This window comes from Paraburkholderia eburnea (assembly GCF_002917095.1).
GTDB classification, from domain to species: Bacteria; Pseudomonadota; Gammaproteobacteria; order Burkholderiales; family Burkholderiaceae; genus Paraburkholderia; species Paraburkholderia eburnea.
The window spans coordinates 57,672-109,047 of the sequence record NZ_PQGA01000020.1; the positions used below are offsets into that span (position 1 = coordinate 57,672).

The window sequence follows — 51,376 nt, forward strand, 5'->3', positions numbered from 1 at the left end:
CAGCGTGACGCGGGTCCGGGCATCGGCCGTGCGCTTTGCCGCGCCTTCGACGATCGTGATCTGCTGATCGTAGAGTGTGCGGATCTGAGCGTTGTACTGCTCGATCGCGGCCTTCGACTGGTCGTAGTACGCCTGCTCGCTGATGTGGTCATCGCGATATGCGAGTTCCAGCTGTTTCTGCCGATCCTGCAGCAACCGGGACTGCGAGGTGATCTGTTCCTGGATCGGCTGGGTCTGCGCGTCGAGATTCGCGCGGTCGAGTCCCGCGCCGCTCCCATGGCTGTATTCCTTGCGGATACGCTCCTGCATCGCGGCGATGTCGGTGCGTGAGGCGCCCGCCTGCTGGCCGACACGAGCGGCTTCGTCGAGTTCTTCCTTCAGGCGCTCCGCGCCGACCTTGTGCGCCTTCGAGAGCTCGTCCCAGCGCGTCTTCGCCGCGACGACCATCTCATCGGTGTGCGCCTTATAGGCCGCCAGTGACGCCGCATCCTGCTGGCGACGCGCGAGTGATGTGGCTGCCGACTGCTGGCGAGTCAGGTCGTCGTAACTCCCGCCCGCTTCAAGTCCGCCGAGTCCCTCGCCAACGCCAAGTGCATAGGATGTGTCGGTCTGCCCCGAGCGCTTCGCAGCGAGCGTCCGGTTGATGCGAGCGGCCGTTTCCGCTGCCGTCTCAGCTCGACCCACCGACATCAGCGCGTCGGCAGCATCGCTGATGGCGGATTTGACGCCGCGCCACGCGCGCTCGATGTAACCGAGGTTCTCCGTCGCTGCGTTGCCAAGGTGCTGGTAGAGCGCCGTTGAGGCAACCTCCATCGCCTTTTCCTGCTGTCCGGCCTGCTCGAGCGCCTTGATGTGGTCGTACAGCGCGCCGTCGACGAAGTGATACTGCCTGTTCGCATCGAGTGCCCATTTCAGCACGCCGTCCGACATGCCGGCGAACTGGCGCACGATCTCCTGCGCATTCTGGCCGGTGGCGACCTGCAGTCGGGTGGCGGCAAGCGCGACGGATTCGAGCGCCCCTGAACTGATGCGCCCGGACGAGATCAGTGCCTGCGTGATCTCGCGCGCATTGCCGATCGTGGCACCCGTGGCATCGGCGACACTGCGTGACAGTCGGTTATAGCTCGCTTCGGTCTGGCCGGCGTAGTTGCTGGTCAGCATGATCGAGCGTGCGAACTGGGCCGACTCCATCGCGCCCTTGATTACCATTGCGGCAAAGCCGGCAACGGCTGCAGTAAGCCCTGCGATCGCAATGCCTGCCGGGGATGCGAGCTTCGACATGATGTCGATACGCTCGCCCAGCACCATGAGCGATCCTGCCGCGCGCTTGAAGTTGCCGGTGGCCAGTTCATGGGCGAGCACCAGCATCTCGCGCCGCGCACCGACCGATGCGTGGCCGACCCGTTCGATGCTGGCTGCGGCTTCCTCGGCGCCCTGTACGCGCTGGATCGCACGCCCGGCCGTGGCGACGCCCTGGATGTTGTCGGATGTACGGGAGGCGGCCGCATCCATGCGGCGCATCGCAGACTCGACGATCTGCTGCAGGCGCCCCATGTCTTCCTGCGTGCGGGCGACGTTGCCCTGCAGTTCGAGTACGAGGGAGCCGAGCGACATAGGTCGATTACGTGCGGTTGAAAACCAGTTTCAGGATCGTGGCGGACTGCTGCTCGGGGTCGTCGAAGAAGATCGGTTTCTCCTCGACGCGCGGCAGGTAGGGCATGAAGTCACTCGCACGGTAGGGCTTGGGCAAGGTACGGTTGCCGTGATTGCCGACGGCGGCGGCGATGATGCCGGCACGCAGATCGGCTCGTGCCTCACCAATCGCCTCGATGCGCTCGAAGGCCATCCATTCGGTCAGCTCACTGCTGTCGAGATTGGCCAGCAGTTGCCGGACCGTCATGCCGAGGGCTGCGGCGAGCCGGAAGCAGAAGCGTCGGGCTGGCCGCTCACGGAGTTTTTTTCCGCGTCCGCCACGGCGTCCTTCGACAGGCCGTTGATGCGCTGCGCGGTGACGAACAGGCGCTCGATCACGGCCGCGTTCTTGCCCACAAGCGCTGACAGGTCATCCGGTGTGAAGAGCGGCGTGCCGGTCTCATCGACCGCCGTGAAGATCACGAGCTTCGCGCGCATGTTCTCGGTATCGATCGTGTACCGGCCCGACACGTCCTTCGTCATCAGGCTGGTTTCATAGGCGTCGCGTTGCGCGCCCGTCATCGAACGGATGATGACGGCGCCGCCCCATTCGGGCACGTCGACGGTAACGGTTGCGAGGTCATTGGCCGCAAGGATGGCGGCACGATTCAGGATCGTGGACATGGAAGTTCCGTGGTGAGGTGACAGGAAGCGGAGATCACACAATCGTGATCGGGCCGGTGATGATCAGGTTGACGGTGGCGGTTAGCAGCTTGTCCACACCGCCATCCCAGGGGAACGATTCGACGAACGCGGTGAAGGTGGCGGTGTGGCCGTTGGGCAGCGTGAGCCGGTAATTCGCGAGCGCGCTGCTCGCCTTCAACGTTTGCAAGGCGAGCTGGCCGGCATCAGTGAGATCGATATCGACGTCGAAGCTGAAATTGCCTGGATCCTGCAGACCCGCGCGGTATTCCTTTGCGAGCGACGCCAGGTTCGTCGCGTCGAGCTTCGAGGTCTTGCCGTCGAATCCCTTGATGGTCTTGAAGTTGCCGATCGGCGTCCAGGTAACGGGTGCGGCCGTGCCCCCTGAGGTCCACGATGCACCGCCCGTCGAGTTGTAGTTGACGGCGAACGTATTCGGCGTCACGTTGGTCACGACGAATGACTGGCCGTTGAGGCCCGTCTCGCCGCCGACGCCGGCGAACGACACCACGTCGCCGTTCGTGAATCCGTGCGCGGTCGCCTCGATGATGGTGGGGTAGCCGAGAATGATTCCGGTGATACTGACGGCGGCGCCCGCGCCGCCCGACACGGCGAACGACGAGCCCTGCGACGAAATGGCAGTCGAGGTCATGGATGTGACTCCAGAGGGAAAGAAAACACGGAAAGCAGAAGCAGGTCAGTCGTGCCAGACGGAAAACGTCTGCACGACACGGAAAGCTTTGACGTCGGATTCGTACAGGTCCTGCTCATGCTGCAAGACGTTCTGGATGCTCCACGACTGGAACGCAGCAGCCACGGCCGAAGCTGTCGCCACGGCGTCGGCATACGTGTAGCCCCAGGACGAGATCTCGAAGAGCGTGTTGTTGATCGGGGGCGAGCCGTTGCCGGAAAGCGTGTTGCAGACCGGACTCGCGAGGCGCCGGTAGACGATGTACGGGTATGTGTTGTCCTGCAGTTGCACCTGGGGTGAGGCTCCACCGGCGGCGAGCGGCTGCAGGAGTGTGGCGACCTGCTCCTGGATCGTGGTCATTTCATCGTCAGACCGAGGTTGGCCGCTTCTTTTGGAATGCGGGCTGCGAGGTAACCGATCATGGCCTGGATCGCCTGATCCTTCGCAATCGCAAATGCCGGCCGCATAAAGGAGCGTGGTTCAACCCAGATCGCGTTGGGCATCGCCTTGACCGCCGCACGATGTGCCTTCAGCGACATACCCTTTGGACGCGGCGGGACATAGGCGTGGCCGAACTCCAGCCACGTCCAGTAGTAGGCGTCGAGATTTTTGACCCGGCCGCGCAGGACCTTGACCTGATTCTTCCGGCCGCGCCGTACGCCGACGTAGAACACCTGCAGCAGTTCGTTCGAGCGCTCGGGGATCTGCTTCTGGTAGATCGCGCGCCGGATGCGTCCGGGATCCTGGCGTGGATCGTCGCCCTCGTAGACCGGCGCAAACACAACCGCCTGCTGGCGCAGCACGGTGGCGCCTGCATTGACCGCGCCGCGTAGCACGTTGCGACCGATATTGCGGGGCAGCTGCTCGAGCGCCTTGGCAAACTCGTCCAGCCCCTTGATGCACCGGAGTTCAGCCATTCGTCAGTCCCTCGCTCGCGAGCAGTTCGATGCTCCGGTTAGATTCATCGATGTTCAGCGCAGCATTGATGTCGAAGATCCGGCTGGCGTAGACGATGCGGTATGTGGCCGCGACGCGAGGATCAGCAAAGATCGCGTCGTACCGGACCGTGAAACGGTGGGAGACATCCGTTGAGATCGATTGCGCGGCTGCACGCTCGCTGCCGCTCAGCGCCTCGATGTACGCATAGACCGACTTGATGGTCGTCCACGCCTCGACCTGTTGGCCGAAGCTGTCTCGGGTTGTGCTGCGCTGCTGGATGGCCATCAGCCGGTTCAGCTGGCCCGCTCGCATCTGCGTGGTCATGGCAGCCTCATCATGGCAACGCCAGCCGGTAGGGATCGAGCAGGCCCGCGACGAACGGCAGTTCCTCGACCTTGCCCCGGTTGAGGATGGCCACTTCCTCGCGGTTCTCGTACAGTGAGCCGGTGCGCAGCAGGATCCAGTTGCGGATGCCCTCGGGCACCGGCTCCGCACCACCGTAGACATAGCTCGTGCCGCTGCCTGCGTCCGACAGGGTGACCGGGTTGCCGCCGGGATCCTGCAGGGCATAGAGGCCCGCGTTCGCAGCCGTCACCGTGTACGGGACGTCAACCTGCAATGGCGTCGGCAGCGCCCCGCCCGAATTGAAGAACCGGACGGTATTGCCGACGGCCCACGTGACTGGGCCGCGCACCTGAATCTGAGTCGACGGTGGACTGCCCGGGACTATGCACACCGACATGTAGCCGGCGTCATACGTCACGGTGACAGCGCCGATCTGTGGCAGCGGGATCGGCCAGATCTTTCCGAATCCGGGCGTAATGATCGCGGGCATCAGCGCCGCGTTGACGACGTAGTCGGCCGGATCCATCGTCTGCGGCGTGCCGTTCATGTCGAGATAGTCGATCGACACAACATCGACGAGCGGCGCGTGAGGGAGCACGATCGCAAAGGCCGGATAGTTGATCACGTGCTCGAACGGCAGCGGCGTACCGATACCCGCCATCGGGAACCGGTCCAGCACGAGCTGATAGCGCGCGTGGAGCAGCTGCTGGCGCGTGATCGTCTCGGCTGCAATCCGGGCCGTGGTCACGAGCGAGGCGATCAGCGTGTCCTGTGCGTCGTCGGTCACGCGCAGGTGCAGTTTTGCCTCGGCCAGATCAACGGACTCGCCTACAGGCCGCTGGAGCAGGATTTCCGGCATGGGTCAGTCTGGCAACGATGGACTCAGACGATCTGGACGACGCTCGCGTCGCCGAGATTGATAGGAATCGGCGCGGATGCATCCACCGGCGGATCGAAGCGGCCGCCTACGCCGAACAGGTACGCGGCGACAAACGACGCCGTTGTGCCGACCGTCAGCGACAGCTGGACGAACGCGTAGCCGTTGTTCGTATCCACGTCGCCGCTGCGGAAATTGACGAGTGCCTGCACGTTGGCACCGCTGGCCGCCTGGATCGTCGTGATTGCCTTGCCGGGCAGATCCTTCGCGCCCGTGCCGCTCGCATCCTGTGCCTGGCGGATTTTCGCGTCGAGCGTGGCATTCGTGCCCATTGCCCCGGTGCCGATGAGGGCGAGGAACGTGTGGAAGTTCTGCACCGGGATCCAGGCCGTGGCGACCGTGCCGGCAGGCTGGTTGGCGGGATCGATCGAGCTCAGCAACGCCTCGAAATCGGTGGGTTTCAGACTCGGAAACATAGTGGGATCCTCCCGGAATCAGCGGGCCGCGAGCTGGATGAACGGCGAAAGGTTGTTCGCCCCGTTAGCCGGCTTGATCGGATTGACGATGGTCGGCTGGCCGTCAAGGCGAAACACGGTACGGAATGCCATCGCATCCGCGTCGAAGTACAGGTGCATCGAGGTCGCGGTTTCGATGCCCGACGCCTTCTTGATGGTGCGGTAGTACGACATGTCGAGCAGGATCACGTCGCCCTGCGATGAGAAGCTCTTCGCGTGCTGCGAGACGAATACCGGGCGGCCCAGCAGCATTCCGTAAGGCGACTCCTGGGCACCGGCCGAGATCGGCAGATAGATCGGGTAGTTGCCCAGCGTGAGCGTGAAGAGCGCCGGCAGCACGTCGTTGTTGATCAGCCAGATCGCACGGCCAAACGAACCCGGCGGCAGGCGGGCGATCATCCTCGAGAGGTTCGAGATGGTCAGCGTCTGCGTGGCCTGACCCGTGTCCTTCGCCACCACGATTGCGGCATTGCCCTGCAGCGCACCAATCGGCATCCCGTTGCCGACGCCGAACAGCAGCGAATCGTTGGTTTTCCAGCGGATCGAGTCACCGATCTTGCGGTTCAGATACTGGGTGAGCGCCGGGCCATCGGCGATCAGTTCGTCGGTGAGCGGCACCAGTGCCATCATCTTGTGCAGGTACTGGGTTGTGGCCGACAGCTTCGGCTTCGTCGCCGTACCAATGTTGGCTTCGGCCTGCCAGTACGCGCGAATGCCATCCGTGCCCCAGGCCGTGGTCTCGTCCTTGGGGAACACCATCGAATTGCCCTCGATGTCATAGTCGTCGGTATAGGGCAGCAGTGCATCCTCGCTGAGCGACAGTGTAAAGATGTCGCGCGAGAACTCAGGTGGGATCAGGAAACCGCCGTCCGGCCCGGAGCCTTCGCCGCCATATGTGGTGGGAGCGACGGCCCCGTAGCGGAGCCGCTCATCGGCGCGCATCGGATTGATAATCGCGGTCTGGACCGACCTGGCGAAATCGCCGAGCGACCGGAAGCCGCGCTTCGGATCCTGCTCGATATTCTCCGATACAGTAATGCGCGCGTTCTCGGGGATCGTGACGCTGGCAGTGCGTTCCGCCTCGAGCAGCGCTTCCTCGCGCTCGATCTGCCGCTGCGTGCCCTGGATCGACGCCATCAACTCGTCGTATTGCGCGGCCTCTGCCGCGTTCAGGTCACGGTCTTCCGCATGGGCGGCTTCGACCAGCTTCCGCGCGTCAGCGACCAGCGCCGCCTTGCGTTGCTGCAGCGTGCGGAGGGTTTTGCTCATATTGGGCTCCAGAAATGAAAAGACCCGCTCACGGCGGGTTTCGTGTGTACTGCGGTAATGGTGAGGAAAACGGCTTTTCGATCTACACTGTGCTCGGCTGAAGAAAAAGTACCAAACCACTCTTGCACATAGATCAAATGAATACGTCAGGCTTGTACGCCAACCGCAATGATCAAAGGGACTTCTTCAAGAATGCGCTTCTCGCATCCGCTGACTCAGGATGCAACGTCTATATTGCAGTCGCATTCTTCACTGAGACGTCCGTAATCGACGAGCTGCTCGACTCGGGGTGCACCATTCGGCTCATTGTCCGTCTCGGCTTCCCGACGAATCCGACGGCACTGGAGCGCTTCATGGGCAACCCTCGGGTGCAGATACGGTACTTCACTGGGCACAGCTTCCATCCCAAGCTTTACATATTCGGCGACGACGTTGCGTTCGTCGGATCCGCAAATCTGACTGGGGCAGCCATCCTCACCAATCAGGAAGTCGTCGTCAGCATCGATCATCGGGATGACCGCTTTTCTGACCTCGCGTATATCTTCTCTGGGTACTGGAGCGAAGCCAGGGTACTGCATGACGAGGATTTGAAGAAATATAAAAATCTTTACAGCCAGTTTCAGCAACACCTCACTGCCGCTGAGAAGCTCGGCCAGCAAATCCTGAATCAACTCGGTGACTCAGCCCCGTCGAACATAACGCGTGAAAAGACGAAGCAGTCGAACCAGGCGATTTATATCGAGGAATTCAGGAAAACGTACCAGGAGAGTCTTGCGGCATTCGCTATCGTTCGCAAGGCTTACGAGGACTCAGGGTACAGAAAGGTCGATGAAGCACTGATTCCGCTGCGCCTCGAAATAGACTCCTTCATAAGCTTCGTCCGCGAGCGCAAGGCTCAAGGAGACTCATGGGAAAAAGCACCAATTCGCTCGGCTGCGGATCAAGTGGCATTTATCAGTGACCTTATCCCAGAGTGGCGCGCGACGCCATGGAAACACTTCGAGCAAACAATCGTGCCAGAAAATTATCCTCGCCTCATGAAGGCGTTCCACTCTCCGGAGTCGTTGAGAGCTATATCGCCCGATCATATGTTTGATGCGCTTTGCACGCTACACTCATTCCACGACCGATTCAGATTCTTTGAAGGCGGAATGCCAACATGGAAATCGACTTTCCTCGCTGCCAATGACCATGCGAAGGTGATTGAATCATTGACATATCTTGTCTTCGGTAAAGACGGGATCGAGCACAGAATGGCCAATCTCATCTTCAATCCCGAATACAAGCTCTCTGAATTTGGCCGCGCAAACGTCCAGGAGCTTGTCGGCTGGTGCAATCGGGAACAGCTTCCGGTCATTAATGGACGTACAACCAAGGTCCTTCGATTTTTTGGATCTCAGGTGGCCCAGCTATGAGCAGTCCCCCGCCTGCGCTAGCCACGTCCTCATACGCTGGCGATCTGGATCAACCGACGACGCAGCGCCAATCTGCTCAGCTCCCTGTTCTCTCGGTCACCCTCGTTTTCCTTGGGGCACGCTTTAGCGACATCCGTACGCTGATCCAATGATCGGGGTTTTCCGGTAGATCGGTACGTTGCTGTCAATTTGCGCAACACGCCGTCGAAGGTATCAATGCCGTCGACCATGCCGGCATCCTTCGCGGCCTGCGCGCCCAGCACGCGACCCTGGCCCATGCCGTCCCGGACACTGGCGATTGGCACGCCGCGATTGCGTGCGACGGCCTTCGTGAACGCGCTGTAGTAGTCATCGACGCGGCTCTGCATGAACGATTGCGCATCGGCCGACAGCGGTTCGTACGGGCTGCCCTCGGTCTTGTATTTGCCGGCCGAGATGAGCGTGGTCGTGACGCCGGCCTCGGCCAGTGCCTTCGACCAGTCCTCGTGCGCCGACCACACGCCGATCGAGCCGACTTCGCCACCGGGCGTCACATAAAACTCGCTAGCGGCGCTGCCGAGCCAGTACGCGGCGCTGGCCGCCAGGCTATTCGCGATCGTGACGACCGGTTTCTGGCCACGCGCCTGATAGATCTCGTCGGCCAGTTCCTGCACGCCGTAGACGCTGCCCCCGGGCGAATCCACATCGATCAGGATCGCGTCGACCGAATCGTCGGCGAGGGCGGAGCGCAGCGCCTTCGCGAACATCTGCGTGCTCATGGATCCGGGGCCGGAAATATCATCGGCCATGTTGCCGCGCTGCGTGACGACACCGTACATCGGCAGTACGGCGATTGAGCCGTTGCCTGCTCGTGCGCTTGCCCCTCGTCGGGCTGCCACGGCCGCTGAGTCGGTTTGGACCGTAGTCATCGTATCGGCATCGGCGATGGCACCAAGCGACCAGCGCGCGATCACTCCGGCGAAGGCCGACAGTCGCTCGGGCATGATGGCCCATGGGGTCGACAGGAATTCAGAGATCAGGAGCGCATGTTTCATTCTGTATTCCTGGCATCGTCGGACGTTTCATCTGACTCGTCGGGTGCGGGTTGCGCGGTTGCCGGGGCACTTGATGCATCGCTTTCCTCGACCATGTTGAGTGGCCGTAGCGGTTCGTCGAGTCCGTCGAGCGGATCAAGCGATTCCATACGGCGCGCCTCGTTACGCGTGAGCCAGCCATCGAGAATCCCGTTGTGGTAGTACATCGCCCGGGCCTGTGCATCGCCGCGCAACAGTGCCGTTACCGGAAACTCGACGTTCAGGCCATCGTCCTCGCCGAGGAAGTGGTAGCGGATCGCTTCCTCCCAGCGCACGAGCCACGGACGCAGGGTATGGATCACGAACTCGAGCGACTGCTGCTCGATGTTCGAGAACGTCGCCTTGTCCAGGTCGCCGATCATGTGCGGCGGGATCCGGAACAACCGTGCGATCTCGGACACGGAGAACTTACGCGTCTCGATGAACTGGATGTCCTCGTTCTTCAAGCCCAGCTCGTGATACTTCATCCCGAACTCGAGGATGGCCGTCTTGTGCCGGTTGCGGCCCGTCTGCTGCCGCTGCCAGGCCTCGCGGAATTCGCGGCGCTTTTCATCGGACGGGAACGCATTCGGCATCTCGATCCAGCCACCCGGCGTCGCGTCGTTCATGAAAAAACGCATCCCGTAGTCCTGCGCGGCGAGTCCACCGGCCACCGCCTCGCGTGCGGCCGTAATCGGGTTGTAGCCCACGATCCCGTCCGGCGACAGGCCGCGCAGATGGAACACTTCGCTTCGTGCGAGCACGATCTCGCTGCCGTCACGGCGCGTATACCGGTAGCGCCACTGCGTATCGGAGAGCAGTTCGACCGTCACCCGATCCGGATGCAGTGGCAGCAGGTCCGTGACCTCGCCGCGGGCATTCGAGACGATCTGCGCGAACGCATTGCCGCGCAGTGTGCAGTGTCCCTGCAACATCTCCCGGAATTCCAACGGATTCTGGAAATCGTTTGGCCGGACGGCGAGCAGCCGGTAAAGCCAGTGGTTGCGCAACGGTGTCTTCCGTCCATCAGGCCGCTCGCGGTACAGCATGAACGGTAGTGTTGAGACGGATTCGGCGAGCACGCGCACGCAGGCGAATACGGCCGTGAGCCGCATTGCCGCGTCGGCGTTGACCGAGTGCGGCGTGCCCCGGAACGGCACTGGCGAGAACCAGAAATCGCCCCACGGAGACCGGTCACCGGTGTCCGCGTTCAGGCGCATCGATAGCAGCACGGATCACTTCCTCGCGATGAGCGCGCCGAACACCGTGAACGCGAGCACAAGCGTGCCAACCGCGACTAGTGCCGCCGGAATGCTGATAAGCGCGAGGCCCGAGCCGATCAGGGCAATACCGGTCAGCAAGGAGGAGTTGTAGGTCAGCGGGCTCATACGATCATCAAGGTGTAGTCGTCGGGCATCTTCGGGGTGCCGTCACCGACGAGCGCGCGCGACAGCGCCATGATCAGCGCGACAATGCCGTCGATCTTGTTCTCTGGGCGCTCCTTGCGCGGATAGATGTTGTCCTTCGCATCAAGATGGGCGACCACGTTGCTCGCCATCCAGCCCAATACCGGATCGCCGTCGTGGATCAGCCGGCGCTGCAGCACGAGCGCTTCGAGTGCCTTCATCGGTTCCGAGAAATTCAGCACGGTCGGGCGCACCTCGATCATCGGCAGGCCTTCGGCGAGCATCCGGGTCGACAATTGCGTCGCCTGGAAGGGATCGAAGGCCACGCCCTGTACCTGAAAGCGGCTCGACATTTCGATCAGGTCGGCCTCGATCCACCCGAAATCGATCACGTTGCCAGGCGTGACGGTGAGCCGGCCATTGCGCATCCAGCCCGCGTACTGGCTGTTGCTGGTCGCCATCACGGTGTCCTCGGGCAGGTAGTAACGACCGAAGATGGCATATCCGCCTTCGATCTCGGGATGCGCGAACAGCAGCATCAGCGCGGCGATATCCGTTTTGCTCGCGAGGTCGAGTCCGATCCAGCAGGGCTGTCCCGCAAACGTATCGAGATCGAGCGCAGTATCGGCGCACCGGTCCCACGCCCGCATATCCATCCACGCGGTGTCGGCGTTGACCCACTCGTTGAGGTGCTTGGTCTTGAAGTTGTTGACCGCGCTCGGCAACTGCATGGCCTTGGCCTGCAGCGGTACCAGCACCTCGGGCTGGACCGAGATGCCCCAGTTCGGATTCGCCTTGATCAGCGCTTCCTCGGTCGTCCAGTCGTCACCGTCGTCGAGGCCGTACACGATGCCGAACTGGCTGTCGTCCTCGAACACGCCCTCGAGCAGCTTCGTGACGAATGAGCGGATCTCGTAGCAGATCCCGGCCCGGTTGCTGCCTGCCGTCGTGATCACCCACAGCAGCGAATTGTTACGCTTGCCGGTACCGGTTTCGACCACGTCATAGACGGTGCGCGTCTTGTGCGCGTGCAGTTCGTCGACGCAGCCGAAGTGGATGTTCAGGCCGTCGAGCGTGGAGCCCTCGGCGGAAAGCGCTTCGAACTTGGAGCCGGACGCCAGCACATTCATGTTGTGCGCACCGACGGCGACACCAAAGCGTGAACGGAACCCGGCGCTGCGCCGGGCCATCGTCTGTGCGTCGCCAAACACGATGCGCGCCTGGTCGCGTGTCGTCGCCAGCGAATACACCTCTGCGCCGCCTTCGCCGTCGGCAGCCAACATATAGAGGCCGACCGCCGACGACAGCGTCGACTTGGCGTTGCCGCGCGGTACCTCAATATAGGAACGGCGGAAGCGCCGCCGCCCATCGGCCTGTACCCACCCGAACACAGTGGTCAGGATGAACACCTGCCACGGCTCGAGCGTGATTGGCTCACCGGCCAGCGGCCCCTTGACGTGGGGCAGGCGCTCGATGAGCGCGCACAGGTTGTCCGCCGGCGCGAAGTCCTTGCCGGAGCGGTCCGACAGCTTCGGATTGAACCGATAGGGGCTGCTCTTACCCTTGAATCGGGCTAGATCATTCAGTTGCCGCTGGCAGGCGAGCTTGACCCAGCGGCAGGCGGGGACGTTGCCCGCAACGACGGCCTCGGCATAGCGTCGGGCAGTCATCGCGTAGCTCGACGTTGCCATCAGCCGGCGATCTCCGACCATGGATCGTGCGCGCTCGCCGGTTCCTGCGCAATCTGTACCCGCGAGCGCGACGCAGGGGTGAAGCCCATTTCCGATTCGTAGCTTTTCATCTCGAGCGCCAGATCGCGAATCACGTCCATCAGCGGCGAGCGACGCAGGATGCCGCTCGGCGTCTTGATGATCATGCCGGCCACGCCAGCGCGATTGATCTTGGCCAGCGCCTCCCGATAGAGTCCGGCGCAGTTGGCCCAGCGTTCCAGCACGGCGGCATCGAGCGACGAGAGCAGTCCCGGCGGCGCATTCTCGATCGCGTAGCGCCAGGCTTCCTTGGCGGTATCCGACATGTACTCGGGCGGCTCGCCGAGCTTCCCGGTTGGGCGCGGCTCGTGCGGATTGATCCGGCATTTCTGCAGCGTGCCTTTGACCTTCTTGACGGCAGCGGGTAGCGGCTTACGGCCGGCCATGGTGGTCATCGAGCATCAAAAAAAGTTTTTCATTTTGCACGCGCAAAAATCCAGGCACGCGCACGATCCTGGGGCCGGTGGCCGCAGAGATTCGATCCCCCCCCGGGGGGGCAATGGATGCCGCTGTGGGCGCCCACGTGGCCACGGCTGGCGCCGGTTTGCTGCTGGTAGGCAATTTGCGAGTCAAACTCGGTCGTCCGCACACGGCGCCTCTAACGTCGATTTCGCCGCGCGGTCTCGGTGGCCGTCTTGCGGTTGTGGCACGGCACGCAAAGCGACTGCAGGTTGGCCCAGTCGAAGCGCGCACCGCCATCCTTGATCGGCACCACGTGGTCGACCACAACGGCCGCGATGGTCATCCCTCGTGCCCGGCACGTGACACATACCGGATGCGCGCGCAGATACGCCGCGCGACATTGCTGCCATGCCATCGACTTGTAGAAGGCGAGCTCCGCATCAAACGTGCGCCGGGCGCGACCGTAATCGCGATGCGTCCATCCACGATGTGTGGCGCAGAAGCCGGGCGTCGCGAGCACGGCCGCGCATCCTGGGAACCGGCATGGCGTCGGAGCTCCACGTGGCATCACATCTTCCGCTTGGCTTCATGATTGAACAGCGTGTTCATGGAGTCGTTATCCACCACGAGAGGAGCACGACCATGAGCACCATCGAACTGACGCCCGCCCAACACGCGATCCTTGCCTACGCCATCAACCACACCAGCGGCAAGATCGACTGGTTTCCCGACAACATCAAGGGTGGCGCCCGCAAAAAGGTGATCGATGGCCTGTCGAACCGCGCCCTGATCACCGCCGACGGCACCGACTGGTTTGTGGCCGCCGAGGGTTACGATGCGCTGGGCGCACCGCGCCCTGGACTGGTGGAGCCCGTCGATCCTGCCGATCCCGAGATGGAGACAGCAGTCGAAACCGCCGAAGCAAACCTCGGGATCAAGGCACCACGCCGCACGCGTGAGAACAGCAAGCAGGCGCTGGTGATCACGATGCTGCGCCGACCGGAAGGCGCCACGATCGCGCAGATCTGCGAGGCGACCAGCTGGCAAAGCCACACGGTGCGAGGCACGCTGGCCGGCGCTCTGAAGAAGAAACTCGGACTCAACGTCACATCCGACAAACAGGGCGAGGAACGCATCTACCGGATCGCCGACTGACGCCCCCGGAAAAGTCTCACTGAGGCTCCTGCAAAGTCTCACCGAAGCGCGCTCCATCGTGGGCGCGTGTCGCTTCGGCGCCCGTATAGTCCTGCCAGCGGCGCACGATCACGTCGACGTACTTCGGATCGAGTTCGATCAGTCGCGCGCGTCGTCCAGATTTCTCGCATGCGATCAGCGTCGTGCCCGAGCCACCGAACGGATCCAGCACGATGTCGCGCGTCTTGCTGCTGTTACGCACCGCGCGTTCAACCAGCTCGACCGGCTTCATCGTCGGATGCAGGTCGTTCTTCGCGGGCTTCCTGATCTGCCAGACATCGCCCTGATCGCGTGCGCCGCACCAGAAGTGATCGGCCCCGTCGCGCCAGCCGTAGAGGATTGGCTCGTACTGACGTTGGTAATCGGCGCGGCCGAGCGTGAAGGTGTTCTTGGCCCAGATAATGAACGTCGACCAGCGACCACCAGCGGTACGGAACGCCGACTGCAGCGTATCGAGCTCGCTCGACGACATCGCGATGTACACGGCGCCCTTGGTGAATGCCAGGATGTTCAGACAGGCTGCGGTCAGGAACGCCTCGAAGCCGGCACCGAGATTGTCGTTCAGGATCGGACGATTCTTGCCGCGCAGCTTGTCCTTCGCAGTGTTCGCGTAGTTGACGTTGTACGGCGGATCCGCGAACACCATGTCGGCCAGCTCATCGCCGAGCAGCGTCTTGTACGATTCGGCCTTCGTTGCATCGCCACACAACAGCCGATGCTCGCCGAGCAGCCAGACATCACCAGCACGTGACACCGGGATCTCATCGACCTCCGGGACGGCATCTTCGTCGGTTTGCCCGCCGTGATCCGGTTCGTCGCCGGCGATCAGCGCATCCCATTCGTCGGTGCTGAAGCCGGTGAGCGCGAGATCGATGCCGGCGTCCTTCAGCTCGGCCAGCTCGAGGCCTAGCAGCTCATCGTCCCACGATGCGTTCTCGCCGATCTTGTTGTCGGCCAGGATCAGCGCGCGACGCTGGATGTCGGTCAGGTGCGTCATCGGCACCACTGGCACTTCGGTGAGTCCGAGCTTGCGCGCCGCGAGCAGACGACCGTGGCCGGCGATGACGTTGTTCTGGCCATCGACCAGGATCGGCGCACCCCAGCCAAACTCGATGATGCTTGCGGCAATCTGCGCCACCTGTGCATCGGAATGCTGCTTGGCGTTCCGCGCATACGGGATCAGCACGTCGACCGGTCGCAACTCGATTTTGACGTCAGTGACCGGATTACGCATAGGCGACCTCGTCGATGGCGACACGTTCGGCTCCGACCTGCTCGAAGGACCGTCCGGAGCTCGCCAGTGTCACCTCGGCGTCCGGGTAGTGCTGCAGGAAGCGGCGGATCGCGACATCCACGTACTCGGGTGCGATCTCGACTGCACGGCAGCGACGGCGCGTGCGTTCCGCCGCGAGCAGCGAGGTGCCGGAGCCATTGAACGGCTCGAACACGACGTCACTCGCATCGGAGAATGCCAGCATCACGTGCTCGGGCAGCCCGACCGGGAACACGGCCGGATGATCGATGCCGTCGCCGATAGTGCCCTTGTGTCGCATGATCCGGATCACGCTGTCGGGGATGCGGGTGTCCTGTGTTGGCGTGCCGGCGTGAGACCAGCCACCCACTTCGCCGTCCTTCTTGCGCATTGCGGTCGACGAGCCATCGGCACGCAGATGCGATTCCTGGCCGGCGTGCTTGCACGGCACGATCTTGTTCGGACGCCGCACTTCGCGGTTGAAATGGAAAACGAACTCGAAGCTTGGTGCGAGGCGGCCGTTCCAGTCACCGGGCATTCCCGGGCCCTGATCCCACACATACCAGCCGAAGCGCCGCCAGCTGGACGCGTGCATCCACTGCAGCCAGCCGTCCCAGTAGGGGATGACTTCGTTGTCGCGATGGATCAGGCCGAGATTGACGAGCACCTGGCCGTCTGCGGCCATCGGCAGTGCGGCAAACACGCCGCGCATCAAGCCGTCCCAATCGACGATCGTGTTTGTGTAGTCGCGCTGGTTGCCGTAGGGCGGGCTGGTGAAGCACAACGATGCGCGATCTTCGCCCATCAGTGTCGCGATGACCGTCGGATCGGCGGCATCACCGCAGATGAGCCGATGCGTGCCAATCTGCCAGACATCACCAGCCCGAGTGACCGGCGTGGTCGGTGCCTCCGGCACATCGTCAGCGGCGTCGTCGCCTTCGACCGACTCGGATTCGCTGTCACCGAGCAGCTCCGCAATCTCGTTGTCATCGAAGCCGGTCAGATCAAGGTCGAACCCGGCCGCCTGCAGATCGGCCAGCTCGAGCGACAGAAGTTCGCCGTCCCAGCCCGCGCGTTCCGTGAGTTTGTTCTCCGCGAGGATGAACGCACGCTTCTGCGTCTCGGACAGGTGCGCGAGTTCGATCACGGGCATCTCGGTCATCGCAAGCTTGCGCGCAGCGAGGAGGCGACCGTGACCAGCGATGACGCCGCGGTGCCCATCGACCAGCACCGGGTTGTTGAAGCCAAATTCTCGGATGCTCGCCGCAATCTGGGCGATCTGCTCATCGCTGTGCGTGCGCGCGTTACGGGCGTACGGGATCAGTGACTCGATCGGACGATAGTCGATTTGCAGGGCCGGCATCGGGAGCGGAAATAAAAAACCCGCGAGAGCGGCGCTCATCGCGGGCAAGAGAGGAGAGGGCGGTGCGAGATCCACCTCTCGCAACCATAGCCGCAATCTTAGCGAAATTTCCTCAAAATGCGACACCCCGAAAATCGTGGGATCTTGGTATTAGTCTGCATATGCTTGAGGGACCCCTTAACGACCCGCAACGTCTATTGATTCCCGTTATCGAGTTGCTGGACGATGTGCTGCATGGCGCTATCCCACCGGCGCTGGGCAGTCCGCGCGACGCAGCCGAAGCGCTTCGCGATGTCTTCCCAGCGATGCCGTTCGGCACGCATCCAGACAAGATGCCGCTGTTCCTCTTCGAGCCACTGCACCCAGCGCATCGTTTCCAGCATCCGGTCGACCGCAGATGGTGACGGCGGCAACGGACGGCACTCGCGATCCTCGTTCGCAAGTGCTTCCCATTCGCGCCGCACAAATTCCGGCCAGACGTTGAAGTAACCCTGAACACGCACGGGCGGCAGACGGTGGCTGGTATCCGCTGCCTCGACAAAGCGTGCTGCCACAGTATCGACGCTCCACTCAGCCATGGCGACCTCCGTGGCCGGGCGGGCCATAGAGCCGGTTGCCGATCCGGCGCACGAACTCGCGCTCGATGAAATCCAGCCGTTCGTCCTGCTCTGCGACAACGAGGATGCGCTGGCGCTGCCAGCCGTCGCGTTTCACGGCATCGACATCCATGGCCAAGGGCTGGTGACGCGCGAGCGACGACGGGGAAGATGGAATCGGGATCTTCATGCGATTGCCTCCTGCGTGTCGATGGCCCAGTGCAGCAGTGCGAGTGCGTCGGCCTCGTTGTCATCGGTGACGGCGTGACCGAGCGAGCACATCGCGGCAATCACCGCTTCCTTGCCCGCGTTGCCCTTGCCGGTCGCGTGCTTCTTGATTGTGCCCACCGGCACACCCTGGTACGGGATACGGTGGTGCTCGCACCATGCCGAGAGCGTGGCGAGGAATCCGCCATACGCATGTGCTGCGTCGACACCGGCATGACGGCGCACTTCCTCGAAGTACACAGCGTGAATATCCTCGGCGCTGCCGTGCAGTTCAGAAAGCCAGCGACGAAAGCGCAGAAAGCGCATGCCACCGCCTTCGAAACGTTGCGGTCGGAAGTGCTGCGTGCCGCTCGTGATACCGCCATCACACCGGCGCAGCGCCCAGCCGGTGGTCGTGCCCAGATCGAGGGCGAGAATCGTCGTGATCATGATTGCAGTCGTTCCTGTCGGAGTGGAACGGCACAACTGGCAGAGCAAAACGTAATACCTCTGTGTGCGCGCGCACACGCGCACGCGTATACGAGTTACGTTGTTTTGTGCCAGATGCGCCGGTCGGCATGCTCGAATGGGGACTCAGTTGTCGGCGTATGGGGTGTATGCGGGGGTATGCGGGTGTTTGAGGTCAATGCCTCGGAAACCGCGCAGACCCGCCGGGTTTTTCCATTTATCGTATCCACGCGTGATGAGCAGATCGGAAAACCGTCGTTGTGATCCGACAAACTCACCGGCGGATTCCGCCCATTGCTTCCAGTCGCTGAACAGTTCGGCGCTTAGCGACTTCGCGTTGACCTCACGCACGCAGCGTTCGTCGAGCCAGCGGCCCAGTGCATCCTCGGCCTCGAAATACTCCTCGGTCGCGTCTCTCACCTGTTGCGGCGGGTCAAGTCGCCCCAAACGTTGCCAGTCGAGGCAGCCCTGGATTGCCCACGCCAGGATGCCGTCGCGCTCGGCCAGGAGTTTCTGCTGGAGCAGCTTGTCGCGCCGCTCAGCCGGGATGGTGAGCGTGAACGGGATCAGATGCAGCCGCCGCTTCATGGCTTCGTCGATGTTGCGGATCGCGGGTTTGTGGTTCCCGGCAACAAACAGCTTGAATTGCGGTAGGAACTCGAAGAAGTCCTGCCGCATGAAGCGCGCGGAGATCTTGTCGCCACCCGTGAGGTTCTTGATCTTCGACTCGGCCCAGCGCCTCCCCTGTTCCGTTTCGATCGCCGACACAAAGCGCGCGCCACGCAGGCTCGCCATATCCGTCGGATGCCGGTCATTACGCGTTTCCATGAATGTGTCCATCGGTGCGTTGGTGGCGTAGTCGCCCAGGATCGTTGCCAGCGTGTTCACGAATACCGACTTGCCGTTGGCGCCCGTACCGTAGAGGAAGAACAGCGCATGCTCCTGCGTCGAACCGGTGAGCGCGTAGCCCACCGTCCGTTGCAGATAGGCCTGTAGCTCGATATCCTCGCCGGTGACCTCGATGAGGAACTGCCGCCAGATCGGGCAGTTGCCGCCTGGGGTCGCCGTCGTGACCCGAGTCATCCGGTCGGTACGGTCGTGCGCGCGCTGTCTGCCGGTCGTGAGATCGACTACGCCACCTGGCGTATTGAGCAGCCACGGGTCGGCGTCCCATTCCGCGGTGGTGGCCGCATGCCGGCGATCCGATCGAGCCAGCCGTTCGACGCCAGCGACCGTCCCAGAGCTGGCGAGTCTGGCGGCAATCTTCGGATTGTCGGCATGCATGGCCGTGTGGCGGCACACGCTACGGATCAGGTCGGTCGCGGCCAGCGTGTCTTCGGCGCGCCAGCGGTGACCGTCCCACATCATCCAGCGTCCCCATGCCGACACGTAGCGCCAGTCGCGGTAGTAGCGGCGGGTGAATGCCAGCGCCAGCGCGTCTTCCGTGCCCCATACGGATTCGTCGCTGCCGACGGCCGGTTCCTGTTCGATGTCGATGTTGTAGATCTGGGCACGCGGGGCTTGGGCGAGAAAGGCTGCGAGATCGAAACACTCAGCCACGGCATCTGCTGCATCCCACCCTTCTGAAGCTTCCTCGGGTGGATACAGAATGTGGCAAGACTTCGCGCCTGCCGTGAGGATGGCCTGTGCCGCCTGCGTCGCATACTCCCAGCCGGGTTTGTCGCGGTCGGGCCAGATGAGCACGGCCTTGTCCGCGAGCGGAGACCAGTCGGTCTTCTCGACGGGCGCGTTCGCACCGTGCATCGCCGTGGTTGCGACGATGCCTGCGTTGATCAATGCCTGTGCGCATTTCTCTCCTTCGACCAGGACCACCTGCGCGGCATTGACCATGCCCGGCTGGTTGTAGAGAGGGCGCGGATTGGGCGGGGCCATCTTGCGGCGCTTCGCATCCCACGGCCGGAATTCCTTCTTCCGGCCCGGTGGGTCGTAGCGGTAGACGACAGCAATCAGCTGGCCGCTGGCATCCAGGTAATCCCACTTGGCCGTGGCCGGGCCGAGATCGTCGACCGGCGCTTCCTTTTTCGTGCGTCGTTTCGGCGTGAGGGCGCTCTGTCCAATCAGCTCGCGTGCCTCCTGCAGCACGCGCGGGAAATCGACGTGAGCGTTGACACCGAGCCATGCCGCGATCAGATCGAAGATGTCGCCGCCGTCACCGGTAGCGCGGTCGGTCCACAATCCGGCCTTCTCTCCGGCGAGCACTATTTCTAGGCTATCGCCCGGGCTACCCAATACGTCACCGACAAGGAACAGACCCCGGCGCTGCTTGCCTGCCGGGTACAGGACGGTGAGGACCGATTCGATATGGGCAATCAATGTCGCGCGTATCTCGTCACGGTTCGTGTCCTCATGTACGGAGGACGGGATGTCGTTGAAATCGATCATTTTGAGTTCTCCCCGATTGCGGTTATGGCCGTGTGTTCCAGCAGCGGTCCTGCCACGCGCACATCCGGCATTCGAAGTGAGTGGGGTCATTGAATCCGCGCGGCAGTCGTTCGCCGGCATCGCTTGCGCCAATCACTGTCACGGCACGGTCGGACATGCGTTGGGCGAGCACCGCATCGAACGGAACCAGCTCGATGTAGAGATCCATCGTGTCGGCGTTGATTGCCGTGAACACGGCGGGATGCTCGTGCAGACCGAGATAGGCCTGGTAGAGCGCGACCTGTGCGGCATAGATAGGTTTGGCGACGGTGAGCCGGTGCTTGAGCAATTCGCGCCACGACTTGCCGCCGAGGCACTTGTTTTCCCAGAGCGCCGGATAGCTGACGTCGTCGGGGCCGCCGGCGAGCACACCGTCGATATGTCCCTGCAGCCGACCATCGAGAGCCGAGAAGCCGAACTGCTCGCCATCAGCCTTGCGTGTGCGAAGATCGAATCCGGCATCACGCAGCCATGCGACCATGCAGTCCTCCATCACATGACCACGCTCGAAGATGCGCAGCATGCGGCCCGGGAAATCATGACCGTGGTCGACGGCGGTGCGCTCGTATTCGTACTGCAATGCACGCTCGCACGCGGCCCCCAGACGCGAGGCACCGAGATACGTGCGACTGCCTTCACGTTTGCTCGTGCGCTGCATGCCGGCATCAATCAGTGTCGTGATCCGCTCCGACAAAACGGACGAAGAATTGAAATCCATCATTGCGCGACCTCCCACGGCAGGTCGTCTGCCATATCGGCAAACGGATCGCGCGGTGGCGTCGTTCCGCGCACGGTGGACTGGCGCGTCGCCTCGTGGTGCGAGACCATCTGTTCCGTCCAGCAGGTGACGATCGCGTCAATCACACGCAGGGCTTCTTCCTCGGCATACGCGCCGAGGGACTTGTCGAAACCAATCTCGCCAGCGGCTTCGCCGAAGGCCTTGAGGCACCGCTTCATTGCGGCGCGTTCGACTTCAGTCGGATCAATCATGGTGTTCTCCGCAATGGTTGCGCCGCCGTCCAGGGCACGAAGCCTGGTGCCGTACAGCGCATGGAAGGCGTCCTGGCAGCGTCGCGAGCAGAACGCCCCGTCAATCGGGTAGCGCCGGGGATTGCCGATACCGTGACGGGTATCGGCATGCGTGAGTCCCCGGGCCTGACGGGTGCAGACCCAGCATTTCATTGGGGATCTCCGCGTCAGGCCCAGGCAGGTTTGCCCGCCGGTGCCGGTCGGGTCGTGGTCGGCGCGGGACGGAAAGATGGCGCGGTCTGTGCCGGAGCACCCGACTGGCCGCCGGAGCCCGAAGGCTTCGCGGCACTGCCCATGAATGCGGGGTAGTCGGCGTGATCCGGTTCGACCGCCATGCGGACGACGTTGCGGTCATCGCCGCGCGCATCCTTCTCGATGTCCACGCGCACGATGAACTCGATGCCATCGAGATCGGCGAAGCTCTCGATGCGGCGGGCAGCCGATGCCTGCGGACTGTTGTCCTGCGGATGGACGTGACGAGCGCTGTTGAGAGTTGCGCGGATGAAGCTGCGCCCCATCTGCCCCCAGGTCGGCCCCTTGCGGGAGTGGAGGCCGATGTTCGTCCACATCTTGCGTTTGGCATACGGGCCGTCGGTCACGACAAATTCACAGGCCAGATAGACCGAGCCCGTCTCGAACGATTCGGTCGCGTACCCGCCAGTCCAGCCCTGCTCGGGATCATCATGGCCACCGGGCTTGATGGTCATGCGAACCGGTACGACGGTGCCCTTCGGGATCAGCTCAAAACCAGCGTGCTGGGCGTCGGCATCGTTGAAGTCGTTCCATTGGGACATGATCAGTTCCTCGTCGTCGGGGATTGGGTCGCTGCGGCTGCGCATTTGCGGATCAGCGCGTGGAGATCGGGCGGCTCGAGCAGGTCGAGCTGACCAGAGCGATCCTTGGCCGGATAGCCGTAGGGGTTGAGCGTGTGGGTGACGAATGCGCGATAGGAGGTGCCGTCGTCGGCCTTGATCTCGGCGAGTGTGACGACCTCGTCGACGATGCCAGGCAGCTCGGCGGCAGTCTTCGAGCCTTCGATCTGCGGGGTGAACACCTTGCGGTTGAAATCGTCGACACGCTCGTCGAGAATCGCGACGAACACGACGTTCTTGCCGCGCGCATGCTGCAGATGGGTCAGTGCCGCGAGCATTTCCGTGCCAAGCAGGCCATAGGCACCGCGCATGTCGGGCTTGCCCGTGCGATCGGACACGGCCTGCGGCTGGGTTCTGGCCCAGATCAGTGCCAGACGCGCGAGCACGGTGATGCTGTCGACGAAGTACGTGTCGTAGCGGACCAGCTGCGCCGGATCGCCGAAGCGTTCGCATACGTGGTGGAAATGCGCGTCCGAGAACGGCACCTCCGGTGGCAGGGCCGGGTTGGGGCCTGCGAGGAACACGACGAGATCGCGGAATTCCGGCCAGGTAGCCGGGCGCATGCAGTCGCCTTGCCAGTCGCGCACTGCGAGGTCACCCGCCTCGAGATCGACGAACAGGGTGGTGGCCTCGGGCAGCGTCCGGAGCAGGCTCGTCTTGCCGATACCGCTCTTGCCGAACACGGCGATCTTGACGCCTTGGCGCTCGGCTAGCCGCTGGTCAGCGGTGATGATGGGCAGAGCCATTACGCGGCCTCCTTCAGCAGCTCGGCGACTGCCGGATTCCAGAGAATCTGGTAGCCCGAGTGACCGTTGCGTGAGTACGGCATGGCCTCGGCCCACGCTTCGCCAGCCGAGGTGAGCTCCCACTCGTCGCGGTCGTTGCGCATCTGCAGGCCGTGACGCGCAAGACGCTGGTTTGCGGCTTTCGCCGAGATGCTCAGAAGCTGGCCAACCTGCGTGGCGTTGAGCGAGCAGATGGGTGCGTCCGTCGCGGGCAACGCGCGGCGCAGCGTTTCGACGGCGATACCGGTGTTCTCGTGGATACAGGTCAGCGTTGCAGCCATCGCAATGCCGGCCTTGACGCCAGGGACCTTCGCCACGGCCTCGCCGATCAGGAGGATCGACGACACGCGGTCCTGGGTCGGTGCGGGCAGGCTGGCGACGGCGTTGTAGCTGCCGGTCTTGCGAATGGCGGGCAGCACTTCGCTCGTGACCCAGCGCTTGAAGCGTTTTGCCGCGTCCTTGGTGCTGCCGAGGATCAGGGCATACAACCCCGATTCGTTGACGTGGTTCTGGCGCTGACGGCCGCCTGGCGTAAGGGTGTCCAACTTCTGGACATCCTCGTCATCGACATGCGATTCGACGGCCTGGCGCGGATTACCGAACTCGAGCACAGTGCACACGTCATTGGCGTTGAACCACGGCTGGCCAGCGTCATCGATATGGACGCGCACTGCGTGGGCTTCGAATTCGAACGGAAGGATATTCGTCATGGTCAGGCTCCCATGTCGTTGAGGAGGGCCAGCCGGAAAGTCGGCTTACCGGGTTTGGTGGTACGAGCCGACGCAAACTGCTCGCGCAATGCCGGCGGCCAGTTCGAGAAGCGTGATTCGGGAATCGACAGCTCAACGTCGACGTAGTCCTCTGCTCGCTCACCGGCAGCCGTGATGCGTGCGGCCATCTTGGACAGGCCTTCCTGGTCCCAGGACACGCGGCGCGGCAGTTCGAACGTGATGCGCAGCGTGCCGTCGGACACGTGTGTAGTGCCGAAGTCGCGACCGGAGTCACGCAGAGCTGCGCGAGCCTGTTCGCCGTAAGCGGCATCGAGCGCCGCGTCGAACTTCGCGCGGGCCGATTTCAGCCATTCGCTGGCTTCGGCGAGGTTGCGGTGGATTTCGGCTTTCTGGGCCGCAGGAAGAGCCGCGAGTTGGGCCACGGACATGGCCGCGAGGTCGGCGGGGAAAATCGTCATATCGGTCATGGCGATTCCCCTTACTGGTTCATCGAAGCGTGGACGGCTGCAGTCCCTTTCCCTTCGAAGGGTTCGGACGTGCTTCGGCGCAGGCTTTCCGTTTCGTAGGCTTCGACATCCTCGAGGCGGTACAGGACGCGCCCTTGCAGTTTCATGAAGACGGGGCCGATGCCATCGGAGCGCCAGCGTTCGAGGGTGGCCTCGCTGATGTCCCAGCGTTCAGCCAGATCGCGTTGATTGAGGTGTTTGACGGTCACGTTTTTCTCCTTTCGAGTGGTTGCGAAAACGTGAGGCCATGTTCGAATTCGGGATGTACGGGCGTCAGCCAACGCCATGTACGGGCTGATGTACGGGCTCAGACGGAGCCAGAGAAAGCCGGGCCCAGAAAGCAAAAAACCGCCCGAAGGCGGTTGTGCGTGAAGCCGAATGTCAGCGCAGGTTTATTCCAGCTTGATGCCATACCCCGCGTCGTCATGCGTGATGTAGTCGAGCCACTGGTTGTTGCTGCTGAAGATGCTTGGAACGCGCTTGCCGCGCGCTGCCTCCCGTGAGCCGTAAACGGCGACCAGGATGTCACCGGCAGAAACGCGGGTGCGGCCGTTTTCGAACTGTTCGACCAGATACTTCACCACGGCGATCTGCTTGGCACCTTTGATGGTCCAAGGCTTGTCCGCCCTGGTGGCGATGACCAGCGTATTGGTGTACGGGTCGAAGCGAACCGGGAGCGATTTTTCCTCCTTGCTACCCGCCGGTGCTACCAGTAGGCGATGGAGCAGGTCGGTGTCGACCTGTGGCTTGATCACGTAGTCCACCAGAACGCCGGAGATCGGAACGATGCGGTAGCTACGGGGTGGCGGCACAATGTCGGGCAGGCCTTGGCCTGTTGTGAAAATCAGGCCCTGTTCGGGTAGTGACGCAGCACGGAAGTGGCCGAAGACCCGGTCGATGGATGACGACAGCCCTCGCACCAGCCATACATCGACCTGCGCGTCGGCGATGCGCATCTTGCCGAGGTTCCACAGCGTGCTACCAATGGCCGGCATCGTGATGCCACGGCGATGAGCCTGTGGAATTCCGAGCAGGTCCGCCAGGTAGTTCAACAGCCTGGTGTCCGATACAGCATGAACTGCCACGAGATCAGCCGGCACGTATTTGGAGCGGAAGGTTTCTGGACAGCGGTAGCGATACCGTTCGGGCTCATCTTCCTCGAGATCGACCATGACCGTTTCATCGCCGCGGGGAGCCGGGTAGCCACCGGCGTATCCGATGCACTCGGTCCATGTGTCGAGATCGCGCCGGGACAGGGCCGTCGTGCGCGGCAGGCTCCATCCGGGCACGCCCTGCAGACGTTGCCCGCCCGCGTCGGGGATCGGCTGGTTCGATTGTTCGAACAGTGCGATCAGCTCAAGCAGCGAGCGCGTCGTCAGTGGTGTCGTCTGCACTTCCGATCTCCTTCACCAGATTCCACCTGGCGAGCAGGCGGTCGCACAGCGCCCGATCCTTTTCCCGCTTGGTCTTGATATTGCAGCGATTTTCGTCGCGCAGAATGACGGTGATCGTGCGTGCGCGATCGATGCCGACCTTCTTGATGCGAATCGAAAGCTTCGCGTAGTTGAGGTGGTGGTCACGGAAATCGAAGCTCGTGGAGATCAGGGAACGGGCGGCCGTGTAGATGTCGTCGGTGTCCTTTGCCCAGATTTTTACCAGCAGTGATCGATGGTTTTCAGATGCATAGCCGAGCTCGATCACCTTGACCGACGCGACGTTTTCACCGGAGATGTCGAAATTCCGGGGAGCGGCCAGGCTCTGGTAATCGTATTGCTTGAGCGGGACCTTTTCGCCGGTGATCGGCGACTGCAGCAACGAGTCTGCTGCGATGCGCGCCAGCGATTCACGTCCGTCCGTGTCTTTCGACAGGATTTCGAGATGACCGTTGGCCGGCTCGTAGGTGACGTGCGAGGACACGGCACGCACGACCTCCTGCGGCACCAGTTCACTGTCCTGGACGCAATCGACGATTTCGGGCGGGCGGTTGTGGTGGACACTGATCTGGTACAGCTCGATGTCCTCGCCGGTCTGCGTGTCCGGGCGCAGTCGCTTGAACACCTGTACGGCGACGTCTGTCGCTGCACAGCCAAGCTGTTCGGCCACTGCATTGTGGAAGGACTGCCGCGCCTCCACATCGTCCAGCACTGCGAGATTTTTGGGGGCCAAGTACCCCGAATAGCAGGTCGCACTTTGGCGGAATACGTCCGCCTGCCGGGCATTCAGGGCTTCATCGAATAGCGACGGAACATGGCGATACAGCCAGATGGCGCGCTCGTACTGGTTGCGAATTGCGGAAAACGCTGTCTGGGCCCGCTCATCGAAGATGTCCTGGCTGATCCCGTCGATGACGTCCTGTCCAGGACCATCGGACAGCAACACGATGCGTTCGGCAACCTCCTCGATCTGCTGCCGTTCCCCGACATCGAGGCTTGCCAGTTCGGCTTCCATCGCCGCCCGCTGGTCCCGCTTGGTCTGGTCGTCATCCAGATCCACCAGATCCAGGCCGAATTTATCGACCATGAATTCGTGGAACACGGCCGGCGTCACATGGCCGAGCAATTTCGACAGATTCTCTGCATCGTTCATCGCTACCCCTTTCTCAACGTGTGGATCAGGCTGGCTTCGGTCTGTGTGGCCCTGTTTTTGATCGGGATGTACAGATCGATGACGTTCGGTTTACCGAACGGATACGATTATTTCGGGACAGTGATGGGTTTGTCAAGCAGTTACGAATTCGTTCGGTCGGGTGGTATCATTTTCAGGGTAAACGGGAACGATCAGGAGATTTCAGTGCCATCCCCCCTGGGTGACAAGATCCGTGCGCGGCGCAAGGAAAAAAAGCTCAGTCTCGAGCAGCTGGCCGAGCTGACCGATTCCAGCAAGAGCTATATCTGGGAGTTGGAAAACAAGGACGACCCGAAGCCGTCGGCTGAGAAGATCGGGAAGATCGCTGCCGTGCTCGATGTGACGACGGAATTTCTGCTGAACGAGTCCACGACGACTCCCGACGAGGAAGTGGTCGACGAAGCTTTCTTCCGCAAGTACAAGAGCATGTCCGAGCCGGACAAGAAAAAAATCCGGAAGATCCTGGATGCCTGGGAGGACGAATGACGGCTGTGAAAAAGCCGAAGGCGGCAGCTAATCAGATTTCGTCGATGCTGAACGCTGTACTCGGTGTGGACCGGTTTCCGGTCAAGGTCGATGAACTGGCGCTGGAGTTTTCACGGCAGTGCTTCGCGGATTCACCGATCGACAAGGTGGTCGGCGAGGACATGGATGATTTTGAAGGCATGCTGGCTGCGAACAAGGCACGGTCGAAATGGCTCATCGTCTATAACAGCGCCGTGCGATCGGAGGGGCGCAAGCGCTTCACCGTCGCTCACGAATTTGCCCACTACCTGTTGCACCGCCATCAGCAGGACCGTTTTGAGTGCGGCACCGATGACATTGAGACGGGCGACAACAATGGGCGCGATATCGAGGCTGAGGCGGATGTCTTCGCCTCGACCCTGCTGATGCCGCTGGATGATTTCCGGCGACAGGTGGACGGGCAGCCGGTCAGCTTTGATCTGCTCGGTCACTGTGCCGATCGCTACGGCGTTTCTCTGACAGCGGCAGCTTTGCGCTGGACCGAAATCGCGCCGAAGCGTGTCGTGCTGGTGGCCAGTCGCGACGACCATATGCTGTGGGCGAAATCGAACGAGGCGGCGTTCAAATCGGGGGCATATTTTGCGACGCGCAGGAACACAATCGAGTTGCCTCGCCAGGCGCTTGCCCACAGCGATAACGGCTGGAGTGCAGGCGATCAGCAGACGGGCCGAGCGCAGCACTGGTTTCAACATGAACCTGCCAGCATGCCCGTTACCGAAATGACCCGGGTGGCAGGGCAGTACGACTATACATTGACGCTGCTGTCGTTGCCCGACGCGGAATGGCAACGGCCCCGGCATGATGATGAAGAGGCCGAGGAGGACAGCTTCGACCGGTTCATCCGCAACGGACAGTACCCGGTGCGGTAGATCATGAGCGCGTACAAGTGGCAGTTCAGTTCCCGTTTCCGCCGCAACGCCTTCGGCTGGCGATCCGACACGCCGATTCAGCGTATCAAGGAAGCGCTTTCAGAAATCAAGGCGGTCGCGCGCAAGGAGCCAGTGGTTGCGGCCGAGGGGGCGGTGCTGCTCCTCGAAAAGCTGTCGCCCGCGCTGGAGCAGGTCGACAGTTCGTCGGGTGCTCTGGGCACGACGGTCAACAAAGCCATCGAAACACTGGTGCCGATCATTGCGAAGGCGGATGTCGACGCGTGCGTTCGGCAGCGTTGGGTCGAACGCCTGTGGCAGGCTTTGCAGGACGATGAGATGCCCTACATCGAATCGCTTGGGGAGCACTGGGGCGAATTGTGCGTCACCCCAGAGATTGCTGCCCGGTGGGTCGATGAGTTCTTGCCGCTGGTCGAACATGTCTGGGGTTCCCAATCCTCCGGTCATGGTTTTTTCAAGGGGACCGGTGCATGCCTTGCTTCGTTGTACGCCGCCGGTCGCCATGAACAACTGCTCGCGTTGCTGGAGCGAGCGCCGTTCAAGTGGTGGTATTACCGCCAGTGGGGCGTAAAGGCGCTCGAAGCGATGGGGAAGAAGGCGGAGGCGATTCGATATGCCGAGCAGTCGCGCGGCTTGAACGACCCAGGCTGGCAGATCGCAGAGGCCTGCGAAGCCCTCCTGTTATCGTCGGGCATGGCGGAGGAGGCATATCGACGCTATGCGATCGAAGCCAATCAAGGCACGACCAATCTCGCCACCTTTCGCGCGATCGCCAAAAAATATCCGAACATTCCGCCGGAGCAGATTCTGCGCGACCTGGTTGCCAGCACGCCCGGTGCTGAAGGCAAGTGGTTCGCCGCCGCGAAGGATGCCGGCCTGTTCGACGTTGCCATCGAGTTGGTCACGCGCAGCCCGACCGACCCGCGCACACTGGCACGCGCAGCAAGAGATTTTGCCGAGCTTCAGCCTGGGTTCGCGGTCGCTGCCGGCCTTGCTTCATTGCGATGGATTTCGCTCGGCCATGGTTATGAAATCACGGGTACCGATGTGCTCGATGCCTATTCTGCCGTGTTGAAGGCGGCGTCAACGGAAGGCATGGATATTCGGCAGGTCAAGACTCAGATCAGGGATCTGCTGGCCTCGACGCCTGCAGGCAATCAGTTTATGAAGACCGTTCTGGCTCATCATCTGGCGGTCTGATTCAGTCGCGTTTTCGTGCCAGCTCGCATCAGTATGTGGGCATCCGAAACTCCCTCATGGTGTCGGTGACGGTTCGTCCGGAGAATTTCGCTTTCAAGGCGAGTTTGACGGAGAGGATCGATACCGATGCACGAGACAAACCAGATTTCCCCAGAACGGATGACCCCGGAGCAGCGCCGGCTCGAAGTCGCGTCTCTGCTGGCCAACGGGCTCGTGCGCCTGCGCATCAGCCACTTTCCACAGTCCACGAAGCGCCTGCCGGAGAGTGAGTTTGAGCTTGCCTTATCTGGACGCCAGCGCGTTCATATAGACCCCGTCAACAACAAAACTACGGAGTCCAGATGAGTACGAACCCGCGTGCATACACGACACCAGCGTCGGTTGCTGCGCAAATCGCCCGATTGTCTGATCTGCCCATGGCAGAAATCAAGGCGCTGTGGCGCAGGCTGATCGGGGGCGATACGCCCACGCACAACCGGCAATTTCTCGAGCGCCGCATTGCCTACCGACTGCAGGAAGTCGAGCTTCGCAAGGTCGATCCAAACCTGCTTGAGAGGAACAAGCGCCGCATTGCCAATCTGATAGAAACGGGCAAGCTCACGAAGAAGGCGCGATCGTACCGTCCGCCAGCGGGGACGGTGCTGACCCGCGAATACCAGAAGGTCGAGTATCGCGTGACGGTCATTGCGGACGACCGATATGAGTTCGAAGGTCGGCTATACCCGAGCCTGTCGATGATTGCTCGCGAAATTACCGGGACGCGTTGGTCTGGTCCCGTGTTTTTCGGTCTCACGGAGCCGGGAAAGCGGAAGGTTGAAAAACAGCGGGGGCGGAAATGAGCGATTCACTGACCCGGCGCTTGCGCTGCGCCGTCTACACGCGTAAATCCACCGACGAGGGACTGGACCAGGAGTACAACTCGATCGATGCGCAGCGCGATGCGGGGCATGCGTACATCGCGAGCCAGCGTGCCGAGGGCTGGATTCCGGTCGCCGACGACTACGACGATCCGGCATACTCGGGCGGGAACATGGACCGTCCAGCGATCAAACGCCTGATGGCAGATATCGAGGCGGGCAAGATTGACATCGTGGTGATCTACAAAATCGACCGGCTGACGCGCAGCCTGACAGACTTCGCCCGCATGGTTGATGTGTTCGAGCGCCACGGCGTGTCGTTCGTCTCGGTTACCCAGCAGTTCAACACCACGACCTCGATGGGCCGACTGATGCTGAACATCCTGCTGTCCTTCGCCCAGTTCGAGCGCGAGGTCACCGGGGAGCGCATTCGCGACAAAATCGCTGCGAGCAAACGCAAGGGCATGTGGATGGGCGGGATTCCACCCATCGGGTACGACGTCGTAAATCGACGACTGGTGTTGAATGACGGGGAGGCAAAACTCGTGCGCCACATCTTTCGGCGTTTCGTCGAAATCGGATCGACCACCCTCGTGGTCAAGGAGTTGAGACTCGATGGCGTGACGTCGAAGGCCTGGACCACGCAGGACGGCAAGGTCCGAAAGGGGCGGCCGATCGACAAGGCGCTGATCTACAAACTGCTGCACAACCGTACCTACCTCGGGGAATTGCGCCATCGGGACCAATGGTATCCGGGAGAGCATCCGTCGATCATCGATCGTGAGCTGTGGGACCGAGTTCATGCAATCCTATCTACCAATGGTCGTGCGCGCGCGAGCGCCACACGGGCGCAGGTGACGAAGGTGCATTGTCTGCTTAGGGGGATAGTGTTCGGAAGCGACGGCCGTGCGCTGTCGCCGGTTTCCACGGTGAAGAAAGACGGGCGTCGATATCGCTACTACGTCCCTCAGCGTGAGAAAAAGGAGCATGCCGGTGCGTCTGGTCTGCCCACCCTGCCGGCGGCCGAACTCGAGGCAGCGGTGCTGGATCAACTGCGTGCGATCCTTCGCTCACCGGGGCTGATCGGGGATATGCTGCCTCGGGCTATCGCACTCGACCCCAACCTGGACGAGGCTATGGTCACCGTGGCGATGACCCGTCTCGATGCGATCTGGGACCAACTGTTCCCGGCAGAGCAGACCAGGATCGTCCAATTGCTGGTCGAGAAGGTGATCGTGTCGCCCGATGATCTGGAAGTGCGGTTGCGCGCGAACGGCATCGAGCGTCTGGTCCTTGAATTGCGACCGGCAACCGATGGTGCCGCCGAGGAGGTCAAGGCATGAGTAAGATGTTGATCCAGCCGGCAGGGGAGCCAACCGTCGTCGAAGCAAGCGACGGCCGTCTGACCCTGTATGTGCCAATCCAGATCAAGCGGCGTAGCGGCCGCAAATTGGTTACGCTACCCGGCGGTGAAAACATGAAACCTCGCCCATGGGACAACGCCACGGCCACGCCGCTGCAGTTGGCGTTGGCCCGAGGCCACCGCTGGCTGGGGATGCTGACATCGGGCGAAGTGCAGTCGCTCAAGGAAATTGCTGTCCGCGAAAACGTCGACCCGAGCTATGTGAGCCGCATGGTCAACCTGACCACGCTGGCGCCCGACATCGTCGCCGCCATCTTGGATGACGCATTGCCGGACCACATCACGCTTTTCGACTTGGCAGTGGATCCGCCGGCAATGTGGGAGGAGCAGCGTGCGAGGATCGATCCGCATCGTCATGAGCTAATTGGCCGTCCAGCCTTAGCGCCTCCCGTACATCCCGACGAAAGTTCATGACCGCTCGCCAGTCGCTAGGGGAGCCCGGCACCGTGATTCGGCCACTACCAGCAGGCGGCGATAACTTGCCATGCTTTGTCCCCCGGCTGTAAGACCACCCTTCACGAACGAGCTGTCTGATAAGCACTTCGAATTCTTTGCATGACGAATATTTCATCGGCCATCCTCACGATGACACAGGGTTGGGCGCAAATGTCACACAACCCTGCCAGCTACACTTATTTGCCTTTCGGCGGATTGTTGCTGCGGCCGCCACCGGAAGGGTTGCCGGTTTTGCTCGGTGCGTTTTCAAGATGTGCAAACATGCTGTTTCTCCTTAAAAATCCTCGGTTTTGATATGGGCGCACGGCCCGAGGTGTACCGTGCTAAATCGGTTCAAAGTCAGGTACGGGTTCGTCGTCAGCGGCTGGACTGAAGCCTTCGGCCAGCCATTTTTCAATGTGCTTCTGCAGCTGCTCGAGATCGCTTTTACGCACAGGAACGCGATCAAATGTACGGGGCCCGACTTCTTCTACCAGCATGATGCGGTACCGAAGCTCTGCGCATGCAGCGCCGGGAAATCGCGGATCCTCGCATTTGATCTCCACTGCCGCTGCTCCACAGGTACTGACGTACCAGTGCGAAGCAGGGTGCGCGACGAGGTGCGGCATCAGTGCGTCTCTTAATCCGGACGTCAGCCAACTGACGAACAACAGGCGGCTGGAGCACTCCTTGGCGAAGTTTTCCTTCACTGATTCCGGCATGTCGTCGATTCTGCCCCGTACCACCATCCTGCGAAGCTCTTTGCACGGCATCCCCTCATGCTCGGTGACGACCAGGCGCAGCCGGTGCAAATCGCTAGGCAGGGTCTTATTGGAAAAATCGGTGACGACATCGGCGGTCTTGTAGGCATGGTCGATGATGGCGGGAAGAAGAAGGAATTCGTCACGCCAGCCAGCCTCGATCCACCGCAGGCCGGTTGCATCCGGCTGGCAACGCGTGAAGTCGATAAGCATCCGATCCCGGAGCCGGGGGCGGGTGATTTCGATGCGAAACCAAGGCTTGTCGTGCCACATGCGCACAGTGCTGTCGCTGCCCCACGAGTTGAGGTACTCCGCTATGATCTCGCCAATTCTCCAGCTCACGGCGGAGGCACCATCGACCACTTCTGTGCAATTGAGGATGCGCGAACCGACCGAGAGGAACCAAAATCCCCGCACGTTCGCCGGCGCGAGGAGGTCCGTCTCCGACAGTCCAGTCAGTTGCATCAGATTTGCCATCTTGGCCGGATTCCGTACGAGCAGCACGTGCTCGATACGTTCAGCAACGTCCTCCGTCAGGTATGCCAGTGCCTGTTCTGGGTCATCCTTGGCGTGGTGCTCCAACAAATCTTGCAAAGCGTGGTTGGTGCCGGTATCAAGTTGTTCCTTGAGCAGGCCCTGAATATGCCGAAGGTAGTCCGGCGGATCAGGATTTTCGTGCCCCTGCAGCAGCGGCACGGACACATCTAAAACGGTCGCCAACGCCCTAGCGTACTTGGTACTGGTCTGTCCACTTTCCTCGATCCGCTGATAGTGACGACCAAGAGATTGGGTATCTGGCGTGCCCAGCTGTTCAGCCACCTTTTTTGCGACCATAGCTTGAGTCAGCCCTTGTTCCTCGCGCAGGGCGCGGAGCCTGACTTGATCGATTTTGAACGTTGGCCGTCCCATATCTGCTCCGTGAAATTACGAAGAGGATCATCCGTCAAAGCTTAAATGTCGTACAGACGGCATATATGCGACATAAACGCCGCCGATCTCACGCGTCCGAAATTCGCGAGCAGATTTCGCTGCTTCTGGCCGGATTCGGCCATTTGGCTTGCATCGACGCCGACCTTCTCCAATAGATGAATCGGGGGGCAGTCGCCTTCCCCTGCCAAAGCCAAAATAAAACGACGTGGTTAGTCCGCATGTAAGTTGTTGATTTTTATGGCGTCGAGATCCGGCCTTTGCGGACTTCGGGCAACTTCGTGAGCGCGAGGCCGGAGAGAAAAATGGCCTGGAGAGAATGAAAGCGGGCGCTTTTCGAGGCTCAAGCCGAAAGTCGAAGTCCGAAGGAATCCTCGGGAACCCTTGCAAACACGCGGGCGTAGGCAAAAAAAAACCAACCGGATAAGCGGTTGGTTTTTGGTATTGGTGGAGCCGGCGGGAATCGAACCCGCGTCCAGAAGCAGTCCATAAACAGTTCTACATGCGTAGTTCTGTCATTTGATTTAACCGGAGCGACGCGGACGAACACGCTGCGCTACAGCGATTCACTAGGTTTTCGACCCTGGCGTCGTGACGCCGACAGAGCTTAACTGACGTAAATGACCTCTGGCGGTATTGCTACCGGTCTTGCGACACTAGCCCGTCAGTAGACCAGGCAGAGGACGGCGGCCCTTAGGCTGCCAGTGCGAACGTATCGTCGTTTGCAGTTACGATTTTCCCATTGATTAACGAGGTGACGGGTCCTCGGCATGCCCTGCCTACTTCATAACCCCTGTCGAAACCAGGTCGGCCCCAGAGGAAGGGATGATTATCCCATAGTTCCGCAGATGAGGCGAACCGTGCCCTTTTCAAGGGCGCGGCGGCCTCAGGCGCGCGGTTTCACGTTTTGGAGCAGCGCGAAAAGCGCCCCGGCGGTATCGGCCACGAAATCGGCGTTCCACTGCGCGGGCGGTTCGATGTTGCCGCAGTAGCCGTAGGCCGCCGCGATGGTCGCCATGCCTGCTGCGTGGCCAGCCTGCACGTCGCGCAGATCGTCGCCCACGTAGACCACGCGCGTGGCGTCGATGCCGAGCGCTTCGGCCGCGTGCAGCAGCGGCGCGGGGTGGGGCTTCGAATATGGTGTCGTATCGCCGCTGACTACGCACGCCGCGCGCGTGTCGAGATGCATGAGCTTCACGAGCGGGTCGGTCAGGCGCGCGACCTTGTTGGTCACGATGCCCCAGCGCACGCCGCGCGCGTCGAGGTCGTCGAGAACCGCGTCGATGCCCGGGAACAGCGCCGTCTCCACGCGCAGGTTGGCCGCGTAGTTGGCGAGGAACTCCTCGCGCATCGCCGCGAACTCGCGGTCGTCCGGCCCGATGCCGAAGGCGCCCCCGATCAGGCCGCGCGCACCCGCCGAGGCGAGCGGGCGCAGTTTCTCGTAGGGCGCGGGCGCGAGGCCGCGTGCATGGCGCATCTGGTTGACGGCGGCCGCGAGGTCCGGCGCCGTATCGGCGAGCGTGCCGTCGAAGTCGAACAGGACGGCGTCGCAGGCGGCGAGCGCCGCGCCGTCCGCGGACGGGCTTTCAGGCGTGTTCTGGGTCATGTCGGGGAGGGCGGCGCCGGTTCAGGCGTGGCGCCGGCAGGCAATCATGTAATTGACGCTGGAGTCGTTCGACAGCGCGAAGCGACGCGTGAGCGGGTTGTAGGTGATGCCCTTGATCTCGGCCGAAGTCAGCCCGGCCTGGCGCGCGAAGCCCGCGAGTTCGGACGGGCGGATGAAGCGTGCGTAGTCGTGGGTGCCCTTGGGCAGCATCTGCGCGATGTATTCCGCGCCGATCACGGCCAGCAGATAGGACTTCACGTTGCGGTTGAGCGTCGAGAAGAACACCCAGCCACCCGGCTTCACGAGCGTCGCGCAGGCTTTGACCACGCTCAGCGGCTCGGGCACGTGCTCGAGCATTTCCATGCAGGTGACCACGTCGAACGAGCCGGGCTCGCGCGCCGCGATCGCTTCTGCGGCGATCTCTTCGTATTCCAGCGTGATGCCGCTTTCGAGGCTGTGCAGGTCGGCCACGCCCAGCGCTTCGCTGGACAGGTCGATGCCTTTCACGTTCGCGCCGAGTCCCGCCATCGATTCCGACAGAATGCCGCCGCCGCAGCCGATGTCGAGTACCCGTTTGCCCGTCAGATGGGCATGGCTGTCGATCCAGCCGAGACGGATGGGGTTCAGTTCGTGCAGCGGCTTGAACTCCGCATTCGGGTCCCACCAGCGATGAGCGAGATCGCTGAATTTCTGCAGTTCGTGGGGATCGGCATTCGTCATGTCGGATTGGCCTGAAGCGCGCAAGCGAAGGTGGAACAAGCCCAGAGTATAAGGGCGCTCGGGTGCGACGGCAAAACAGGGCGGCAATAGGCGCGCCGTTTCGCTGCGCCCAACGCAGTCCCCATGCCGCGGATTTAGCTGCGCGTTAATTTACAAATGCATACAAATATCGGCGTGATTCAAATTAATCGCACAATAAAAAAGCCCCGCCTGAGCGGGGCTTTGAGTCTTGCTGTCGCAGCTCGCAGATTACTGCTTTTGCGTGCCGACGACTTCGACTTCAACGCGGCGATCCGGTGCGAGGCACGAGATCAGCTGCTTGCGGTTCTTCTGGTTGCAACCCGTCGTGACCGGGTTACGCTTGCCCTTGCCTTCCGTGTAGACGCGCTCAGCCGGGACACCCTTGCTGACCAGGTACGACTTGACGGCTTGCGCACGGCGCAGCGACAGACGGTCGTTGTAGGCAGCCGAACCGATACGGTCCGTGTAGCCCGTTGCAACGACGACTTCGAGGTTCAGAGCCTGGATCTTGCTTGCCAGATCGTCCAGCTTTTCCTTGCCAGCCGGCTTCAGGACAGCCTTGTCGAAGTCGAACAGGGCGTCAGCTTGATACGTGATCTTCTGGCTCGTAATGGCCGGAGCGACCGGAGCGACCGGCGGCGTCGGTGCCTGGGCGACCAGTGCGCCATCGCACTTTGCGTTGGCCGTGGCCGGCGTCCAGAATGCATCGCGCCAGCAAAGCTCATTCGTGCCGTTCATCCACACGTATTCGCCGGTACCATTCACCCAGTTGTCATTGACGGCTTGTCGCGACGCCGGCACCGATTGTGCCTGGGCGGTTGCAGCGACTACTGCGGTAGCTGCAATGAACGCGAGCTTTGAAAGTTTATTCATATTTCTCCTCTCGAAATTGAGATTACCGCAGGTTTACTGCGAGCCATATGACGAAGACAAGTCATACATTGCTCGAAGTATAACATTGGCGCGTTGTGGGGCACGTCTTGTGTAGACTTCGAGCGGTGTCTAACTCTTTGTGCGTTGGCATTTTGCCATATCGTTCCCTTCCATCGATAAAAAAAATCCGCCCCCTTCTTTGGGGCTTGTCGAATGTGGTAGGTCCGCAACAAAAAGTTCCCGCTTGAACTCCTGGTAGTGTGCCTGGTTGTTGGGCAAGCGCAAGTGGTGATGCCGACCGTGCTGTTTATTGTCATATTCGCAGGGTAAACGCGCGTAATTGCGATGCAAATGAGCCACTGTCGCGCTTAACTAAAATTAACCCTTCCCGAGCGTTTTCCTGCCCGCGCATTGGCCCATCTTGTTCTGCGCACGTCTGAGTCGCGTCTGGGTCGATTTTGGGCCGCTGGTGAGCCGCCGGAAGTCACCCCTCTAATAGGTATACGTGCATCGCTCCCGGACGGCGGGCGGGGGTGCCGCGCATGATAGAATCAGAAGATTGCGCTGCGTCTGCGGCGTCCATGCGACAGCAGGGTGCGACACAGTGCTTTCGGCGGTTTTTGCCGTTAGCACCGCGCGTGCCTGACAACGACATCGATAATGGATCAATTCGCCAAAGAGACTCTGCCTATCTCCCTTGAGGAGGAAATGCGCCGCTCGTATCTCGACTACGCGATGAGCGTGATCGTCGGGCGGGCGCTTCCGGATGTGCGCGACGGCCTGAAGCCCGTGCACCGGCGCGTGCTGTATGCGATGCACGAGTTGAACAACGACTGGAACCGCGCGTACAAGAAGTCGGCGCGTATCGTCGGCGACGTAATCGGTAAGTACCATCCGCACGGCGACACGGCTGTCTACGACACCATCGTCCGGATGGCGCAGAGCTTCTCGCTGCGCTACATGCTGGTCGACGGCCAGGGCAACTTCGGTTCGATCGACGGCGACAACGCCGCCGCCATGCGTTACACCGAAATCCGCATGGCGAAGATCGGTCACGAGCTGCTGGCCGACATCGACAAGGAAACGGTCGACTTCGGGCCGAACTACGACGGCAGCGAAAGCGAGCCGCTGATCCTGCCCGCACGCATCCCGAACCTGCTGATCAACGGCTCGTCGGGTATCGCGGTCGGCATGGCCACGAATATTCCGCCGCACAATCTCAACGAAGTTGTCGACGCCTGCCAGCATCTGCTGAAGACGCCCGAGGCGACGATCGACGAGTTGATCGAGATCATTCCCGCGCCCGATTTCCCGACCGCCGGCATCATTTACGGCGTGGCCGGCGTGCGCGACGGCTATCGCACGGGCCGTGGTCGCGTCGTGATGCGCGCCGCCACGCACTTCGAAGAGATCGATCGCGGCCAGCGTATGGCGATCATCGTCGACGAACTGCCGTATCAGGTGAACAAGCGTTCGCTGCTCGAACGGATCGCCGAACTCGTCAACGAGAAGAAGCTCGAAGGCATTTCCGACATTCGCGACGAGTCCGACAAGAGCGGCATGCGTGTCGTGATCGAGCTCAAGCGCGGCGAAGTGCCCGAGGTGATCCTCAACAATCTGTACAAGGCAACGCAGCTGCAGGACACGTTCGGCATGAACATGGTCGCGCTGGTGGACAACCAGCCGAAGCTGCTGAACCTGAAGGAGATGCTCCAGCATTTCCTGTCGCACCGCCGCGAAGTGCTCACGCGCCGCACGGTGTACGAACTGCGCAAGGCGCGCGAACGCGGCCACGTGCTCGAAGGCCTGGCCGTTGCGCTCGCCAACATCGACGACTTCATCGCCATCATCAAGGCCGCGCCCACGCCGCCGATCGCGAAGCAGGAGTTGATGAACCAGTCGTGGGATTCGTCGCTGGTGCGCGAGATGCTCCAGCGCGCGGAACAGGACAACGCCTCGGCGGGCGGCCGCGACGCCTATCGTCCGGAAGGGCTCAACCCGCTATATGGTATGCAGGGCGACGGTCTCTACCGTCTGTCCGACACGCAGGCGCAGGAAATCCTGCAAATGCGTCTGCAGCGCCTGACGGGGCTGGAGCAGGACAAGATCATCGGCGAGTACCGCGAAGTCATGGCCCAGATCGCCGACCTGCTCGACATCCTTGCGCGCCCGGAGCGCGTAACGACGATGATCTCCGACGAACTCACCGCGATCAAGAGCGAATTCGGCGATGCCCGCCGTTCGAAGATCGAGCTGAACGCGACCGAGCTGAACACCGAAGACCTGATCACGCCGCAGGACATGGTCGTGACCATGTCGCACACCGGTTACGTGAAGTCGCAGCCCTTGTCCGAATATCGCGCCCAGAAGCGCGGTGGCCGCGGCAAGCAGGCGACGTCGATGAAGGACGACGACTGGATCGACACGCTCTTCATCGCCAATACGCACGATCACATCCTGTGCTTCTCGAACCGTGGCCGCGTGTACTGGGTCAAGGTCTATGAAGTGCCGCAGGGTTCGCGCAACTCGCGCGGCCGTCCGATCGTGAACATGTTCCCGCTGCAGGACGGCGAGAAGATCACGGTCGTGCTGCCGGTGAAGGAATTCTCGGCCGACAAGTTCGTCTTTATGGCGACGGCCCTGGGCACGGTCAAGAAGACGCCGCTCGAAGCCTTCAGCCGCCCGCTGCGCAAGGGTATTATTGCGGTCGGTCTTGACGAAGGCGATTACCTGATCGGCGCGGCCATCACGGACGGCGAGCACGACGTCATGCTGTTCTCGGACGCCGGCAAGGCCGTGCGCTTCGACGAGAACGATGTGCGCCCGATGGGCCGCGAGGCACGCGGCGTGCGGGGCATGCAGCTCGACGACGGCCAGCAGGTGATCGCGCTGCTGGTGGCCGGCGACGAACAGCAGTCCGTGCTGACCGCCACCGAAAACGGTTACGGCAAGCGCACGCCGATCACCGAGTACACGCGTCACGGCCGTGGCACCAAGGGCATGATTGCGATCCAGACGTCGGAGCGCAACGGCAAGGTGGTCGCGGCGACGCTGGTGGACTCCGAAGCCCAGATCATGTTGATCACGACCACGGGTGTGCTGATCCGCACGCGTGTCTCGGAAATCCGCGAAATGGGCCGCGCAACGCAAGGTGTTACACTCATCAGCCTTGACGAAGGCACGAAGCTCTCGGGCCTGCAGCAGGTCGCCGAAGCCGATGCCGAGGGCGATATCGCCGAAGCTGAGGGTGAGGGCGAAAGCGAGGAGTAAGGCTACGCCCGCAGGACTGAACGGCCCGCGCGAGCGGGCCGCTTCGTGTCAGGCGCCGGCGCTGTGCCGGGTTACGTGCCAGGCGTTGCGCTCGTGGTTTGCTGGTAAGAATTTTTGGGCGGTTTGGGGTTCTGATTTTGAGTTATTTGCCGGCGGCGACGCAATGGCCATCAAGGCTGGGCAGCGCTGCGGGTTTTGAATGATGCCGGGCGGATCGGGCCGCGGGCGCGAAGGTGACGGATCAAACCGTGATCAGGCAGTATCAGGCGCGCCCCGCAGTCCGCACGGCAGGCAATTCGATTAATTTCACAGAGGGAGTAATGATGCAAAAACGATTCAAGCAGGTTATGTTGCTGGCCGCTCTCGTGCCGACGTTTGCCATGGCTCAGGCGCTCCAGTCCCAGGCGCCCGCAACGGCTCCGGCTGCTGCTGCCGCACCGATTGATCCGGCCAAGCAAGCTGCGATCAAGGACCTGCTGGACGCCATCGACGCGCAGAAGCTCGTCGGCGCAATCGGCAATAGCGCACAGATGCAAGCCAAGCAGCTCGTGCCGGCGATCCTCTCGGACGCGCTGTCGGAAAATAAGACGATGACGGACAAGCAGAAGCAAGCTGCTGTCCCGACGCTGCAGAAGAACGCCGTGCCGAAGCTGGTTGACGGCGCAGGCCAGGTTTTCGCTACGGACAGCTTCAAGCAGGACGCCATGGACGCGCAGTACGAAGCCTACGCCAAGTACTACAGCACGCAGGAAATCAAGGATCTGTCGACGTTCTACCGCAGCCCGACCGGCCGCAAGTTCATTCAGGTTCAAGACCAGGTTGGCCGCGATGTGGTCAACGGCCTGATGCAGAAGTACATGCCGCAATCGATCAAGGCAACGCGCGACCAGGCTGACAGGGAAGTCGCCGCAGTCAAGCCGGGCAAGTAAGCACGCCGCTCGCTGAGCGCGTTCGCCGCCGCGGTATTTCAGGCGCGCGGCAAACGCGGGACAGATCGAGTCGGCTTGTCGGCGCCTTGCCCGGATAGCCTGCGTTGGCGGGTTCCCGGTGACAATGCGATAATGGCCGTTTGCGCGATAAGCGCAGACGGCCATTTTCTTTTTCCGGCGCGTCCCGGCTCCACTGCCGCAGCGCCCGCCTCGGGGATCTTCAAACGATGCGCGTCTTCAACTTCTCCGCCGGACCGGCTGCACTGCCTGAGGAAGTCCTGCGCCAGGCTGCCGACGAAATGCTCGACTGGCACGGCAGCGGCATGGGCGTGATGGAAATGAGCCATCGCGGTCCCGAATTCATGCAGATTCACAGCGAAGCGCTGCTCGATCTGCGCGAACTGATGCAGGTTCCCGCGAGCCACCAGATCCTGTTCCTGCAGGGCGGCGGCATCGGCGAAAACGCTATCGTGCCGCTCAATCTGTTCGGCGCGAAGCCGCGTGCGGATTACGTCATCACCGGTTCGTGGTCGCAGAAGTCGCAGAAGGAAGCGCTCAAGTACGGCGCCTCGCACATCGCCGCGACGGGCAAAACCGAAGCCGGTTTCACGCATTCGCCGCCGAAGAGCGAATGGCAACTCTCCGACGATCCCGCCTACGTGCATCTGTGCACGAACGAGACGATCGACGGCGTCGAGACCTTCGAGATCCCCGATCTCGGCGACATTCCGCTCGTCGCGGATGCCTCGTCGCACATCCTGTCGCGTCCGATGGACATTGCCAAATACGGCGTGCTCTACGGCGGCGCGCAGAAAAATATCGGCATGGCGGGCGTGACGGTGGTGATCGTGCGCGAGGATCTGCTCGACCGCGCGATGCCCATCTGCCCGTCGGCGTTCGAATGGAAGACGGTCGCCGCCAACAATTCCATGTTCAACACGCCGCCCACCTACGCGATCTACATCGCGGGCCTCGTGTTCAAGTGGTTGAAGCGCCAGGGTGGCCTCGAAGCCATCGAAGCGCGCAATATCGAAAAAGCAGGGCTGCTTTACGACACGATCGATGCGAGCAGCTTCTACATCAACAAGGTGGAGCGCCGCGCGCGCTCGCGGATGAACGTACCGTTCTTCCTCGCCGATGAAACACGTAATGATGATTTCCTGGCCGGCGCGAAGGCGCGCGGGCTTCTGCAGCTGAAGGGCCACAAGTCCGTCGGCGGCATGCGGGCGTCGATTTACAACGCGGTGCCGCTCGAAGCAGTGCAGGCACTTGTCGAGTACATGAAGGAATTCGAAGCGAAGCACGCCTGACGCGCGCATCTCGTTCGAATACATCCTTCCAGATTGCCGGTCTCACGCATGGACGACGAACTCAATTCTCAACTCAAGCCGTTGCGCGAGCGCATCGATGCCATCGACGCGCAACTCATTGCGCTCCTGAACCAGCGCGCTTCGGTCGCGCTCGAAGTGGGCGAGGTCAAGAAGCACTTCAACGCCCCCGTGTTTCGCCCGGAGCGCGAGCTCCAGGTGATCGAGCGCCTGCAGAGCCTGAGCGGCGGCCCGCTCGGCAACGATCACATCAGCGCGATCTGGCGCGAGATCATGGCCGCGAGCCGCTCGCTCGAAAAGACCATCACGGCCGCGTTCCTCGGGCCGGTCGGCACGTATAGCGAGCAGGCGATGTACGCGTACTTCGGTCAGTCGATCGAAGGCCTGCCGTGTCCGTCGATCGACGAAGTGTTCCGTGCGGTCGAGTCGGGCGCGTCCGAATTCGGCGTGGTGCCGGTCGAGAATTCGACCGAAGGCGCGGTGTCGCGCACGCTCGATCTGTTCCTGCAGACGCAGCTTGTGATCGGCGGCGAAATCGCGCTGCCGATCCAGCACAATCTGATGACGCAAAGCGGCACGCTCGCGGGCGTGACGCGCGTGTGCGCGCACCCGCAGGCGCTCGCGCAGTGCCAGCACTGGCTGACGGCGAACGCACCGCATCTTGAGCGCCTGGCCGTGTCGAGCAACGCCGAAGCCGCGCGTCTTGCGTCGGAGGATCCGACGGTCGCGGCCATCGCGGGCGAGCGCGCGGCCACGCACTATGGCCTGTTGATCGCCAACGCGCTGATTCAGGACGACCCGCATAACCGCACGCGCTTCGTGATGATCGGCAAGCAGCCGGCGGGCGTGTCGGGTCACGACCAGACGTCGATGATCGTGTCGGTGAAAAACGAGCCGGGCGCGGTCTACAAGCTGCTGGAGCCGCTCGCGCGCCACGGCGTATCGATGACGCGTTTCGAATCGCGTCCGGCGCGCGTCGGCACGTGGGAGTACTACTTCTATATCGATTTCGAAGGGCATCGCGACGATCCGGCCGTGGCCGCCGCGCTCGACGAACTCGGCAGGAAGGCCGCGTTCCTCAAGATCCTCGGTTCGTATCCGCGTTCGCGCTGAATGGCGCGCCGGGTTGCGCACGCCCGCTTCGGTCAGGCGTGCGCAAACATTCTTTTTTCGGTGATGGCGTGAGCGCGTTCTCATTCAGGAAGCTGGTGATTTTCGGCGTCGGGCTGATCGGCGGATCGCTTGCGCGCGGGCTGCGCGAGCGCGCCGGTCACGATGGCGAGGTGATCGGCGTGGGCCGCCGCGCGCATTCGGTTGCGCGCGCGCTGGAACTGGGCGTCGTCGATGCCGTCGCGACCTTCGACGACGACGCGGCGCTCGCCCAGGCGCTCGACGGCGCGGACCTCGTGCTGATCGCCGCGCCCGTGGCGCAGACGCAGATGCTGCTCGAACGCATCGCGCCGCACCTGCAGCCGCACACCCTCGTCACCGACGCGGGCAGCACCAAGAGCGACGTGATCGCCGCCGCGCGCGCAGCGCTGGGCGCGCGCATCGGCCAGTTCGTGCCGGGCCATCCGATCGCCGGCCGCGAGTCGAGCGGCGTCGAAGCCGCGCTGCCCGACCTGTACGTGGGCCGTAACGTCGTGCTGTGTCCATTGCCCGAAAACGCGCCGGCGGACGTCGAGCGTATCGCGCAGATGTGGCGCGCCACGGGCGCCGTGATCGGCCAGATGAGCGCCGAACAGCACGACCGCGTGTTCGCTTCGGTGAGCCATTTGCCGCACGTGCTGTCGTTCGCGCTGGTCGAGCAGATTCTCGCCACGCCCGACGCCGAGCTGAAATTCTCGTTCGCGGCGGGCGGTTTCCGCGATTTCACGCGCATCGCCGCGTCGAGCCCCGAAATGTGGCGCGACGTGTGTCTGGCGAACCGCACGGCGCTGCTCGCGGAACTCGACGCCTACACTGAAGTGCTGGCGAAGCTGCGCGCGGCCATCGACGCCGGTGACGGCGGCGCGCTCGAAACCGTGTTCGCGCGCTCGCGCGCGGCGCGGCAGGCATGGCAGGAGCGCGGCGGCAAGCGCGTGGCGAGTGACGCGACGAGCGAAGCGACGAGTGAGGGGGCGAGCGCGCCGACGCCCTCGCAATCAGGACCCGACAAGTAAGGCATCAGTCATGCGGCAGGGCGCTGGAATGGCTGGAATTCTCCGGTCGCCGCGCCACGCCGCACCATCAGGACACGCTCATGGAACACCTCGATCTCGGACCGTTCACCCGTGCGTCCGGCACGATCCGCCTGCCCGGCTCGAAGAGCATCTCGAACCGCGTGCTGCTGCTCGCGGCGCTGGCCGAAGGCGAAACGACGATCACGAACCTGCTCGACTCCGACGACACGCGCGTGATGCTCGACGCGCTGGAAAAGCTCGGCGTGAAGCTCAAGCGCGAAGACGACACCTGCGTCGTGCAGGGCACGCGCGGCGCTTTTACGGCGGTGCGCGCGGACCTCTTCCTCGGTAACGCCGGCACGGCGGTGCGCCCGCTCACGGCGGCGCTCGCGGTCAACGGCGGCGACTACCGTATCCACGGCGTGCCGCGTATGCACGAGCGCCCGATCGGCGACCTCGTCGACGGTCTGCGCCAGATCGGCGCGAAGATCGATTACGAAGAGAACGAGGGCTATCCGCCGTTGCGCATCCGTCCCGCGCAGATCAACGTCAGCGCCCCGGTGCGCGTGCGCGGCGACGTGTCGAGCCAGTTCCTCACCGCGCTCCTGATGACGCTGCCGCTCGTGCGCGCCGAAGGCGGGGTGACGATCGTCGAAATCGACGGCGAACTGATCTCGAAGCCCTATATCGAAATCACGATCAAGCTGATGGAGCGCTTCGGCGTGAAGGTCGAGCGTCACGGCTGGCACCGCTTCGAGGTGCCGGCAGGCGTGCGTTACCAGTCGCCGGGCAAGATCATGGTGGAGGGCGATGCGTCGTCGGCGTCGTACTTCCTTGCGGCGGGCGCGATTGGCGGCGGGCCGCTGCGCGTGGAAGGCGTGGGCCGTTCGAGCATCCAGGGCGACGTCGCGTTCGCGGCGGCGCTCATGCGCATGGGCGCGAACGTGACGGTAGCCGACGACTGGATCGAGGTGCGCGGGATCGGCAACGATCACGGCAAGCTCGACCCCATCGACATGGATTTCAACCTGATTCCCGATGCGGCCATGACGATCGCCGTCGCCGCCTTGTTCGCCGACGGCGCGACCACGCTGCGCAACATCGCGAGCTGGCGCGTGAAGGAAACCGACCGCATCGCCGCGATGGCCACGGAGCTGCGCAAAGTGGGCGCAAACGTGGAAGAGGGCCCGGACTACCTGATCGTGCGTCCGCCCGAGAAACTCACGCCGAACGCCGCGATCGACACCTACGACGATCACCGCATGGCGATGTGCTTCTCGCTCGTGAGCCTCGGCAACGTGCCGGTGCGCATCAACGATCCGAAGTGCGTCGGCAAGACGTTCCCCGATTATTTCGAGCGCTTCCTGGCGCTCGCACAATCCTGATTTTTCGCAGCCGACCTGTCTCTTTTTACTGATCGCTGCATAAAACCGACCGCCGCATGAAATCGACCCGTCCCTTTTACCCGACGCCCGTGATCACGATCGACGGCCCCACTGCCTCCGGTAAGGGCACGGTGGCCACGCTGGTCGCCGCGCACCTGGGCTTTCACCTGCTCGACAGCGGCGCGCTGTATCGCCTCGCGGCGCTCGCGAGTATGCGCTACACGATCGCCGCCGACGATGCCGACGGGCTGGCCCAACTGATCGACGATCTTCACATCACGTTCCGCGAAGGCACGGCCCAGCTCGATGGCGTTGACGTTTCGAATGAAATCCGCGCCGAGGAAGTGGGCAACCGGGCCTCGATGATCGCGGCGCATCCGTCCGTGCGCACCGCGCTGGTGGCCCGTCAGCGGGCCTTCCGCAAGCTGCCGGGCCTGGTCGCCGACGGCCGCGACATGGGCACGGTGATCTTCCCGGATGCCGGTCTGAAGGTGTTCCTGACGGCCAGCGTGGAGGCCCGCGCGGCCCGCCGGTATAAGCAATTGATCCAAAAAGGATTTTCTGCTAATATGGATGACTTGCTCCGGGATTTGCGTGAACGCGACGCGCGCGATAGTAATCGCACGGCCGCGCCGCTCAAGCCCGCAGCGGATGCGAAGCTGCTGGATACCTCGGCGCTGACCATCGACCAGGCGGTCGAACAGGTCGTGCAGTGGTACCAGGAGTCGAGCGAACTGCGGCCGGCGCGTCATGCTGATGCGCACGGCAAGTTGCAGTAAAGAGCAAGCGTAGTACGTAGTGGTGCCCTGCTGGGAAGCGGGGCGTGTCTAAACCCTTTAACCCCGTGTGGCTTTTGCATCTGTGCCGCGAACGTAAGCGCTCCGGCCTCAACGCCCGACCGGTCAAAACTGGCTGGCGGAGCAGCGAAAACCATGCAAATCCAGATTTTTATGTCCGACCTGCAAACCTCCACCCCGAATACCGAATCTTTTGCGGCTCTGTTCGAAGAGTCGCTGACCCGTCAAGACATGCGCGCCGGCGAAGTGATCTCCGCCGAAGTCGTGCGCGTCGACCACAACTTCGTGGTCGTGAACGCTGGTCTCAAGTCCGAAGCCTATATTCCGCTCGAAGAGTTCCTGAACGACGCGGGTGAAGTGGAAGTGCAGGCGGGCGATTTCGTTTCCGTCGCGATCGACGCGCTGGAAAACGGCTACGGCGACACCATCCTGTCGCGCGACAAGGCGAAGCGTCTCGCTTCGTGGCTGTCGCTGGAAAAGGCTCTCGACAACAACGAACTCGTGACCGGCACGATCACGGGCAAGGTCAAGGGCGGCATGACCGTCATGGTCAACGGCATCCGCGCATTCCTGCCGGGTTCGCTGGTTGACACGCGTCCGGTCAAGGACACGACGCCGTACGAAGGCAAGACCCTCGAATTCCGCGTCATCAAGCTCGACCGCAAGCGTAACAACGTGGTGCTGTCGCGCCGCGCCGTGATCGAAGCGACCCAGGGCGAAGAGCGCGCAAAGCTGCTCGAAACGCTGAAGGAAGGCGCGATCGTCAACGGCGTGGTCAAGAACATCACCGACTACGGCGCGTTCGTGGACCTCGGCGGCATCGACGGCCTGCTGCACATCACCGACATCGCATGGCGTCGCGTGCGTCACCCGTCGGAAGTGCTGTCGGTTGGCCAGGAAGTCACGGCAAAGATCCTCAAGTTCGACCAGGAAAAGAACCGCGTTTCGCTCGGTATCAAGCAACTGGGCGACGATCCGTGGGAAGGCATCTCGCGCCGTTACCCGTCGGGCACGCGCCTGTTCGGTAAGGTCACGAACATCACCGACTACGGCGCGTTCGTCGAAGTCGAATCGGGCATCGAAGGCCTGGTTCACGTGTCGGAAATGGACTGGACCAACAAGAACGTTGCTCCGTCGAAGGTTGTCCAGCTGGGCGACGAAGTCGAAGTCATGGTCCTCGAGATCGACGAAGACCGCCGCCGCATCTCGCTCGGCATGAAGCAGTGCAAGCCGAACCCGTGGGATGACTTCAGCCGCAACTTCAAGAAGGGCGACAAGCTGCAAGGCGCAATCAAGTCGATCACCGACTTCGGCGTCTTCATCGGTCTGCCGGGCGGCATCGACGGTCTGGTTCACCTGTCGGACCTGTCGTGGTCGGAAACGGGCGAAGAAGCGGTTCGCAAGTACAAGAAGGGCGACGAAGTCGAAGCCGTGGTTCTGGGCATCGACGTCGAGAAGGAACGCATCTCGCTCGGTATCAAGCAGCTCGAAGGCGACCCGTTCAGCAACTTCGTTGCTGTCAACGACAAGGGTTCGACGGTCGACGGCGTGGTCAAGTCGGTCGACGCCAAGGGCGCTGTGATCACGCTGAACGCCGATGTCGAAGGCTACCTGCGTGCTTCGGAAATCGCGCAAGACCGCGTGGAAGATGCCCGCAACGTGCTGAAGGAAGGCGACAAGGTCAACGCGATGATCATCAACATCGATCGCAAGTCGCGTGGCATCAACCTGTCGATCAAGGCCAAGGACTCGGCTGAGACGCAGGAAGCCCTGCGCAGCATGTCGTCGGACACGGGTGCGGCTGCCACCGGCACGACCAACCTCGGCGCGCTGCTGAAGGCCAAGCTCGACGGCCAGAACCAGTAAGCCTCAAACGGGGGCAAGCTGAAGTATGACCAAATCTGAATTGGTCGCGCAGCTGGCTACGCGATTTCCGCAACTTGTTCTCAAGGATGCGGATTTCGCGGTCAAAACGATGCTCGATGCGATGTCCGAGGCGCTTGCCAAGGGCCATCGCATCGAAATTCGCGGCTTCGGCAGTTTCGGACTGAATCGCCGGCCGTCACGCGTCGGACGCAATCCCAAGTCGGGTGAAAAAGTGTTGGTGCCTGAGAAGTTCGTACCGCACTTCAAGCCGGGCAAGGAGTTGCGCGAGCGCGTGGACCGTCGTTCGGGCGAACCGCTGAAGGCGGAAGAGCCGGACGACGATCTGTAATCGCCACAAGGTAATTGCAGCGGTTGCAGCCGTTGGCGGTCAATGCCAGATGGCCAGTGCATGGACCGAAGAAAGCGCAGGGTTTTTTGAAACCCGGCGCTTTTTTTTCGTCCGCGTTTTTTGTGTGACCACATTGTTCGCTCGACAGTGCGGCTTCGCGTACGTGCCGGGTCGCGGGCCGTTCCATTACAATACGGGACACTTCGGCGCATCCTTTGCTGCGGCGCAGCAAGCCGGTCGCGCCGGCGCTCTCCCGCAACTGCCAAGAGAATCCTTCATGAGATTGATCGCCTGGGTGATCCGTGTGCTGGTCTTCGTGCTGCTGCTCGTGCTCGCACTGGCCAACACGCAAACCACGACGCTGAACTTTCTGGCCGGCTATGCGTGGCAGGCCCCGCTCATCCTGATCGGGCTCGCGTTCTTCGTGGTCGGTCTGCTGGCTGGCCTGCTTTCGGCGCTGCCGGGGATATTCCGGTTGCGCATGGAAAACGGCCGCCTCAAGCGTGAGCTGCGCACCGCGCGCGAAACGCCCGTGGTCGTCGCGGAACCGCCGCTGCCGCCGCTCATCTGATTCGAATGACCCGCCGCGCGCGCTCGTCCCGGCGCGTGGCACGTAACCTCATACCATCGCTCGCATGGATCTCGATTTCTGGTGGCTCCTCGTCATTCCCGTCGCGTTCGCACTCGGCTGGATGGCGTCGCGCTACGACCTCAAGGCGCTGCTTTCCGAAAGCGCCAACCTGCCGCGTTCTTACTTTCGCGGCCTGAACTTCCTGCTCAACGAACAGCCGGACAAGGCAATCGACGCGTTTATCGAAGTCGCCAAGCTCGACCCCGAAACGGTCGAACTGCACTTCGCGCTCGGCAACCTGTTCCGGCGTCGCGGCGAAACCGACCGCGCGATCCGCGTGCATCAGAACCTGCTCTCGCGTGCCGATCTGCCCGCGAACGAGCGCGACCACGCGCTCTACGAACTGGGTCAGGACTTCCTGAAGGCGGGCATGCTCGATCGCGCCGAGGAAACCTTCGGCACGCTCAAATCGGGCGACTATGCGCAGGGCGCGCAGCGCGCGCTGCTCACGATCTATGAGATCGAGAAGGACTGGAATCGCTCGATCGAAACCGCGCGCCAGCTCGAAACCATGGGCGCGCCGCCGCTCGGCCTCGAAATCGCGCAGTTCCACTGCGAACTCGCGCAGGAAGCGCTCCAGCGCAAGAACCCGGAAGAGGCGCGACGCCAGCTTGGCCTCGCGCTCAAGGCGAATCCGCAGAACGTGCGCGCCACGATTCTCGCGGGCGACGTGGATGCCGCGAGCGGCGACGCCCAGTCGGCGCTCATGCAGTGGAAGCGCGTCGAGCCGCAGAATCCCGCCTATTTGCCGCTCGTGGCCGAAAAGGTCATGAAGGCCTACGACACGCTGGGCCGTGCGCCCGAGGGCGCGCAATTGCTCACCGAATGGGTCGATCGGCATTCGCAGAACGATCTGCTCGACGTGGCCTATAAATATGTCGCCGAGTTGAACGGTCCCGATGCGGCCCACACGCTCGCGCGCACGCAGATGCAGAAGTCGCCGAATCTCGCCGGCATGACGCGTCTGCTCGAAGCGCAGCAGGCCGTCGCCGAGGAACCGCGCCGCAGCGAACTGGAACTCATGCGCAAGCTGATCCAGCAGCGCACCAAGAATCTGCCGCGCTACACCTGCCAGAACTGCGGGTTCCGCGCGCGCCTCTTCTACTGGCAGTGTCCGGGCTGTAGCGGTTGGGAAACCTACGCGCCGCGCCGCGTCGAGCCGATTCCGGCGTCGAGCTGACGGGCCGTATCGAGTCGGCCCGCGACCATGCAACATCAACATCCGAATCTGTCACCGGAGCGCGTATGAAAATCACCATTATCGGTACCGGCTACGTTGGCCTCGTCACCGGGGCGTGCCTTGCCGAAATCGGTCACGACGTGTTCTGCCTCGACGTCGA

The 51,376-nt window shown here is 62.3% G+C and carries 57 protein-coding genes and 1 other RNA gene (1 of these 58 running past the window's edge); 22 read left to right on the forward strand and 36 right to left on the reverse strand.

Features of this window, described 5'->3' with window-relative positions; all coding sequences use genetic code 11:
• The 10 genes in view from B0G62_RS25790 to B0G62_RS25835 are tightly spaced (at most 45 nt apart) and all read right to left on the reverse strand, a layout consistent with a single transcriptional unit that may run on beyond the window.
• On the reverse strand, positions 1 to 1,614 hold the 5' portion of the coding sequence (locus tag B0G62_RS25790; RefSeq protein ID WP_103707015.1) for a phage tail length tape measure family protein. It extends 1,203 nt beyond the left edge of the window; only the first 1,614 of its 2,817 coding nucleotides appear in the window; it begins with the start codon at positions 1,612 to 1,614; its stop codon lies beyond the left edge, outside the window.
• Positions 1,615 to 1,621: 7 nt separating this feature from the next.
• Positions 1,622 to 1,900, reverse strand: coding sequence for a phage tail assembly protein T (locus B0G62_RS32340; RefSeq protein WP_244193374.1), 279 nt, complete (start codon positions 1,898 to 1,900; stop codon positions 1,622 to 1,624).
• A complete protein-coding gene (locus B0G62_RS25800) occupies positions 1,897 to 2,316 on the reverse strand; it encodes a hypothetical protein (protein ID WP_103707016.1) in 420 nt (139 codons plus the stop codon). Before B0G62_RS25800 ends, B0G62_RS32340 begins: the two co-directional genes overlap by 4 nt.
• A gap of 34 nt (positions 2,317 to 2,350) precedes the next feature.
• Positions 2,351 to 2,986: a phage tail tube protein gene (locus B0G62_RS25805; protein WP_103707017.1), complete on the reverse strand. Its 636-nt coding sequence runs from the start codon at positions 2,984 to 2,986 to the stop codon at positions 2,351 to 2,353.
• Between the two features lie 45 nt (positions 2,987 to 3,031).
• The gene (gene gp17 / locus B0G62_RS25810) at positions 3,032 to 3,385 is read right to left on the reverse strand and encodes a tail completion protein gp17 (RefSeq protein ID WP_059670981.1); all 354 of its coding nucleotides are present in this window, start codon (positions 3,383 to 3,385) and stop codon (positions 3,032 to 3,034) included.
• On the reverse strand, positions 3,382 to 3,942 hold the full coding sequence (locus B0G62_RS25815) for an HK97-gp10 family putative phage morphogenesis protein (RefSeq protein ID WP_103707018.1): 561 nt from the start codon (positions 3,940 to 3,942) through the stop codon (positions 3,382 to 3,384). The genes gp17 and B0G62_RS25815 overlap by 4 nt, the downstream gene beginning before the upstream one ends.
• Positions 3,935 to 4,288 carry a phage head closure protein gene (locus B0G62_RS25820; protein WP_103707019.1) on the reverse strand — a complete coding sequence of 118 codons (354 nt, stop codon included), beginning with the start codon at positions 4,286 to 4,288 and terminating at the stop codon, positions 3,935 to 3,937. The genes B0G62_RS25815 and B0G62_RS25820 overlap by 8 nt, the downstream gene beginning before the upstream one ends.
• Positions 4,289 to 4,298: 10 nt before the next feature.
• A complete protein-coding gene (locus B0G62_RS25825; protein WP_103707020.1) occupies positions 4,299 to 5,168 on the reverse strand; it encodes a head-tail connector protein in 870 nt (289 codons plus the stop codon).
• Positions 5,169 to 5,191: 23 nt separating this feature from the next.
• The gene (locus tag B0G62_RS25830; RefSeq protein ID WP_103707021.1) at positions 5,192 to 5,662 is read right to left on the reverse strand and encodes a hypothetical protein; all 471 of its coding nucleotides are present in this window, start codon (positions 5,660 to 5,662) and stop codon (positions 5,192 to 5,194) included.
• Between the two features lie 18 nt (positions 5,663 to 5,680).
• A complete protein-coding gene (locus B0G62_RS25835; protein WP_103707022.1) occupies positions 5,681 to 6,970 on the reverse strand; it encodes a phage major capsid protein in 1,290 nt (429 codons plus the stop codon).
• A 137-nt stretch (positions 6,971 to 7,107) separates the two neighbouring features.
• Between B0G62_RS25835 and B0G62_RS25840 the strand changes: the two genes are divergently transcribed.
• The gene (locus B0G62_RS25840) at positions 7,108 to 8,385 is read left to right on the forward strand and encodes a phospholipase D family protein (RefSeq protein ID WP_103707023.1); all 1,278 of its coding nucleotides are present in this window, start codon (positions 7,108 to 7,110) and stop codon (positions 8,383 to 8,385) included.
• A 29-nt stretch (positions 8,386 to 8,414) separates the two neighbouring features.
• Here the strand turns inward: B0G62_RS25840 and B0G62_RS25845 are convergent, their stop codons facing one another.
• The 6 genes from B0G62_RS25845 to B0G62_RS25865 form a co-directional block, all read right to left on the reverse strand.
• Positions 8,415 to 9,419, reverse strand: coding sequence for a S49 family peptidase (locus B0G62_RS25845; RefSeq protein WP_103707024.1), 1,005 nt, complete (start codon positions 9,417 to 9,419; stop codon positions 8,415 to 8,417).
• Positions 9,416 to 10,669 (reverse strand): phage portal protein, encoded by a 1,254-nt coding sequence (locus B0G62_RS25850; protein WP_103707025.1) that lies wholly within the window; start codon positions 10,667 to 10,669, stop codon positions 9,416 to 9,418. The genes B0G62_RS25845 and B0G62_RS25850 overlap by 4 nt, the downstream gene beginning before the upstream one ends.
• A 3-nt stretch (positions 10,670 to 10,672) precedes the next feature.
• Positions 10,673 to 10,825: a hypothetical protein gene (locus tag B0G62_RS31800; protein ID WP_167401338.1), complete on the reverse strand. Its 153-nt coding sequence runs from the start codon at positions 10,823 to 10,825 to the stop codon at positions 10,673 to 10,675.
• Positions 10,822 to 12,534, reverse strand: coding sequence for a terminase large subunit (locus B0G62_RS25855; RefSeq protein ID WP_103707026.1), 1,713 nt, complete (start codon positions 12,532 to 12,534; stop codon positions 10,822 to 10,824). Before B0G62_RS25855 ends, B0G62_RS31800 begins: the two co-directional genes overlap by 4 nt.
• Positions 12,534 to 13,007 (reverse strand): phage terminase small subunit P27 family, encoded by a 474-nt coding sequence (locus B0G62_RS25860; RefSeq protein WP_103707027.1) that lies wholly within the window; start codon positions 13,005 to 13,007, stop codon positions 12,534 to 12,536. The genes B0G62_RS25855 and B0G62_RS25860 overlap by 1 nt, the downstream gene beginning before the upstream one ends.
• A gap of 203 nt (positions 13,008 to 13,210) precedes the next feature.
• Entirely contained in the window at positions 13,211 to 13,534 is a 324-nt protein-coding gene (locus tag B0G62_RS25865) for an HNH endonuclease (RefSeq protein WP_167401339.1), read from the reverse strand.
• Positions 13,535 to 13,656: 122 nt separating this feature from the next.
• Here B0G62_RS25865 and B0G62_RS25870 point away from each other — a divergent pair, with 122 nt between their 5' ends.
• Positions 13,657 to 14,169 (forward strand): DUF3489 domain-containing protein, encoded by a 513-nt coding sequence (locus tag B0G62_RS25870; protein WP_103707029.1) that lies wholly within the window; start codon positions 13,657 to 13,659, stop codon positions 14,167 to 14,169.
• A 16-nt stretch (positions 14,170 to 14,185) separates the two neighbouring features.
• On the opposite strand, the gene B0G62_RS25875 is transcribed toward B0G62_RS25870, so the two are convergent.
• The 15 genes from B0G62_RS25875 to B0G62_RS25945 all read right to left on the reverse strand — a co-directional run bounded on the left by B0G62_RS25875 (position 14,186) and on the right by B0G62_RS25945 (position 27,045).
• The gene (locus tag B0G62_RS25875) at positions 14,186 to 15,442 is read right to left on the reverse strand and encodes a site-specific DNA-methyltransferase (RefSeq protein ID WP_103707030.1); all 1,257 of its coding nucleotides are present in this window, start codon (positions 15,440 to 15,442) and stop codon (positions 14,186 to 14,188) included.
• Entirely contained in the window at positions 15,435 to 16,823 is a 1,389-nt protein-coding gene (locus tag B0G62_RS25880) for a site-specific DNA-methyltransferase (protein WP_103707062.1), read from the reverse strand. Before B0G62_RS25880 ends, B0G62_RS25875 begins: the two co-directional genes overlap by 8 nt.
• A gap of 194 nt (positions 16,824 to 17,017) precedes the next feature.
• Positions 17,018 to 17,401 carry a DUF6362 family protein gene (locus B0G62_RS25885; protein ID WP_059671004.1) on the reverse strand — a complete coding sequence of 128 codons (384 nt, stop codon included), beginning with the start codon at positions 17,399 to 17,401 and terminating at the stop codon, positions 17,018 to 17,020.
• Positions 17,394 to 17,609, reverse strand: a complete 216-nt coding sequence (locus B0G62_RS25890) for a hypothetical protein (protein ID WP_103707031.1) — start codon at positions 17,607 to 17,609, stop codon at positions 17,394 to 17,396. Before B0G62_RS25890 ends, B0G62_RS25885 begins: the two co-directional genes overlap by 8 nt.
• Positions 17,606 to 18,076: a crossover junction endodeoxyribonuclease RuvC gene (locus B0G62_RS25895; RefSeq protein WP_103707032.1), complete on the reverse strand. Its 471-nt coding sequence runs from the start codon at positions 18,074 to 18,076 to the stop codon at positions 17,606 to 17,608. The genes B0G62_RS25890 and B0G62_RS25895 overlap by 4 nt, the downstream gene beginning before the upstream one ends.
• A gap of 144 nt (positions 18,077 to 18,220) precedes the next feature.
• Positions 18,221 to 20,497 (reverse strand): phage/plasmid primase, P4 family, encoded by a 2,277-nt coding sequence (locus tag B0G62_RS25900; protein WP_103707033.1) that lies wholly within the window; start codon positions 20,495 to 20,497, stop codon positions 18,221 to 18,223.
• A 22-nt stretch (positions 20,498 to 20,519) separates the two neighbouring features.
• Positions 20,520 to 21,257, reverse strand: coding sequence for a hypothetical protein (locus tag B0G62_RS25905; RefSeq protein WP_103707034.1), 738 nt, complete (start codon positions 21,255 to 21,257; stop codon positions 20,520 to 20,522).
• Entirely contained in the window at positions 21,254 to 21,718 is a 465-nt protein-coding gene (locus B0G62_RS25910) for a DUF6511 domain-containing protein (RefSeq protein WP_103707035.1), read from the reverse strand. Before B0G62_RS25910 ends, B0G62_RS25905 begins: the two co-directional genes overlap by 4 nt.
• A gap of 14 nt (positions 21,719 to 21,732) precedes the next feature.
• Positions 21,733 to 22,359, reverse strand: a complete 627-nt coding sequence (locus tag B0G62_RS25915) for a hypothetical protein (protein WP_103707063.1) — start codon at positions 22,357 to 22,359, stop codon at positions 21,733 to 21,735.
• 2 nt (positions 22,360 to 22,361) lie between these two features.
• Positions 22,362 to 23,183 (reverse strand): ATP-binding protein, encoded by an 822-nt coding sequence (locus B0G62_RS25920; RefSeq protein WP_103707036.1) that lies wholly within the window; start codon positions 23,181 to 23,183, stop codon positions 22,362 to 22,364.
• The gene (locus B0G62_RS25925; RefSeq protein WP_103707037.1) at positions 23,183 to 23,932 is read right to left on the reverse strand and encodes a BRO-N domain-containing protein; all 750 of its coding nucleotides are present in this window, start codon (positions 23,930 to 23,932) and stop codon (positions 23,183 to 23,185) included. Before B0G62_RS25925 ends, B0G62_RS25920 begins: the two co-directional genes overlap by 1 nt.
• Before the next feature lie 2 nt (positions 23,933 to 23,934).
• Positions 23,935 to 24,420: a hypothetical protein gene (locus B0G62_RS25930; protein ID WP_103707038.1), complete on the reverse strand. Its 486-nt coding sequence runs from the start codon at positions 24,418 to 24,420 to the stop codon at positions 23,935 to 23,937.
• Between the two features lie 11 nt (positions 24,421 to 24,431).
• Positions 24,432 to 24,668, reverse strand: a complete 237-nt coding sequence (locus B0G62_RS25935) for a helix-turn-helix domain-containing protein (RefSeq protein WP_059670960.1) — start codon at positions 24,666 to 24,668, stop codon at positions 24,432 to 24,434.
• 183 nt (positions 24,669 to 24,851) lie between these two features.
• The gene (locus B0G62_RS25940) at positions 24,852 to 25,853 is read right to left on the reverse strand and encodes a hypothetical protein (protein WP_103707039.1); all 1,002 of its coding nucleotides are present in this window, start codon (positions 25,851 to 25,853) and stop codon (positions 24,852 to 24,854) included.
• Positions 25,816 to 27,045 carry a hypothetical protein gene (locus B0G62_RS25945; RefSeq protein ID WP_103707040.1) on the reverse strand — a complete coding sequence of 410 codons (1,230 nt, stop codon included), beginning with the start codon at positions 27,043 to 27,045 and terminating at the stop codon, positions 25,816 to 25,818. The genes B0G62_RS25940 and B0G62_RS25945 overlap by 38 nt, the downstream gene beginning before the upstream one ends.
• Before the next feature lie 204 nt (positions 27,046 to 27,249).
• On the opposite strand from B0G62_RS25945, the gene B0G62_RS25950 reads away from it, so the two are divergent.
• From B0G62_RS25950 to B0G62_RS31805, 8 genes are all read left to right on the forward strand, one after another.
• On the forward strand, positions 27,250 to 27,570 hold the full coding sequence (locus tag B0G62_RS25950) for a helix-turn-helix domain-containing protein (RefSeq protein WP_103707064.1): 321 nt from the start codon (positions 27,250 to 27,252) through the stop codon (positions 27,568 to 27,570).
• Positions 27,567 to 28,478, forward strand: coding sequence for an ImmA/IrrE family metallo-endopeptidase (locus B0G62_RS25955; protein WP_103707041.1), 912 nt, complete (start codon positions 27,567 to 27,569; stop codon positions 28,476 to 28,478). Before B0G62_RS25950 ends, B0G62_RS25955 begins: the two co-directional genes overlap by 4 nt.
• Positions 28,479 to 28,481: 3 nt before the next feature.
• Positions 28,482 to 29,696 (forward strand): hypothetical protein, encoded by a 1,215-nt coding sequence (locus B0G62_RS25960; protein ID WP_103707042.1) that lies wholly within the window; start codon positions 28,482 to 28,484, stop codon positions 29,694 to 29,696.
• Between the two features lie 126 nt (positions 29,697 to 29,822).
• The gene (locus B0G62_RS25965) at positions 29,823 to 30,041 is read left to right on the forward strand and encodes a hypothetical protein (RefSeq protein ID WP_103707043.1); all 219 of its coding nucleotides are present in this window, start codon (positions 29,823 to 29,825) and stop codon (positions 30,039 to 30,041) included.
• Entirely contained in the window at positions 30,038 to 30,535 is a 498-nt protein-coding gene (locus tag B0G62_RS25970) for a DUF2924 domain-containing protein (RefSeq protein ID WP_103707044.1), read from the forward strand. Before B0G62_RS25965 ends, B0G62_RS25970 begins: the two co-directional genes overlap by 4 nt.
• Entirely contained in the window at positions 30,532 to 31,896 is a 1,365-nt protein-coding gene (locus tag B0G62_RS25975) for a recombinase family protein (RefSeq protein WP_103707045.1), read from the forward strand. Before B0G62_RS25970 ends, B0G62_RS25975 begins: the two co-directional genes overlap by 4 nt.
• Positions 31,893 to 32,390 carry a LacI family transcriptional regulator gene (locus tag B0G62_RS25980; RefSeq protein WP_244193375.1) on the forward strand — a complete coding sequence of 166 codons (498 nt, stop codon included), beginning with the start codon at positions 31,893 to 31,895 and terminating at the stop codon, positions 32,388 to 32,390. Before B0G62_RS25975 ends, B0G62_RS25980 begins: the two co-directional genes overlap by 4 nt.
• 141 nt (positions 32,391 to 32,531) lie before the next feature.
• Positions 32,532 to 32,726 (forward strand): hypothetical protein, encoded by a 195-nt coding sequence (locus B0G62_RS31805; protein ID WP_167401340.1) that lies wholly within the window; start codon positions 32,532 to 32,534, stop codon positions 32,724 to 32,726.
• A 29-nt stretch (positions 32,727 to 32,755) separates the two neighbouring features.
• On the opposite strand, the gene B0G62_RS25990 is transcribed toward B0G62_RS31805, so the two are convergent.
• The 5 genes from B0G62_RS25990 to ompA all read right to left on the reverse strand — a co-directional run bounded on the left by B0G62_RS25990 (position 32,756) and on the right by ompA (position 37,319).
• Positions 32,756 to 34,081, reverse strand: coding sequence for a helix-turn-helix domain-containing protein (locus B0G62_RS25990; protein WP_103707046.1), 1,326 nt, complete (start codon positions 34,079 to 34,081; stop codon positions 32,756 to 32,758).
• 463 nt (positions 34,082 to 34,544) lie between these two features.
• Positions 34,545 to 34,914, reverse strand: a transfer-messenger RNA (tmRNA) gene (gene ssrA, locus B0G62_RS25995).
• Positions 34,915 to 34,985: 71 nt separating this feature from the next.
• Positions 34,986 to 35,705, reverse strand: coding sequence for a phosphoglycolate phosphatase (gph, locus tag B0G62_RS26000; RefSeq protein ID WP_103707047.1), 720 nt, complete (start codon positions 35,703 to 35,705; stop codon positions 34,986 to 34,988).
• A 21-nt stretch (positions 35,706 to 35,726) separates the two neighbouring features.
• Positions 35,727 to 36,425, reverse strand: a complete 699-nt coding sequence (gene ubiG / locus B0G62_RS26005) for a bifunctional 2-polyprenyl-6-hydroxyphenol methylase/3-demethylubiquinol 3-O-methyltransferase UbiG (protein ID WP_103707048.1) — start codon at positions 36,423 to 36,425, stop codon at positions 35,727 to 35,729.
• Positions 36,426 to 36,674: 249 nt separating this feature from the next.
• Positions 36,675 to 37,319 (reverse strand): outer membrane protein OmpA, encoded by a 645-nt coding sequence (gene ompA / locus B0G62_RS26010; RefSeq protein WP_103707049.1) that lies wholly within the window; start codon positions 37,317 to 37,319, stop codon positions 36,675 to 36,677.
• Positions 37,320 to 37,979: 660 nt separating this feature from the next.
• Between ompA and gyrA the strand changes: the two genes are divergently transcribed.
• From gyrA to B0G62_RS26070, 12 genes are all read left to right on the forward strand, one after another.
• Complete coding sequence (gene gyrA / locus B0G62_RS26015; protein ID WP_103707050.1) at positions 37,980 to 40,589, forward strand: DNA gyrase subunit A; 2,610 nt, start codon at positions 37,980 to 37,982, stop codon at positions 40,587 to 40,589.
• Between the two features lie 323 nt (positions 40,590 to 40,912).
• Positions 40,913 to 41,518, forward strand: a complete 606-nt coding sequence (locus B0G62_RS26020) for a DUF2059 domain-containing protein (protein WP_103707065.1) — start codon at positions 40,913 to 40,915, stop codon at positions 41,516 to 41,518.
• Positions 41,519 to 41,745: 227 nt separating this feature from the next.
• A complete protein-coding gene (gene serC, locus B0G62_RS26025; protein ID WP_103707051.1) occupies positions 41,746 to 42,828 on the forward strand; it encodes a 3-phosphoserine/phosphohydroxythreonine transaminase in 1,083 nt (360 codons plus the stop codon).
• A 48-nt stretch (positions 42,829 to 42,876) separates the two neighbouring features.
• The gene (pheA, locus tag B0G62_RS26030; RefSeq protein WP_103707052.1) at positions 42,877 to 43,959 is read left to right on the forward strand and encodes a prephenate dehydratase; all 1,083 of its coding nucleotides are present in this window, start codon (positions 42,877 to 42,879) and stop codon (positions 43,957 to 43,959) included.
• A 68-nt stretch (positions 43,960 to 44,027) separates the two neighbouring features.
• A complete protein-coding gene (locus B0G62_RS26035; RefSeq protein WP_103707066.1) occupies positions 44,028 to 45,008 on the forward strand; it encodes a prephenate dehydrogenase in 981 nt (326 codons plus the stop codon).
• Between the two features lie 80 nt (positions 45,009 to 45,088).
• Positions 45,089 to 46,393 (forward strand): 3-phosphoshikimate 1-carboxyvinyltransferase, encoded by a 1,305-nt coding sequence (gene aroA / locus B0G62_RS26040; RefSeq protein ID WP_103707053.1) that lies wholly within the window; start codon positions 45,089 to 45,091, stop codon positions 46,391 to 46,393.
• A gap of 56 nt (positions 46,394 to 46,449) precedes the next feature.
• The gene (cmk, locus tag B0G62_RS26045) at positions 46,450 to 47,172 is read left to right on the forward strand and encodes a (d)CMP kinase (protein ID WP_103707054.1); all 723 of its coding nucleotides are present in this window, start codon (positions 46,450 to 46,452) and stop codon (positions 47,170 to 47,172) included.
• A 153-nt stretch (positions 47,173 to 47,325) separates the two neighbouring features.
• Positions 47,326 to 49,056: a 30S ribosomal protein S1 gene (gene rpsA, locus B0G62_RS26050; RefSeq protein ID WP_103707055.1), complete on the forward strand. Its 1,731-nt coding sequence runs from the start codon at positions 47,326 to 47,328 to the stop codon at positions 49,054 to 49,056.
• A 25-nt stretch (positions 49,057 to 49,081) separates the two neighbouring features.
• Positions 49,082 to 49,405 (forward strand): integration host factor subunit beta, encoded by a 324-nt coding sequence (locus B0G62_RS26055; protein ID WP_103707056.1) that lies wholly within the window; start codon positions 49,082 to 49,084, stop codon positions 49,403 to 49,405.
• 277 nt (positions 49,406 to 49,682) lie between these two features.
• A complete protein-coding gene (locus B0G62_RS26060) occupies positions 49,683 to 49,976 on the forward strand; it encodes a lipopolysaccharide assembly protein LapA domain-containing protein (RefSeq protein ID WP_103707057.1) in 294 nt (97 codons plus the stop codon).
• A gap of 64 nt (positions 49,977 to 50,040) precedes the next feature.
• Complete coding sequence (gene lapB / locus B0G62_RS26065; RefSeq protein ID WP_103707058.1) at positions 50,041 to 51,216, forward strand: lipopolysaccharide assembly protein LapB; 1,176 nt, start codon at positions 50,041 to 50,043, stop codon at positions 51,214 to 51,216.
• Between the two features lie 65 nt (positions 51,217 to 51,281).
• Positions 51,282 to 51,376: hypothetical protein (locus B0G62_RS26070; protein ID WP_146055362.1), on the forward strand; the 95-nt coding region annotated here is incomplete at its 3' end.

What these genes read in the sequence shown, in the direction of transcription:
- pheA (WP_103707052.1), top strand. Translation starts at nt 42,877, where the DNA reads ATGGACGACGAACTCAATTCTCAACTCAAGCCGTTGCGCGAGCGCATC.
- B0G62_RS25855 (WP_103707026.1), bottom strand. Translation starts at nt 12,534, where the DNA reads ATGGCAACGTCGAGCTACGCGATGACTGCCCGACGCTATGCCGAGGCC.
- B0G62_RS26055 (WP_103707056.1), top strand. Translation starts at nt 49,082, where the DNA reads ATGACCAAATCTGAATTGGTCGCGCAGCTGGCTACGCGATTTCCGCAA.
- B0G62_RS25955 (WP_103707041.1), top strand. Translation starts at nt 27,567, where the DNA reads ATGACGGCTGTGAAAAAGCCGAAGGCGGCAGCTAATCAGATTTCGTCG.
- B0G62_RS25990 (WP_103707046.1), bottom strand. Translation starts at nt 34,081, where the DNA reads ATGGGACGGCCAACGTTCAAAATCGATCAAGTCAGGCTCCGCGCCCTG.
- B0G62_RS25885 (WP_059671004.1), bottom strand. Translation starts at nt 17,401, where the DNA reads ATGGCTGAGTGGAGCGTCGATACTGTGGCAGCACGCTTTGTCGAGGCA.
- B0G62_RS25840 (WP_103707023.1), top strand. Translation starts at nt 7,108, where the DNA reads ATGAATACGTCAGGCTTGTACGCCAACCGCAATGATCAAAGGGACTTC.
- B0G62_RS25900 (WP_103707033.1), bottom strand. Translation starts at nt 20,497, where the DNA reads ATGATCGATTTCAACGACATCCCGTCCTCCGTACATGAGGACACGAAC.
- B0G62_RS25975 (WP_103707045.1), top strand. Translation starts at nt 30,532, where the DNA reads ATGAGCGATTCACTGACCCGGCGCTTGCGCTGCGCCGTCTACACGCGT.
- B0G62_RS26060 (WP_103707057.1), top strand. Translation starts at nt 49,683, where the DNA reads ATGAGATTGATCGCCTGGGTGATCCGTGTGCTGGTCTTCGTGCTGCTG.
- B0G62_RS25830 (WP_103707021.1), bottom strand. Translation starts at nt 5,662, where the DNA reads ATGTTTCCGAGTCTGAAACCCACCGATTTCGAGGCGTTGCTGAGCTCG.
- B0G62_RS25980 (WP_244193375.1), top strand. Translation starts at nt 31,893, where the DNA reads ATGAGTAAGATGTTGATCCAGCCGGCAGGGGAGCCAACCGTCGTCGAA.
- B0G62_RS25915 (WP_103707063.1), bottom strand. Translation starts at nt 22,359, where the DNA reads ATGTCCCAATGGAACGACTTCAACGATGCCGACGCCCAGCACGCTGGT.
- aroA (WP_103707053.1), top strand. Translation starts at nt 45,089, where the DNA reads ATGGAACACCTCGATCTCGGACCGTTCACCCGTGCGTCCGGCACGATC.
- B0G62_RS25825 (WP_103707020.1), bottom strand. Translation starts at nt 5,168, where the DNA reads ATGCCGGAAATCCTGCTCCAGCGGCCTGTAGGCGAGTCCGTTGATCTG.
- B0G62_RS25805 (WP_103707017.1), bottom strand. Translation starts at nt 2,986, where the DNA reads ATGACCTCGACTGCCATTTCGTCGCAGGGCTCGTCGTTCGCCGTGTCG.
- B0G62_RS25910 (WP_103707035.1), bottom strand. Translation starts at nt 21,718, where the DNA reads ATGAAATGCTGGGTCTGCACCCGTCAGGCCCGGGGACTCACGCATGCC.
- B0G62_RS25815 (WP_103707018.1), bottom strand. Translation starts at nt 3,942, where the DNA reads ATGGCTGAACTCCGGTGCATCAAGGGGCTGGACGAGTTTGCCAAGGCG.
- B0G62_RS31800 (WP_167401338.1), bottom strand. Translation starts at nt 10,825, where the DNA reads ATGAGCCCGCTGACCTACAACTCCTCCTTGCTGACCGGTATTGCCCTG.
- B0G62_RS25895 (WP_103707032.1), bottom strand. Translation starts at nt 18,076, where the DNA reads ATGATCACGACGATTCTCGCCCTCGATCTGGGCACGACCACCGGCTGG.
- B0G62_RS25965 (WP_103707043.1), top strand. Translation starts at nt 29,823, where the DNA reads ATGCACGAGACAAACCAGATTTCCCCAGAACGGATGACCCCGGAGCAG.
- lapB (WP_103707058.1), top strand. Translation starts at nt 50,041, where the DNA reads ATGGATCTCGATTTCTGGTGGCTCCTCGTCATTCCCGTCGCGTTCGCA.
- B0G62_RS25875 (WP_103707030.1), bottom strand. Translation starts at nt 15,442, where the DNA reads ATGCGTAATCCGGTCACTGACGTCAAAATCGAGTTGCGACCGGTCGAC.
- ompA (WP_103707049.1), bottom strand. Translation starts at nt 37,319, where the DNA reads ATGAATAAACTTTCAAAGCTCGCGTTCATTGCAGCTACCGCAGTAGTC.
- cmk (WP_103707054.1), top strand. Translation starts at nt 46,450, where the DNA reads ATGAAATCGACCCGTCCCTTTTACCCGACGCCCGTGATCACGATCGAC.
- B0G62_RS31805 (WP_167401340.1), top strand. Translation starts at nt 32,532, where the DNA reads ATGACGAATATTTCATCGGCCATCCTCACGATGACACAGGGTTGGGCG.
- B0G62_RS25960 (WP_103707042.1), top strand. Translation starts at nt 28,482, where the DNA reads ATGAGCGCGTACAAGTGGCAGTTCAGTTCCCGTTTCCGCCGCAACGCC.
- B0G62_RS25925 (WP_103707037.1), bottom strand. Translation starts at nt 23,932, where the DNA reads ATGACGAATATCCTTCCGTTCGAATTCGAAGCCCACGCAGTGCGCGTC.
- B0G62_RS25870 (WP_103707029.1), top strand. Translation starts at nt 13,657, where the DNA reads ATGAGCACCATCGAACTGACGCCCGCCCAACACGCGATCCTTGCCTAC.
- B0G62_RS25860 (WP_103707027.1), bottom strand. Translation starts at nt 13,007, where the DNA reads ATGACCACCATGGCCGGCCGTAAGCCGCTACCCGCTGCCGTCAAGAAG.
- B0G62_RS25905 (WP_103707034.1), bottom strand. Translation starts at nt 21,257, where the DNA reads ATGATGGATTTCAATTCTTCGTCCGTTTTGTCGGAGCGGATCACGACA.
- B0G62_RS25970 (WP_103707044.1), top strand. Translation starts at nt 30,038, where the DNA reads ATGAGTACGAACCCGCGTGCATACACGACACCAGCGTCGGTTGCTGCG.
- B0G62_RS25820 (WP_103707019.1), bottom strand. Translation starts at nt 4,288, where the DNA reads ATGACCACGCAGATGCGAGCGGGCCAGCTGAACCGGCTGATGGCCATC.
- B0G62_RS32340 (WP_244193374.1), bottom strand. Translation starts at nt 1,900, where the DNA reads ATGACGGTCCGGCAACTGCTGGCCAATCTCGACAGCAGTGAGCTGACC.
- B0G62_RS25890 (WP_103707031.1), bottom strand. Translation starts at nt 17,609, where the DNA reads ATGAAGATCCCGATTCCATCTTCCCCGTCGTCGCTCGCGCGTCACCAG.
- rpsA (WP_103707055.1), top strand. Translation starts at nt 47,326, where the DNA reads ATGCAAATCCAGATTTTTATGTCCGACCTGCAAACCTCCACCCCGAAT.
- serC (WP_103707051.1), top strand. Translation starts at nt 41,746, where the DNA reads ATGCGCGTCTTCAACTTCTCCGCCGGACCGGCTGCACTGCCTGAGGAA.
- B0G62_RS25880 (WP_103707062.1), bottom strand. Translation starts at nt 16,823, where the DNA reads ATGCCGGCCCTGCAAATCGACTATCGTCCGATCGAGTCACTGATCCCG.
- B0G62_RS25945 (WP_103707040.1), bottom strand. Translation starts at nt 27,045, where the DNA reads ATGAACGATGCAGAGAATCTGTCGAAATTGCTCGGCCATGTGACGCCG.
- gp17 (WP_059670981.1), bottom strand. Translation starts at nt 3,385, where the DNA reads ATGACCACGATCCAGGAGCAGGTCGCCACACTCCTGCAGCCGCTCGCC.
- B0G62_RS25930 (WP_103707038.1), bottom strand. Translation starts at nt 24,420, where the DNA reads ATGACCGATATGACGATTTTCCCCGCCGACCTCGCGGCCATGTCCGTG.
- B0G62_RS25845 (WP_103707024.1), bottom strand. Translation starts at nt 9,419, where the DNA reads ATGAAACATGCGCTCCTGATCTCTGAATTCCTGTCGACCCCATGGGCC.
- ubiG (WP_103707048.1), bottom strand. Translation starts at nt 36,425, where the DNA reads ATGACGAATGCCGATCCCCACGAACTGCAGAAATTCAGCGATCTCGCT.
- gyrA (WP_103707050.1), top strand. Translation starts at nt 37,980, where the DNA reads ATGGATCAATTCGCCAAAGAGACTCTGCCTATCTCCCTTGAGGAGGAA.
- B0G62_RS26020 (WP_103707065.1), top strand. Translation starts at nt 40,913, where the DNA reads ATGCAAAAACGATTCAAGCAGGTTATGTTGCTGGCCGCTCTCGTGCCG.
- B0G62_RS25835 (WP_103707022.1), bottom strand. Translation starts at nt 6,970, where the DNA reads ATGAGCAAAACCCTCCGCACGCTGCAGCAACGCAAGGCGGCGCTGGTC.
- gph (WP_103707047.1), bottom strand. Translation starts at nt 35,705, where the DNA reads ATGACCCAGAACACGCCTGAAAGCCCGTCCGCGGACGGCGCGGCGCTC.
- B0G62_RS25920 (WP_103707036.1), bottom strand. Translation starts at nt 23,183, where the DNA reads ATGGCTCTGCCCATCATCACCGCTGACCAGCGGCTAGCCGAGCGCCAA.
- B0G62_RS25800 (WP_103707016.1), bottom strand. Translation starts at nt 2,316, where the DNA reads ATGTCCACGATCCTGAATCGTGCCGCCATCCTTGCGGCCAATGACCTC.